Origin of the sequence: Streptococcus sp. IMAU 99161 (assembly GCF_014435245.1) — a bacterium.
Lineage (GTDB): Bacteria > Bacillota > Bacilli > Lactobacillales > Streptococcaceae > Streptococcus > Streptococcus lactarius.
Genome location: NZ_JAAPAW010000010.1, coordinates 1 through 57,671, shown reverse-complemented (window position 1 = coordinate 57,671; position 57,671 = coordinate 1). Strand labels below are relative to the sequence as shown.

56 protein-coding genes, 1 pseudogene and 1 other annotated feature (1 of these 58 running past the window's edge) are annotated in these 57,671 nt (G+C 41.9%); of the genes and pseudogenes, 53 read left to right on the top strand and 4 right to left on the bottom strand.

Going from position 1 to position 57,671, the window contains the following annotated elements:
• Window positions 1–190 carry the beginning of a response regulator transcription factor gene (locus HA044_RS05380; RefSeq protein ID WP_187539979.1) on the bottom strand. It extends 482 nt beyond the left edge of the window, so 190 of the gene's 672 nt are visible here — the first part of the coding sequence; it begins with the start codon at window positions 188–190; its stop codon lies off the left edge, out of view.
• A 158-nt stretch (window positions 191–348) separates the two neighbouring features.
• Here HA044_RS05380 and HA044_RS05375 point away from each other — a divergent pair, with 158 nt between their 5' ends.
• From HA044_RS05375 to HA044_RS05290, 18 genes and pseudogenes are all read left to right on the top strand, one after another.
• The gene (locus HA044_RS05375; RefSeq protein WP_187539977.1) at window positions 349–1,059 is read left to right on the top strand and encodes an ABC transporter ATP-binding protein; all 711 of its coding nucleotides are present in this window, start codon (window positions 349–351) and stop codon (window positions 1,057–1,059) included.
• A gap of 1 nt (window position 1,060) precedes the next feature.
• Window positions 1,061–1,869, top strand: a pseudogene (locus HA044_RS05370) (hypothetical protein).
• Window positions 1,853–2,542 carry a hypothetical protein gene (locus HA044_RS05365; protein ID WP_187539975.1) on the top strand — a complete coding sequence of 230 codons (690 nt, stop codon included), beginning with the start codon at window positions 1,853–1,855 and terminating at the stop codon, window positions 2,540–2,542. The pseudogene HA044_RS05370 and the gene HA044_RS05365 overlap by 17 nt, the downstream one beginning before the upstream one ends.
• A gap of 260 nt (window positions 2,543–2,802) precedes the next feature.
• Window positions 2,803–4,791, top strand: coding sequence for an excinuclease ABC subunit UvrB (gene uvrB, locus HA044_RS05360; protein WP_187539973.1), 1,989 nt, complete (start codon window positions 2,803–2,805; stop codon window positions 4,789–4,791).
• Between the two features lie 14 nt (window positions 4,792–4,805).
• Complete coding sequence (locus HA044_RS05355; RefSeq protein WP_187539971.1) at window positions 4,806–5,303, top strand: GNAT family N-acetyltransferase; 498 nt, start codon at window positions 4,806–4,808, stop codon at window positions 5,301–5,303.
• A gap of 94 nt (window positions 5,304–5,397) precedes the next feature.
• Complete coding sequence (locus tag HA044_RS05350) at window positions 5,398–6,021, top strand: NAD(P)H-dependent oxidoreductase (protein ID WP_187539969.1); 624 nt, start codon at window positions 5,398–5,400, stop codon at window positions 6,019–6,021.
• A gap of 102 nt (window positions 6,022–6,123) precedes the next feature.
• The gene (locus HA044_RS05345; protein WP_187539968.1) at window positions 6,124–6,477 is read left to right on the top strand and encodes a diacylglyceryl transferase; all 354 of its coding nucleotides are present in this window, start codon (window positions 6,124–6,126) and stop codon (window positions 6,475–6,477) included.
• Between the two features lie 1,327 nt (window positions 6,478–7,804).
• A complete protein-coding gene (locus HA044_RS05340; protein WP_187539966.1) occupies window positions 7,805–8,272 on the top strand; it encodes an 8-oxo-dGTP diphosphatase in 468 nt (155 codons plus the stop codon).
• A 306-nt stretch (window positions 8,273–8,578) separates the two neighbouring features.
• A complete protein-coding gene (locus HA044_RS05335; protein WP_187539964.1) occupies window positions 8,579–9,283 on the top strand; it encodes an ATP-binding cassette domain-containing protein in 705 nt (234 codons plus the stop codon).
• Window positions 9,284–9,286: 3 nt separating this feature from the next.
• Window positions 9,287–10,384 (top strand): hypothetical protein, encoded by a 1,098-nt coding sequence (locus HA044_RS05330; protein WP_187539962.1) that lies wholly within the window; start codon window positions 9,287–9,289, stop codon window positions 10,382–10,384.
• Window positions 10,385–10,467: 83 nt separating this feature from the next.
• Window positions 10,468–10,872, top strand: coding sequence for a PaaI family thioesterase (locus tag HA044_RS05325; RefSeq protein WP_187539960.1), 405 nt, complete (start codon window positions 10,468–10,470; stop codon window positions 10,870–10,872).
• Window positions 10,847–11,599, top strand: a complete 753-nt coding sequence (locus HA044_RS05320; RefSeq protein WP_187539958.1) for an HAD family hydrolase — start codon at window positions 10,847–10,849, stop codon at window positions 11,597–11,599. Before HA044_RS05325 ends, HA044_RS05320 begins: the two co-directional genes overlap by 26 nt.
• A 117-nt stretch (window positions 11,600–11,716) precedes the next feature.
• Complete coding sequence (locus tag HA044_RS05315) at window positions 11,717–12,052, top strand: zinc ribbon domain-containing protein YjdM (RefSeq protein ID WP_187539955.1); 336 nt, start codon at window positions 11,717–11,719, stop codon at window positions 12,050–12,052.
• 44 nt (window positions 12,053–12,096) lie between these two features.
• Window positions 12,097–12,720 carry a Pr6Pr family membrane protein gene (locus tag HA044_RS05310; protein ID WP_187539953.1) on the top strand — a complete coding sequence of 208 codons (624 nt, stop codon included), beginning with the start codon at window positions 12,097–12,099 and terminating at the stop codon, window positions 12,718–12,720.
• 274 nt (window positions 12,721–12,994) lie between these two features.
• Entirely contained in the window at window positions 12,995–13,513 is a 519-nt protein-coding gene (gene pyrR, locus HA044_RS05305) for a bifunctional pyr operon transcriptional regulator/uracil phosphoribosyltransferase PyrR (RefSeq protein WP_003001719.1), read from the top strand.
• Between the two features lie 40 nt (window positions 13,514–13,553).
• Entirely contained in the window at window positions 13,554–14,477 is a 924-nt protein-coding gene (locus HA044_RS05300; protein ID WP_187539951.1) for an aspartate carbamoyltransferase catalytic subunit, read from the top strand.
• 124 nt (window positions 14,478–14,601) lie between these two features.
• Window positions 14,602–15,693 carry a carbamoyl phosphate synthase small subunit gene (locus tag HA044_RS05295; protein ID WP_187539949.1) on the top strand — a complete coding sequence of 364 codons (1,092 nt, stop codon included), beginning with the start codon at window positions 14,602–14,604 and terminating at the stop codon, window positions 15,691–15,693.
• On the top strand, window positions 15,690–17,429 hold the full coding sequence (locus tag HA044_RS05290) for a carbamoyl-phosphate synthase large subunit (protein WP_187539947.1): 1,740 nt from the start codon (window positions 15,690–15,692) through the stop codon (window positions 17,427–17,429). The genes HA044_RS05295 and HA044_RS05290 overlap by 4 nt, the downstream gene beginning before the upstream one ends.
• Before the next feature lie 36 nt (window positions 17,430–17,465).
• Here HA044_RS05290 and pepT read toward each other — a convergent pair whose 3' ends face one another.
• Genes pepT through HA044_RS05275 form a run of 3 tightly spaced genes read right to left on the bottom strand, consistent with a single transcriptional unit; the run spans window position 17,466 to window position 20,262 of the window.
• Entirely contained in the window at window positions 17,466–18,686 is a 1,221-nt protein-coding gene (gene pepT / locus HA044_RS05285) for a peptidase T (protein ID WP_187539945.1), read from the bottom strand.
• Window positions 18,687–18,688: 2 nt separating this feature from the next.
• On the bottom strand, window positions 18,689–19,510 hold the full coding sequence (locus tag HA044_RS05280; protein WP_187539943.1) for a Cof-type HAD-IIB family hydrolase: 822 nt from the start codon (window positions 19,508–19,510) through the stop codon (window positions 18,689–18,691).
• The gene (locus HA044_RS05275) at window positions 19,507–20,262 is read right to left on the bottom strand and encodes a helix-turn-helix transcriptional regulator (protein ID WP_187539942.1); all 756 of its coding nucleotides are present in this window, start codon (window positions 20,260–20,262) and stop codon (window positions 19,507–19,509) included. The genes HA044_RS05280 and HA044_RS05275 overlap by 4 nt, the downstream gene beginning before the upstream one ends.
• Window positions 20,263–20,505: 243 nt before the next feature.
• On the opposite strand from HA044_RS05275, the gene lepA reads away from it, so the two are divergent.
• The 35 genes from lepA (at window position 20,506) to HA044_RS05100 (ending at window position 57,580) form a co-directional block, all read left to right on the top strand.
• Window positions 20,506–22,332, top strand: coding sequence for a translation elongation factor 4 (gene lepA, locus HA044_RS05270; RefSeq protein ID WP_187539940.1), 1,827 nt, complete (start codon window positions 20,506–20,508; stop codon window positions 22,330–22,332).
• A 308-nt stretch (window positions 22,333–22,640) separates the two neighbouring features.
• Window positions 22,641–23,285 (top strand): hypothetical protein, encoded by a 645-nt coding sequence (locus HA044_RS05265; protein ID WP_187539938.1) that lies wholly within the window; start codon window positions 22,641–22,643, stop codon window positions 23,283–23,285.
• 84 nt (window positions 23,286–23,369) lie between these two features.
• Window positions 23,370–23,864 (top strand): YkgJ family cysteine cluster protein, encoded by a 495-nt coding sequence (locus HA044_RS05260; protein WP_187539936.1) that lies wholly within the window; start codon window positions 23,370–23,372, stop codon window positions 23,862–23,864.
• On the top strand, window positions 23,864–24,553 hold the full coding sequence (locus tag HA044_RS05255; RefSeq protein ID WP_187539935.1) for a YjjG family noncanonical pyrimidine nucleotidase: 690 nt from the start codon (window positions 23,864–23,866) through the stop codon (window positions 24,551–24,553). Before HA044_RS05260 ends, HA044_RS05255 begins: the two co-directional genes overlap by 1 nt.
• Window positions 24,554–24,676: 123 nt before the next feature.
• Window positions 24,677–24,949, top strand: a complete 273-nt coding sequence (gene rpsP, locus HA044_RS05250) for a 30S ribosomal protein S16 (protein ID WP_003007475.1) — start codon at window positions 24,677–24,679, stop codon at window positions 24,947–24,949.
• A gap of 20 nt (window positions 24,950–24,969) precedes the next feature.
• Window positions 24,970–25,209 carry an RNA-binding protein KphA gene (gene kphA / locus HA044_RS05245; RefSeq protein WP_003001620.1) on the top strand — a complete coding sequence of 80 codons (240 nt, stop codon included), beginning with the start codon at window positions 24,970–24,972 and terminating at the stop codon, window positions 25,207–25,209.
• A gap of 43 nt (window positions 25,210–25,252) precedes the next feature.
• The gene (locus tag HA044_RS05240) at window positions 25,253–25,585 is read left to right on the top strand and encodes a MazG nucleotide pyrophosphohydrolase domain-containing protein (protein WP_187539933.1); all 333 of its coding nucleotides are present in this window, start codon (window positions 25,253–25,255) and stop codon (window positions 25,583–25,585) included.
• 53 nt (window positions 25,586–25,638) lie between these two features.
• Window positions 25,639–26,157 carry a ribosome maturation factor RimM gene (rimM, locus tag HA044_RS05235; RefSeq protein ID WP_187539931.1) on the top strand — a complete coding sequence of 173 codons (519 nt, stop codon included), beginning with the start codon at window positions 25,639–25,641 and terminating at the stop codon, window positions 26,155–26,157.
• On the top strand, window positions 26,147–26,866 hold the full coding sequence (trmD, locus tag HA044_RS05230; RefSeq protein WP_187539929.1) for a tRNA (guanosine(37)-N1)-methyltransferase TrmD: 720 nt from the start codon (window positions 26,147–26,149) through the stop codon (window positions 26,864–26,866). Before rimM ends, trmD begins: the two co-directional genes overlap by 11 nt.
• Window positions 26,867–27,001: 135 nt before the next feature.
• Window positions 27,002–29,326: a CAP domain-containing protein gene (locus HA044_RS05225; RefSeq protein WP_187539927.1), complete on the top strand. Its 2,325-nt coding sequence runs from the start codon at window positions 27,002–27,004 to the stop codon at window positions 29,324–29,326.
• Between the two features lie 168 nt (window positions 29,327–29,494).
• Entirely contained in the window at window positions 29,495–30,238 is a 744-nt protein-coding gene (locus HA044_RS05220; protein WP_187539925.1) for a DeoR/GlpR family DNA-binding transcription regulator, read from the top strand.
• Window positions 30,235–31,146 (top strand): 1-phosphofructokinase, encoded by a 912-nt coding sequence (gene pfkB / locus HA044_RS05215; RefSeq protein ID WP_187539923.1) that lies wholly within the window; start codon window positions 30,235–30,237, stop codon window positions 31,144–31,146. Before HA044_RS05220 ends, pfkB begins: the two co-directional genes overlap by 4 nt.
• On the top strand, window positions 31,143–33,113 hold the full coding sequence (locus tag HA044_RS05210) for a fructose-specific PTS transporter subunit EIIC (RefSeq protein ID WP_187539921.1): 1,971 nt from the start codon (window positions 31,143–31,145) through the stop codon (window positions 33,111–33,113). Before pfkB ends, HA044_RS05210 begins: the two co-directional genes overlap by 4 nt.
• Before the next feature lie 124 nt (window positions 33,114–33,237).
• The gene (locus HA044_RS05205; protein WP_187539919.1) at window positions 33,238–33,675 is read left to right on the top strand and encodes a hypothetical protein; all 438 of its coding nucleotides are present in this window, start codon (window positions 33,238–33,240) and stop codon (window positions 33,673–33,675) included.
• Window positions 33,676–33,949: 274 nt separating this feature from the next.
• Window positions 33,950–34,816 carry a hypothetical protein gene (locus HA044_RS05200; protein WP_262407542.1) on the top strand — a complete coding sequence of 289 codons (867 nt, stop codon included), beginning with the start codon at window positions 33,950–33,952 and terminating at the stop codon, window positions 34,814–34,816.
• 136 nt (window positions 34,817–34,952) lie between these two features.
• Window positions 34,953–35,327, top strand: a complete 375-nt coding sequence (locus HA044_RS05195; protein WP_187539917.1) for a DUF1149 family protein — start codon at window positions 34,953–34,955, stop codon at window positions 35,325–35,327.
• 3 nt (window positions 35,328–35,330) lie between these two features.
• Entirely contained in the window at window positions 35,331–36,179 is an 849-nt protein-coding gene (locus tag HA044_RS05190) for a DegV family protein (RefSeq protein ID WP_187539915.1), read from the top strand.
• A gap of 10 nt (window positions 36,180–36,189) precedes the next feature.
• Window positions 36,190–36,957, top strand: a complete 768-nt coding sequence (gene dapB / locus HA044_RS05185; RefSeq protein WP_187539913.1) for a 4-hydroxy-tetrahydrodipicolinate reductase — start codon at window positions 36,190–36,192, stop codon at window positions 36,955–36,957.
• The gene (locus HA044_RS05180; protein WP_187539911.1) at window positions 36,954–38,165 is read left to right on the top strand and encodes a CCA tRNA nucleotidyltransferase; all 1,212 of its coding nucleotides are present in this window, start codon (window positions 36,954–36,956) and stop codon (window positions 38,163–38,165) included. The genes dapB and HA044_RS05180 overlap by 4 nt, the downstream gene beginning before the upstream one ends.
• Window positions 38,162–40,030: an ABC-F family ATP-binding cassette domain-containing protein gene (locus tag HA044_RS05175; RefSeq protein ID WP_187539909.1), complete on the top strand. Its 1,869-nt coding sequence runs from the start codon at window positions 38,162–38,164 to the stop codon at window positions 40,028–40,030. The genes HA044_RS05180 and HA044_RS05175 overlap by 4 nt, the downstream gene beginning before the upstream one ends.
• A 9-nt stretch (window positions 40,031–40,039) precedes the next feature.
• On the top strand, window positions 40,040–40,558 hold the full coding sequence (locus tag HA044_RS05170) for a hypothetical protein (protein ID WP_187539907.1): 519 nt from the start codon (window positions 40,040–40,042) through the stop codon (window positions 40,556–40,558).
• An 85-nt stretch (window positions 40,559–40,643) separates the two neighbouring features.
• Window positions 40,644–41,603: an ROK family glucokinase gene (locus HA044_RS05165; protein ID WP_187539905.1), complete on the top strand. Its 960-nt coding sequence runs from the start codon at window positions 40,644–40,646 to the stop codon at window positions 41,601–41,603.
• Window positions 41,604–41,691: 88 nt separating this feature from the next.
• On the top strand, window positions 41,692–42,531 hold the full coding sequence (locus tag HA044_RS05160) for a thymidylate synthase (protein WP_187539903.1): 840 nt from the start codon (window positions 41,692–41,694) through the stop codon (window positions 42,529–42,531).
• Between the two features lie 203 nt (window positions 42,532–42,734).
• Window positions 42,735–50,000, top strand: coding sequence for a CshA/CshB family fibrillar adhesin-related protein (locus HA044_RS05155; protein WP_187539901.1), 7,266 nt, complete (start codon window positions 42,735–42,737; stop codon window positions 49,998–50,000).
• 144 nt (window positions 50,001–50,144) lie between these two features.
• Window positions 50,145–50,654, top strand: coding sequence for a dihydrofolate reductase (locus HA044_RS05150; RefSeq protein WP_187539899.1), 510 nt, complete (start codon window positions 50,145–50,147; stop codon window positions 50,652–50,654).
• The gene (locus tag HA044_RS05145; protein WP_003001624.1) at window positions 50,654–50,824 is read left to right on the top strand and encodes a hypothetical protein; all 171 of its coding nucleotides are present in this window, start codon (window positions 50,654–50,656) and stop codon (window positions 50,822–50,824) included. The genes HA044_RS05150 and HA044_RS05145 overlap by 1 nt, the downstream gene beginning before the upstream one ends.
• Before the next feature lie 39 nt (window positions 50,825–50,863).
• On the top strand, window positions 50,864–52,096 hold the full coding sequence (clpX, locus tag HA044_RS05140; RefSeq protein ID WP_187539897.1) for an ATP-dependent Clp protease ATP-binding subunit ClpX: 1,233 nt from the start codon (window positions 50,864–50,866) through the stop codon (window positions 52,094–52,096).
• An 11-nt stretch (window positions 52,097–52,107) separates the two neighbouring features.
• Window positions 52,108–52,710 carry a ribosome biogenesis GTP-binding protein YihA/YsxC gene (gene yihA, locus HA044_RS05135; protein WP_187539895.1) on the top strand — a complete coding sequence of 201 codons (603 nt, stop codon included), beginning with the start codon at window positions 52,108–52,110 and terminating at the stop codon, window positions 52,708–52,710.
• Between the two features lie 148 nt (window positions 52,711–52,858).
• Entirely contained in the window at window positions 52,859–53,560 is a 702-nt protein-coding gene (locus HA044_RS05130; protein ID WP_187539893.1) for a glucosaminidase domain-containing protein, read from the top strand.
• Between the two features lie 159 nt (window positions 53,561–53,719).
• Window positions 53,720–54,517 (top strand): formate/nitrite transporter family protein, encoded by a 798-nt coding sequence (locus HA044_RS05125; protein WP_187539891.1) that lies wholly within the window; start codon window positions 53,720–53,722, stop codon window positions 54,515–54,517.
• 58 nt (window positions 54,518–54,575) lie between these two features.
• Window positions 54,576–54,710 (top strand) — a sequence feature (ribosomal protein L10 leader region).
• Between the two features lie 38 nt (window positions 54,711–54,748).
• Window positions 54,749–55,252, top strand: coding sequence for a 50S ribosomal protein L10 (gene rplJ / locus HA044_RS05120; protein WP_187539890.1), 504 nt, complete (start codon window positions 54,749–54,751; stop codon window positions 55,250–55,252).
• A 67-nt stretch (window positions 55,253–55,319) separates the two neighbouring features.
• Entirely contained in the window at window positions 55,320–55,688 is a 369-nt protein-coding gene (rplL, locus tag HA044_RS05115; protein WP_187539888.1) for a 50S ribosomal protein L7/L12, read from the top strand.
• A gap of 244 nt (window positions 55,689–55,932) precedes the next feature.
• Complete coding sequence (locus tag HA044_RS05110; RefSeq protein ID WP_187539886.1) at window positions 55,933–56,376, top strand: hypothetical protein; 444 nt, start codon at window positions 55,933–55,935, stop codon at window positions 56,374–56,376.
• 196 nt (window positions 56,377–56,572) lie between these two features.
• The gene (locus HA044_RS05105) at window positions 56,573–57,025 is read left to right on the top strand and encodes a lipoprotein (RefSeq protein WP_187539884.1); all 453 of its coding nucleotides are present in this window, start codon (window positions 56,573–56,575) and stop codon (window positions 57,023–57,025) included.
• Between the two features lie 105 nt (window positions 57,026–57,130).
• Window positions 57,131–57,580 carry a hypothetical protein gene (locus tag HA044_RS05100; RefSeq protein WP_187539882.1) on the top strand — a complete coding sequence of 150 codons (450 nt, stop codon included), beginning with the start codon at window positions 57,131–57,133 and terminating at the stop codon, window positions 57,578–57,580.
• Window positions 57,581–57,671: the final 91 nt, after the last annotated feature.

Sequence of the window (57,671 nt, the reverse complement as noted above, 5' to 3'; positions counted from 1 at the left end):
GACAAATTTCTAAACCAGAAATAGGCATCATGACGTCAAGTAAAATTAGATCAAATCCAGTAAAGTCACAGATATTGATCTCCTCTATATTTTTACGAGTTTCCACGTGAAAGTTGTTTGCTTCTAATGCATTCCCTATTAATCGTAAGATTTTTTCATCATCGTCAATGGCTAAAATTTTATACTTCATAGTTCCTCCAATTATATGAGCATATTATAGCAAATATAGAATATAATTTGTTGAAAATAAAAAAAATAATTATTCTGAGAATTTCCTGATTTTCTCCTGTTATACTTGCTCCAAGTGAAGGTGGAATTTCACTAAAAGTCAGAAGGGAAAAAGAATGAATGATAACAATTCAAAAGCTACATAAGGAATATAATAATAAAATTGTCCTTCAAAACGTGTCTTTCAAAGCTAAGAAAGGTGAGATTACTGGATTGATTGGACCAAATGGATCTGGAAAATCAACTTTAATCAGAATTTTACTTGGCTTAGAAAATAGTCAAATGGGAATGGCATTGATCGATGGCAAAAAATACTCTCAATTGGGAGATAATCCTTTTGGTATTGTTGGATCGTTCCTTGACAGTTGCCAACCTTACCCAACCAGAACAGGATTTCAGCATCTTCGGTGGATTGGCTTGGCTTGTGGGATTGATAGAAATAGGTGCAAGGAATGTTTAGAGTTGGTGGGGTTAAGTGAAGCTAAAAATAAAAAGGTAAAAGACTATTCATTAGGAATGAAGCAACGTCTTGGGTTAGCAACAGCCTTATTAGCAAATCCTGACATCTTAATTTTAGATGAACCAATCAATGGACTAGATCCAGAAGGAATTCGCTGGGTACGTAATTTTTTACAATCTTTTGTCAATGAAGGTAAAACTGTATTAATGACAAGTCATTATATGAGTGAGTTAGAATTAACTGTAGATCATTTGGTTGGTATTTCTAATGGCAAAATTGTTATTGATGCTCCTACAAAAGATATTTTGAAACAGTTTGGCTCTTTTGAGGAAGCATATTTTAAGGCGCTCGAAGGGAAAGAAGGTGAATAATTTGTTGAAGCGTTCCTTTTTTAGTGACCTTTGTAAATATAGTAGTCTACCTACTTTCAAAGTTACTTTTTTTCTTATTTTGGGAGTCAGCATATTTTTTACCATTCAAAATATTCAGGTGATAAATGCTTTAGTGGAAGGAAATGGACGGGCGGTTAACCTTGATCCATCTATGTTATCATCGAATCCAGTCTATACAGTCGGGATGCTCTCTTATCTTCACCCTACCAAGCAAGTGTTATTTTTTTGCCAATTCTTGTTTCACTTGTTTATTCAACCCATTATCAATTTGGTGATGATTATTTTAGCCAGTTATTGATTCCTAACTGGAAAGTTCGTCTTACTGGGTTTATTGCAAGTTCGATTGTCCTATCGTTACTTTCTACTTTAATATTTTCTATAGTAAACGCTGTTATTTTATTCGTTTTTCTAGATTCAACTCTAAAGAATTTTTTAGAATTGACTTTGTTCTTAGATGTTACGGTAAGAGTTATGATATTTGCAATCGTTCTTACTTTATTAGCTTTACTTTTCGTAATCGTAACAAAAAAATCAATTACTTCATTAATCGCAAACGTTTTATTATTAGTCATCACTTTGTCAGGTGTTTTAAGAGGAATTTCTTCGAAATTAGAGAATCTAATGCCTTTAATCGGAGCAAAATCATTTGCTTTTGGCCGAATTGAAGGGACTCAAACGAGTCAATTGTATGGATTTACTCTTTTAGTAGCTGAAGGGATCTTGTTCTTGGTATTAATAATCGTTGTAGAAAAGATTCGAATGGGGAGGAAGAATGGCAAGTCTATTTAGAAGTCTTATCGTCAAAAAATATAGTTTAAAACCTGTAAAGTACCAGATAGCCATACAGTCACTTTTAATAGTTTTCATATGTCTATTAGGTGTGTTACCAGTTGCAATTAATGGTACAATTGTAGAATTATCTTTAAAGCAAGCTCTTGTTTTTGCATCAATGCTCTCTGTTGGAATTGGATGTGTTAATGCATTTGTTGAGTTACAATCACACGAAACAAAACTAGTTTACTTGGTAAGCGGGAAAAGGATCTTCAGTTCAATTAGGATCCTGTTCATAGAGTTATTTGATGTATTACTACAATCAACCTTATATTACACTGTACTGCTTATATGGTTTCATTTTTTTAGGAGCGAAAATGGTGTCAGTTTAGAAATTTTCAGTTTCTTTTTGATTGGCTCCATCCAGTACTTTTTGATATCTTACTTTTTAAGTTATTTTTTCAAAAGTCCAATGGGGAGTTTAGCTATTTTGCTCCTATTTCCTATTTTAGTACAACCATTCATAGAAAGAGTGGTGGAACCATTGACTAGTTACCTATTTTATAATATTGTTGCAGATACAATATTAGGGAGAGCTTCTTATTTGCAACTCTGTACTTACGTTATTGGACTGGTATGTTCACTTGGAGTAACTCTCTATCTCTTGGTAAGGAATCAGGAAATTAAGTAGTAAAGCGGTACGGAAAAATTGATACTGATGTTTATGACGTATTGTATTGTTTTAGAATAAAAGACAAGACTTTCGAAGGTTTTTCGAGAGTCTTATTTAGTTTTCATGCTAATACATGTCCAATAATTTATATTTTAATTCGGTCATGTACAGATATAATGGATCACTTTGTAACATGTTGTATTTCCTCTTCATTCTTCATCTCAGAGAATTCTAGTGATTTATGGTAAAATAAGGTCTATATATGTGAGGACAAAGAGATGATTAACCGAATTACAGACAACAAATTTAAACTAGTGTCGAAATATCAACCGTCTGGGGACCAACCGCAGGCCATCGAGCAGTTGGTTGATAATATCGAGGGGGGCGAGAAAGCCCAAATCCTGATGGGGGCAACTGGTACGGGGAAGACCTATACCATGAGCCAGGTCATTGCCCAGGTCAATAAGCCGACCCTGGTCATCGCCCACAATAAAACCTTAGCGGGGCAGCTCTATGGAGAGTTCAAGGAATTTTTCCCTGAAAATGCGGTCGAGTATTTCGTCTCTTACTACGATTACTACCAGCCAGAAGCTTATGTGCCATCGAGCGATACCTATATCGAAAAGGATAGTTCGGTCAATGATGAGATTGACAAGCTTCGTCACTCAGCAACTTCCGCTCTTTTAGAACGAAATGACGTCATTGTAGTCGCGTCTGTTTCGTGTATCTATGGGTTAGGTTCGCCTAAGGAATACTCCGACAGCGTGGTGAGCCTGCGTCCGGGTCTGGAGATTTCTCGTGATAAACTGCTCAATGACTTGGTGGACATCCAGTTTGAGCGCAATGACATCGACTTTCAACGGGGAAAATTCCGTGTTCGTGGAGATGTGGTCGAGATTTTCCCAGCTTCGCGTGATGAGCATGCCTTTCGAGTCGAGTTTTTCGGGGATGAGATTGAGCGGATTCGTGAGATTGAAGCTTTGACAGGCCAGGTTCTAGGAGATGTGGACCACTTAGCGATCTTCCCAGCCACTCACTTCGTGACCAATGACGACCATATGGAAGTGGCCATAGCCAAGATTCAGGCGGAACTAGAGGAGCAGTTAAAGGTCTTTGAAAAAGAAGGCAAGCTTTTAGAAGCCCAGCGGCTAAAACAACGGACGGAGTATGATATCGAAATGTTGCGAGAGATGGGCTACACCAATGGCGTGGAGAACTATTCTCGTCACATGGACGGACGAAGTGAAGGAGAGCCACCGTACACCCTTTTGGACTTCTTCCCTGAAGATTTCCTCATCATGATCGATGAAAGCCACATGACCATGGGCCAAATCAAGGGTATGTACAATGGAGACCGCTCACGCAAGGAGATGTTGGTCAACTATGGTTTCCGTTTGCCATCTGCCTTGGATAATCGGCCTCTGCGTCGTGAGGAGTTTGAAAGCCATGTCCATCAGATCGTCTATGTGTCAGCGACACCGGGTGATTATGAGATGGAACAAACCGATACCGTCATCGAGCAGATCATTCGTCCGACCGGCCTTCTGGATCCAGAGGTGGAAGTACGCCCTACCATGGGACAAATGGACGATCTCTTGGGTGAGATCAATGCGCGTGTAGAACGGGGAGAGCGGACCTTTGTTACGACCTTGACCAAGAAGATGGCAGAAGATTTGACGGACTACTTCAAGGAAATGGGCGTCAAGGTCAAATACATGCACTCGGACATTAAGACCTTGGAGCGGACAGAAATTATCCGTGATTTGCGTTTGGGAGTCTTTGATGTCTTGGTCGGAATCAACCTCCTTCGGGAAGGGATTGACGTACCAGAAGTCAGTCTGGTTGCCATTCTCGATGCTGACAAGGAAGGTTTCCTCCGTAATGAGCGAGGACTGATTCAGACCATTGGTCGTGCTGCCCGTAATAGTGAAGGCCATGTCATCATGTATGCGGATACCATGACCCAGTCCATGCAAAAAGCTATCGATGAAACGGCTCGTCGCCGTCAGATTCAGATGGCCTATAATGAGGAGCATGGCATTGTGCCACAAACTATTAAGAAAGAAATCCGTGACCTCATCTCTGTTACCAAGGCAGTGGCCAAAGAAGAGGACAAGGAAGTGGATATCACCAGTCTCAACCGCCAAGAGCGCAAAGAACTGGTCAAGAAACTGCAAGGCCAAATGCAAGAAGCCGTCGAAGTGCTTGATTTCGAATTGGCAGCACAGATCCGCGATATGATGTTGGAAGTTAAGGCCTTGGATTAGATAGGATAAAGCGAATGAAGATTATCATTAAAACAATGGAAACTCCTGAAGAGATAGAAGGAAAATCTCTTGTTCATTGGCAAACGTGGAGAGAGGCTTATGACGATCTTTTACCCGAGGAATTTCAGGAGACGATGACATTAGAAAGATGTCGATTCTTTAGTCAAAAATATCCAGAAAATACCTTGATTGCGATGGATGGAAAGAAGGTCGTTGGATTTATCAGCTATGGAAATTACCGTGATGAGACCATTCAAGCTGGAGAAATTATTGCCTTATATGTCTTAAAAGACTATTATGGAAAAGGTATTGCTCAGAAATTAATGAAGGAAGCTTTGAGGACTCTTGGTCATTTTTCTGAAATTTATTTATGGGTACTGAAAGATAATAAGCGAGCAATTGCTTTCTATCAAAAAATGGGTTTTGCTTTTGATGGCCAAGAACAAATACTTGACCTTGGAAAACCTGTTAAGGAATTGCGGATGATATGTTCTTCAAATAAAAATTCCTAAAGGACGTATCTATCAATCTTTGAGCCATTATCAATTAATCAAGTATAAAGAGTGAAAGAGATAGAACGAAAAAAAGAGTTGGAGGAGAATACGAATGAAAATATTAGTCATCCATGGGCACCCTGATAAGGAAAGTTACTGCCAAGCGATTTTTCAGACAATTGTAAGCAATTTGGATACAAGCCGTCATGAGATTATAACTATTAATCTTAATGAAGAGGATTTTGATCCTGTTTTACGTTATGGTTACCGAAAACGGATGGATGAAGATCCTTTTATCCTTCGTTCCCAAGAATTGATCCAGTGGGCGGATCACCTGATCTTTGTTTATCCCATCTGGTGGAGTAGTATGCCCAGTCTCCTGAAAGGTTGGATTGATCGGGTCTTTACACCGGGGATTGCCTACTCGGCCAATGATCAGGGCAGCTTTATCTGGAATTACCTCAGAGGCAAACAATTTAAGAAGTTGCTCAAAGGGAAAACAGCCAGTATTTATGCGACTTCCATGGCCCCTACTTGGTGGTACAAGATTTTTTCAGGCCCTCTCAACATTCCTGATAGTTACGGCATTTCTGTCTTGAAAAATGCAGTCCTGAACCATTGTGGGATTAAAACCAAGCGTGTCTGTATTTTGGGAGAAGTCGGCCGGGATGTGAACACAGCAACCATCCGTGAACAGCATCTCCAAAAAGTAGCAGCAGAAGCCAAGAAACTCTGATAAAAGTCAGTTTGTTCTAATAAGCTAGGGTCTTTAGTTGTATTTTGAATAGGTTTTAGTTAAACTATTAATATAATCTATAAAACATAGGAATGATTCAATATGCTACTTTTTATCTATATGATCTATGTCATCTATTCACTATCAAAAATGAAAAAAGAAGGTAAAAGGGTCTCTATTTTTACTAAGGTGATTGTTTACGGCCTATTGATTCTCTCTTTGTTTATGCTCTATTTTAGTTTATTGTCATTTTTATTTAGCCCTTTGCCATTTTTTGGCTTTCTAGCTTCTCTTGCTATTGGTGGTATGATGCTATCGCTTAAAATAGTTATTGCTCTTGCTTTGCTTTTGTTATCTCTTAGCCTTTACTTAGATAGCAAAAAAAGTGATCCGGATACGCCTCTCGTTGATCATTGGTTACGATTGGGTGTTCATATCTTATTGATCATTATTTAAGGCAAGAACTCTACTGTCAAGCCTGAATGTGTAGTTTTTTGTCCCTTGAGATTTGCAACCCAGTAGAAAAGGAAGTAAAAAATCTCAAATGAAGGTATCCATTCAATGCACATTGACGTAGTTATGGATTAGCTTTATAATATGGTTAGTTATAGCATTTCTAAATAAGGAGCCTTCTCTATGCTTAAGAAGTTAAATGGTTTTAAAAAGTTTTATTTATTCTCTCTAGTTTTTTTCGTCTTTGAATTACTATTAGTAGTTTTTGGTCTATCATTTATTCCGATTCTCTGTAGTTTATGGTTTGACTCTCTGGTTTTCGTATTATTTTGCCATTTTTGGACCAACTTTTATAAAAAGAGAGGAACGGAATCGAGTCATGTTTTCTCATTGATTTTTAGTTTCATTTTTACTTTATTTTTTTGGGTTTTTCTATACCTGTCCTTTTCCGATACTGAAAATACTATAATCCCTCCAATCTATCATAGTGCGGAAATCCAAGGGAATTATGTTGAAATTCCCCATGGGGTGATCCCTATAAGAAGTCGTGATTACTATGAACTAGTCAATCCTTTTATTATGAAAATAAATGCGAAATATAGTGATGAAGGGTACTAATCAGAAAGCTGTTTATTCTTATTCATTATTTCAACTATCTCATTTGCATGTACAGATTACGGTTAAGATTGTCATTAGGAACCAAGAGAATGTAGAAAGTATTTTTAAACTTTTGCTGTTTTTTCCCGTAAGAGATAGAAGTATAATGAAAAAAACAAAGCAATAGTATAAATGAGCTTCAATCATGTAAAAGTGACTAAATGTGTTTTTTATAGTATTAAATCACGATAATGTTTACATAGGAGAGGTCAATTATGGGAAAGTATTTGTACCTGTTTAGGATTGTGTATCTTATTCTTTTACTTTTTATTTTTGCTAATTTCATATTATGCTTCTTTGGCTACGCATTTACGCCACTCCTGTGGAATCCCTGGTTGTATCTAGGAGCTGTGACGACTTTTAGTCACATCTGGTATCGCTTCTATAGAAATCATGCTCCAAATTGGAAGAATCTTGTTAGTGTTCTTTTTAGTCTCTTTGCTAGCCTGATCCTAGCATTTTTCATTGAGTTTTTCTTTAGCTTTGATAGCCACGGTTTGGTAACGATTCACTCGGAATATTATATAAAAGAGAAAACAATTGTCTTTCAGAGGGGCTCCCTTTTAGACGCCTTCGATGAATACCATGAGCTGGTAAATCCCTTTGTTATGAAGAAAAAAATACAGGAAAAAGTTTATATTGATTAATTGTCAACATATTAGAAAGGAAATTTATGTCACGTACAACGCCTACTATACTGTGCAATCTTTGTATGGTTGAGGATCTTGAAAATGGGAAAGTAGTCCTCCAATACCGCTCACCTGAAAAGACTCACTGGGCTGGCTATGCCTTTCCTGGAGGCCATATCGAAGAAGGAGAAAGTCTTGTAGAATCAGTTATTCGTGAAATCTACGAAGAGACAGGTCTTACGATTGCAGATCCAAAACTGGTCGCAGTCAAAGACTGGCCACTAGATGAGGGAGGCCGCTATATTGTCTTTTGCTACAAAGCGACAGAATTTACAGGTCAGCTAAGATCGTCTGATGAAGGAGAAGTTTCTTGGGTTGAGAAGGACCAATTAGAAAAGTTGGACTTGTCCTACGACATGCTTCCTCTCCTAGAAGTGATGGAAGACCCGGACTTGTCTGAGTTCTTTTATCGCAAACGGACAGACGATGATTGGGAAATATTAAGATTTTAAGTAAAGGGGCTAGAGGCATCTAGTTCTTTTTTCATCTTTAAAGATAAAATGTTGCTTAAAGCATCGAGAATGTTCCATTCGTGCTTGAATCTGCTTAAAAAAAGTACTATAGTATAAGCATAAAATACAATTGCAATCTTTCATACTGTGAATAGAAAGAAGGCAAGATATGAAAATACAATTTAGAATCCTTATAGGAATTTGCTTCTTGATCGGTGCCTTAGTCTTTGCCTTTCAAAAGGAATGGTTATACGCTTTGCTGTTGCTTTTAGTTGGGGCTTCTTACCTTTATAAAGGAGTGCGTCGATGAAGAGTGAGTGTTTAAACATCAAGGGGCTAAATGTTTGGTATAAAAAAGACAAGCCCATTATAAAAGACACGAATTTGCTTGTACCCAATCGTTCTGTAGTAGGGTTGATTGGTCGAAATGGAGCTGGGAAGACAACCTTGCTAAAAGCTTTAAGTAGTGTTTTTGATCATCGGCAGTATGCAGTTGAGACTGTTACCATTGAAGCCAAGGTGACATCTTTTCATACGAATTTCTATAAGAGCCGTACCTATACAGTTTTTACTGAAAACAATAGTTTCTTAAACTGGGATTTTGTTCACTATTTTAATTTTGTCTGTCGTTTGTATCATCGAAAGAAAGATGAAACGTTATTGCAGGACCTGATCTCAGGTTTTCATTTTGAAGAATTTCTCAACACCGATATCGGTAGTTTGTCAACGGGAAATAAGAAGAAAGTCTTCTTGATCACAGCTTTTTATCTCAAACCTCCCCTCCTTATTTTGGACGAACCATTTGATGGCCTTGATTTTGATGCGACAGAATTTCTATATGGTTTGCTATTGCAGTATAAAGAAGAAGGCGCTATTCTGATGAGTTCGCATATCGCAGAGAGTATCGTTCGAGTCTGTGATACAGCTTATACTATTGAATATGGTCACCTAGACGCGATCGAATCGAATTTAGAAGATTGGTTTCATGACGTCAATCGTCAGAGGGGGTAGAGGATGCTACTAGCAATTTTTAGGGATTTGGTATCCAAAAATCGGCTCTTCTTGTTCTTGACTTCCTTAGCCTTTGCTCTTTATTACCATCTTGTTGGGGCTAAATTTTCTACGAGCTTTCAAGTCTTATTGATCAGTACGGCTATTGTCACTGCTCTATCAACCTTCCAATTGCTCTATTCCTATTTTTCGATGGACAGGGTCCAGGCCTATTACCAGCTTCCTTTGTCTCTCAATCGTTTCAAGGGTTCTTTTCTGACGGTAACCTTTCTTCTCAATTTGTTAGAGCGCGTGCTGTTATTGATCCTCTTTTTGGGAGTCAAGTTAGACCTGCCACAATTCTTTAAGCTTGTCCTCCTATCTTTACTGGTGGTATTGAGTGTGTTTTATGTCTTTATCCAGTTCAATACACGGCCTAGTTTTCTAGGAGGGGTGCTCATTTTTGTAACGACTGTTCTCACAGTCTCTTCTTTATGGGTCCAACAAGTGTCCTATATGATCTTACTGTCAGCCCTCCTTGCTGTCTTAATTTTTAAAAATGAGGACCTGGTCGCGATTTCAAAAAATGATCAGTTGCTCGTCGCAAAGAGAGGAAGTGGCAATTATTTTTGGATTTCCTTGTTTCAAGAGCGCTATTTTTCCATCAATTTTGTATTTACTCTCATCTTTCTCCTTCTCATTCTGATACAGGATTATGATGCTCCTTTAAAAATCATCATTCTTTTAACGATGGCTTCTGTCAATACGCCATTAACCACCCTCATTTCCGCGGATAAAGATTTGATTGATCATGTTAAGTCCCTTCCTAAGAGTCGGTTCTTTTACTTGACGTATTACCGTGTATTGCTGACTTATTTCTTAGCTGTGAATCTATTTGTTGCTCTATTATTAAAAATGGTGGTCATGCCTGACTTGGGGATTCTATTTTTACTAGGAGTCATGATTCTAGCAGTAGTGGAAGCTTTTTTGCACTTACTTATTGAAATCTATTTCCCTTTAAGAAAATGGAATTTAAAGAGGGAATGTTGGAAGCACCCACGAAAATACATTGTTCCTAGTATCGTCTTCTTCCTTAGTTGGAGTCTCCTTTTCTGTTTCTAAGGAATTGCTCCTTCGCTTGTATCTACTCCTTAATTGTAGTATGATAGAGGAGTTGAAAAGATGCTAGAAAAGGTGGCAAGTATATGAAAGATTTTCACTTTGATGCAATTGCTGCATTTGAAAATTATGAAATCGAAAAAATGAGAGATGGCCATGTAGTGGTGACAACCAAGGTCGTTGATTCCTCTCTCAATTATTATGGAAATGCACATGGAGGCTATCTCTTTACCCTGTGTGACCAAGTCAGTGGTTTGGTCGTGGTTTCTCAGGGGGTTGATGGTGTGACCTTGCAATCCTCCATCAATTACTTGAAAGCAGGGCGTCTGGGGGATGTCCTCACGATCCATGGTGAATGTGTCCACAGTGGGCGCACGACTCGCGTTGTGGATGTCGATATTACCAATCAAGACGGTGCCAATGTCTGCAAGGCAACCTTTACCATGTTTGTTACGGGAGTGAGAGATGAATCCGCACAAGTACGCATTTAAAAACTATATTTTTGATTTTTATGGAACCTTGGTCGACATCGAAACTGATGAGTCGAGTCCAGTCTTATGGGATACCATGGCTCAGATCTACCAATCCTACGGGGCAAGTTACACAGGAGAAGGTCTGCGCCTGCGTTTTAGAGAGTTGGTGCAGCAAGCTGAAGAAGACTTGGCCAAGGAAAAACAAGTTACCTATCCTGAGATTGATCTGACGGTCATTTTTGTGCAATTGTATTTAGAAAGTCATCCAAAAGGCGACAGTGTCCGTCACCTAAAAGAGTGGGGGCGCCTGATTGCACGGACCTTCCGTGTCCTTTCTCGCAAACGATTGGAGCTTTATCCTCACACGAAAGAAGTATTAGAGGATATGAAAGCTGCAGGTTGCCGGATCTATCTCTTATCCAATGCCCAAGCAGATTTTACCAATCCTGAGATTGATTTGGTTGGCTTAAGAGAGATTTTCCATGCCATTTACTTGTCATCAGATGCAGGGATTCGCAAACCTCAGCCAGAGTTCCTCTTGGAAGTGCTGAAAGAACACCAGTTGAACCCTGAGAAAACGGTCATGGTGGGGAATGACTTTACAACAGATGTTGCTGTTGCCCAAAGTATCGGGATGGAGAGTATCTTGATCAATACCTTCCCATACTCTGATGCTGAACTGAGCGAGAAGAATCAACCAGGCGTGCGCGTGATTCGGGATATTCAAGAATTGCAAGAAGATTGAAAGATATCATCCATGTAAGGAGGCCAAGTAGCCTCCTTTTTATACAGTCAAGCCAGATTTGTCAAATATTCTCATTCATGGTATACTATGGGAGTTAATTTTGCTAAGGAGATTGAAATGACTAACCTACCAAATTGTCCAAAATGTAACTCTGAATACGTCTATGAAGATGGGGCGCTCTTGGTGTGCCCAGAGTGTGCTTATGAATGGAACCAAGCTGAGGTCGAAGAAGAAGAGGGTGTCGTAGCGGTTGACGCCAACGGAAACAAATTGGCTGATGGCGATACGGTGACCTTGATCAAAGATTTGAAAGTCAAGGGTGCACCAAAGGATTTGAAACAAGGAACGCGCGTGAAAAACATCCGTATCGTAGAAGGCGATCACAACATCGATTGTAAGATTGATGGCTTTGGCGCAATGAAACTCAAATCAGAATTTGTGAAGAAGATCTAAAGATAAGAAGAAGGGCCTAGCCCCTTTTCTTTCAGGAGAATACTATGAAATTCAAACTACTATTTAGCTATCGTTTTCTATTGTTTATCTTCAGTGTGCTCGGTGTTTATCTGCAACTGACCAAGCATGGTGGCTTTGGTATGATGCTTTATTACACCATTTTGTCTAACATGTTGGTCATGTTCTTCATGGGGGACATGGTTTGGCGCATGCTTCGTGGTCGTTCGACCCAGACCCAAGGCTACCTTCGTATGAAGGGAGCGGTCACCATGGCTATTATGATTACCTTTGTCATCTACCACTTTATGTTGGCGCCTCTTGCGACACCAGAGAAGTTTTATCGTTTGGAAAACTTCCTTTGTCATTACATTGTTCCTTTGATGTTCTTCTTTGATACCCTAGTGATTGATAAAGTCAAGCAATACCGCAAGCTCGATCCTTTCCTTTGGACCTTGATTCCCCTTGCTTATATGCTCTTTGCCCTTCTCAATGGTTTGGTCCTGAAGTGGCCAATTCCAGGAGCAAAAGATAGTCCTTTTGCTTATTTCTTTATCAATGTCAATAAATACGGCTGGGCTTTTGTGGGCAAATGGGTGGTGATCATCTTTATTGCCTACCTCTTAGCTGGCTATGTCCTCTATGGGATCAAAAATATCAAGCGAAAATAGGCTGTTTTTCAGTAAAAACCGAACATTATTCAGACTAAAAGTCATGTTTTTAAATTTTTTTGAAAAATGTTGAGTTTTTTCTTGCATGTCATTTTAAACTGTGATATAGTTATCTCAATTAAATAAATCCTTTAATCCTGTCCCGTGAGTCAGGCAAGGAGACTGTGAAAAACAATGGCTAGGAGTATAGGGCGAGACTCTATCCTCTTAGACCATTCATTTGCTGAACCTCCTTGAAAAAGGAGGTTTTTCTTTTACAACTAAGGAGGACTGAATGAAAACCAAAGAAGTCGTTGATGATTTGACGATGAAACGGGCCATTACCCGCATCACCTACGAAATCATTGAACGAAACAAAGATTTAAGCCAGATTGTGCTGGTGGGGATCAAGACGCGCGGTGTTTACATTGCTCGCCGGATCCAAGAACGCCTCTCTCAGCTGGAACAAATTGATGTCCCTGTTGCAGAACTCGATACCAAGCCTTTCCGAGATGATATGAAGGCGACAGAAGATACAACGGTATTACCAGTTGATATCGCTCATAGAGAGGTCATCTTGATCGATGATGTCCTCTATACAGGTCGCACGATTCGCGCTGCCATTGATAATCTGGTCAGTCACGGTCGTCCTGCTCGAGTAAGTCTTGCGGTTCTAGTCGACCGTGGGCATCGGGAGTTGCCGATTCGTCCAGACTTTGTTGGGAAAAATATCCCGACCAGTAAGTCAGAGGAAATCATTGTCGAGATGGTGGAGCTAGACGGCCAAGACCGCGTCCTCATCAAAGAAGCTTAAATAAATAGTAAACCATTCACATTATAAAAGGAGAATCAACATGTCTGAAAATCAAATCGCTCTTAAAAACCTTGTCTCAATGGAAACTCTTACCAATGAAGAAGTAATGGCCTTGATCAAACGGGGGATCGAGTTCAAGAATGGAGCGAAAGTTTCCTATGATGACCAACATATCATCTCAAACCTCTTCTTTGAACCTTCTACTCGTACTCACAAAGCCTTTGAAGTCGCTGAATTGAAATTAGGATGTGATTTGCTTGATTTTGATGTCAAGACAAGCTCAGTCAACAAAGGGGAAACACTTTACGATACCATCTTAACCATGTCAGCTCTTGGAGTGGATGTCTGTGTCATCCGTCACCCTGAAGTAGACTACTACAAAGAATTGGTTGAAAGCCCAACGATCACAGCCTCTATCGTCAATGGTGGGGACGGTTCAGGTCAACACCCAAGCCAAAGCTTGCTTGATTTGATGACCATCTACCAAGAATTCGGCCACTTTGATGGCTTGAAAGTTTGTATCGCTGGGGACTTGGATCACTCACGTGTGGCAAAATCAAATATGCAAATTTTGAAACGTTTGGGTGCGACCCTCTACTTTGCAGGTCCAGACGAATGGAGAAGTGCGGAATTTGAAGATTATGGAAAATTTGTGACGATCGATGAGGTGATTGACCAAGTGGATGTGATGATGTTCTTGCGTGTGCAACACGAACGTCATGATTACGAATCACTCTTCTCTAAAGAAAACTACCACCGTCTTCATGGCTTGACACAAGAACGCTATGATCGTATGAAAGATACAGCGATCTTGATGCACCCAGCACCAGTGAACCGTGACGTTGAAATTGCAGACCACTTGGTAGAAGCACCAAAATCACGTATTGTTGAACAAATGACCAATGGCGTCTTTGTCCGTATGGCCATCATTGAAGCCGTCCTTAAAGGTCGCGGAGCAAAATAAGATAACTGACAATTCATTGAAGGGAAAGAAAGAGGACAGAGTAGATCGCTACATGGAATCTGACTTTCCTTTTTTTGAGGAACTATGATAAAATTGGAGTAGTGTAATAGAAGGGAGGGGTTCAATGAAACGATTATTGGTCCTAGAGGATGGGACTGTATTTGAAGGAGAAGCCTTTGGTGCAGATCTATATGTGACTGGTGAGTTGGTCTTTACCACAGCCATGACAGGTTATCAAGAATTGCTCACGGATCAGGCTTTTAGTGGCCAGATTCTCTCCTTTACCTTCCCGGTTATTGGCGCAGCAGGGATCAATCGGGATGATTCTGAATCCATTACACCCACTTGTTTAGCGGTAGTGGTTCAGCATCTAGTGGAGATGCCGAGCAATTGGCGGCAACAGATGACCTTGGATGAATTCTTGAAGCGAAAAAAAATCCCTGGGATTGTAGGGATTGATACGAGGCAGGTGGCAAAAATTGTCCGCAAGTATGGACGGATGAAGGCAACTGTTATTAACAAGGGGGATTCGATCGAGCATATCTTGGATCAGTTGCGAGCGACAGTCCTTCCAAAAGACCAAGTGCGTCAAGTCTCGACCAAAACAGCCTATGCTGTACCTGGTTTTGGAAAGAGTATTGCCTTGATTGATCTAGGGGTCAAGCACTCTGTCTTACGCCAGCTGAGTCAAAGGGACTGTAATGTGACAGTTTATCCCTATGATATCTCTTATGATGAACTGATGGAGCAGCAGCCCGATGGCGTTATTTTATCCAGTGGGCCAGGCGATCCACATCAGGTGAAAAAACTTTGCCGCTTGATCCAAAAGCTAAATGGTCAGATTCCGATCTGGGGCATGGGCTTGGGAGCTCAGTTGTTAGCACAAGCTTACGGGGCTGAGCTAGCTCCCATGGAAGTTGGGCATTTCGGCTTGAACATACCTGTGCGTGAAATTGCGACAGGAAAAATCGAGATAACCAGTCAAAATCACTTGTATAGTATAGCGAGGGACAGTCTGCCCAATGATTTATTGGTCACACATGAAAATGTCAATGACCAGAGTATTGAAGCTTTTCGTCATCGTTACCAACCAATTTTAGGGGTTCAATTCCAAGTGGATGCTAGTCCAGGTCCAAGAGAAAATCTCTATTTTTACGATGAATTTTTAGAGTTGATTGATGCCAAAATTCACGAAAGTAGAAGGGAGAAGGAATGATGAAACAAAACCAGAAATTGCTTCTCCTGTGTGGAGATTCTTATCAGGATATTAGCCTTTTGGCTGCGGTAAATGAAGCACAAAAACTCAGTGCCAAGGATGGGAATGCTCTTGTCCTTTATCTGGGCGAAGAAAATGCTATTACCCAAGAAGCTGCAGATATAGTTGTAGTCTGTAAGCTCAAGCTGGATGCTCTTAGGACGACTCTTCTTTCTTATACTGGATCTCGCTTGCTTCTAGCTTTTGCGGATAAACAGATTTTGAATCTCTTGTCTCGATTGGAAGAAACTGGATTTTTCAAAGAAGTATCGATTACGATTGTCGGACCTAGCCTCCAACGCTACCGGAACTTTTATCAGCAGGCAGATCAACGACGTCTCTTTCAAGAGCTGGGCTATCAGGTACCGGCTTCAGCACTGGTTGGTTCGGTTCGAGAAGCTATCGAGTTTTCTGAAGGCATTCAATTTCCTATTATGATCTGGCCAGTAGCGAGTAAGCAAGGGCAAGGGCGAAAGATCGCTCATAACCTGGATGACTTGTGCGAAGCTGTAGAAATGGGACTTTCGGTCTCTCCAAGTCAGCAGTGTTTGCTAGAATTTTCGACTTATGGCTTTAAGGAACTGGATTTTGTAGTCATGCGGGATCATGAAGACAATCACTACTTGGCGGCCTCTATTGAAAGCATTGATCCTGTTGGGATCCACTCTAGTGACTCTTACCAATTTATGCCAGCAGTCACCCTGACTGACCGGGAGTTTCAAAATCTTCGTGAAGCAGCGATCCACATCAGTCGCTATTTGAAGCTAACAGGAGCCATCTCCATTAAGTTTGCCTTGGATCCGACGAGCTACGCTTTTTATATCTTAGAGGTTAATCCATTTGCTTCAGATAGTATCTCAATGGCCTCGATGGGCTTGGGCTATTCCTTGTTTGAGCAAGGTGTGCAGCTGCAATTGGGGCACTCGCTCGAGCATTTGCCTCACCCCTTATTAAAGGATCTAAAGGCCGTTTACGAACCGAGTTTGGACTATATCTTCTTTAAGATCCCGATTTTTTCGGATGCTGCTAAAAATGCACGTCTCAATACCCAAATTCACTCTTATGGGGCAGTTTATGGATTTGGAAAGAGAATAGACGAAGCTTACCAACAAGCCCTAGAAACCCTTAAAGATAAGAACTTGCTGACGATTTTTCCTGAAGAAATGAGCGATGATGAGTTAATCCAAAAAATAGCTCGTCATATGCCCCATCGGCTCTTCTATAGCTTAGAGGCTTTGAAACGTGGTTTTGAGTTTGAAGAACTCTTGGATTTGAGTAAATTAGCACCTGTTTATTTGCAAGTCTTGGCCAATCTAGTGGAGTTAGAAAAAGGAGTAGAGGCTGATACAAGTCCAGCATTTCTTCCGGTTGAGCCATCAGCTGGCTTATATGAGGTCAAAGCGGGAGCAGCCTATTATCTGACCCATAACGGGACCAATGAATCATTCGGTTTGGATGCTGCTTGTGTCTTGGTGGATGATCTAGAAATTCGGAACACGAGTTTTTACCAAAAGGTACGAAAGAAGGAGCAAGAGTTAAAAGAAAAAGGGCAACAGGTGATCTTACTCACCAATCGTCCTTTTACAGAATCCTTGGCAGATAAAGTCTATTATCTTCCTATCAATGAGACAAGTCTTAAACTGATTCAGACCATTGATCAGGTCAAAGATATTATTAAGCTTTCTACAATACAATAAAGGATCCGGACAATCTATCCGAATCCTTTTTGTTTCTTATTTTTTGGTCACAATGCCGATAATGGTATCAACAGCGCGTTCCATGGTTTGGAGGCTAACGTATTCAAAGCGACCGTGCATATTTTCGCCACCGGCAAAGATGTTTGGTGTAGGAATCCCCATAAAGGAAATTTTAGACCCATCTGTACCACCTCGGATCGGTTCAATGATTGGAGTGATGCCAAGATCTTCCATGACTTCCTTCGCAAGAGTAATCGGCGTCATATCTTTTTCAATCACTTGCTTCATGTTGTAGTACTGATCTTTGAGAGTGAGGAGAACGCGTTCGCTACCGAGCTCCGCATTCATCTGATCCGCAATAGATGTCATGAGGTCTTTGCGTTTCTCAAAGCTTTCAGTTTCAAAGTCCCGAATGATGTAACTGGCACTTGCTTCCTCAACAGTTCCTTCAATGTTCATCAAGTGGTAGAAGCCTTCATAGCCTTCGGTTAATTCAGGACGTGCTCCTTCAGGTAGTTTGTTATGGAAATCAATGGCCAATTGAAGGGCGTTGATCATTTGACCTTTGGCCGTACCTGGGTGGACATTGCGTCCTTTGAAGGTGATTTCAGCTCCAGCTGCTGAGAAGGTTTCGTATTGAAGCTCACCAAGAGGACCGCCATCAACCGTATAGGCGAAGTCTACATCAAAATCTTCTGCATCAAATTGATCTGCTCCGACGCCGATTTCTTCATCTGGACCAAAGCCGACACGGATCTCCCCGTGTTTGATTTCAGGATGCGCTGTCAGATATTCGATAGCCGTCATAATTTCAGCTATACCGGATTTATCATCTGATCCCAAAAGAGTAGTACCGTCCGTCGTGATCAATGTTTGTCCCTTGTAGTTGTTCAAATGGGCAAAGTCAGCTGGATCCAGTGTGAAACCAGAGTCTCCTAGAGCAATGACACCCCCATCGTAATTCTCAACGATTTGAGGATTGACATTTTCAGCATTGAAGTCAGCGGTGTCCATGTGAGAGATAAAGCCAATCTTGCGGGTGAAGCTTGGATCATTAGCTGGAAGTGTTCCAATAGCATAACCGTTTGGTAAGTAGTAGACATTTTCAAGCCCCACGCGTTTCATCTCAGGGACCAAGACCTTGGTCGCAAAATCAACTTGTGATTGGGTACTTGGAGTGGTTGTAGAGTTTTCGTCTGAACGTGTGTTGACCTTTACATAGGTAATAAAACGGTCCAACAGATTTGCGTATTTCATAATCATTCTCCTTTTTCAGTTTCAATTAATTTGTGAATAGCATGGGCCACGCCATCCTCATCATTAGTCAAGGTGATGAAGTCTGCGACTTCCTTGACAGCAGTATTGCCGTTGCCCATAGCGACGCTATAGCCAGCAAAACGAAGCATTTCTAAATCATTATTGGCATCACCAAGTGCCATGACTTGCTCTCTCCTGTAGCCCAATTTCTGACTCAAGGCTTGAAGAGCAGAAGCCTTGCTGGCACCTTTTGGCAGTACTTCAAATAAGATGTCCTGCGAGCGAACAGTGTTGAAGTCTGTCTCTAATCCAGCCTCGTGCTGAGCTTGGAAGGCATCAATAGCAGAAGGAGCTCCTACGTACATAGCTTGAAAAATCGGCACATAACGGCTGAGATCCTCCTCATGAACTGTTTTAGGTTGATTGTGGACCATGTCAGCATCTTTTGCGACCAATTGACTCGCTTCCTCCTCGACGACCAGGTAATGATCCAGATCAAACAAGGTCAGCTGAACCTTATGGCCTTCAGTCAACTGGTAGAGGCGATGCATATCGTTAAGGGTCAGTTCTTCCTTACCGATGATCTCCCATTTTTTTGTAGATAATGTGGTACAGCCATTATTGATAATCATGTAATAGTCGCCATCAGGTAGATCAATTGCTTCAAAAATAGGACGTACACCTGATAAGGGACGGCCCGTACAGATCACAATGTCATAACCGGCTTCATGGGCCTGGTGAAGGGCTTCAATATTGGCTCTTGAAAGGGACTTGTCTTCGTGAAGAAGAGTCCCATCTAAGTCAATCGCGATTAATTTTATCATTTGATCTCCTCCAAATTTAGCGGGATAAAGCCATCGATCACTTTTCCAATCACTCCAGGTTCCTCATCCAGCGGAATGATCTGATCACTATATTTCTTATTGAGGGAAACCAGTCGAATACCGTTAGCCTCACGAAAGACACGCTTGATCAAGGTCTGCCCATCAAAGTCAATAGCATAAATAGCCCCTGCCTGATCATAGTAGGTCTGCTTAATCAAAACAACAGCCCCCTTTTCATACTTTGGCTCTAAGGAATCTGTATGGATCCAAAAAGCTAAATCATAGGGAACTTTTTGATCAAACCAGACCGTATCTGCTTGTTTTTGATGTTGATAGCTTGCAAAAGAATCATAGACAGCATACGGGTAGTATTGTTTTTCAATTTTCTGTCTTTCTTTTTGGTGCGTCAACAGACCTTTTCCATAGGACAGGAGCTTATCTTGATTGGTTTGATCCAGTTGTTTGTATAATCTCTCAATTTCTGAATCGATGGCAATAAAATCCTTGCGCAAGCGGGGATCGATTTCAGAAACGGGGACCTGGAAAAAGCTCGCAATCTTTTCTAAATTTTCCGTAATTGGAAGAGAAGTACCTTTGACATATCCCGTCAAGGTACTAGCAGGAATTCCAGTAATACGAGATAATTCGATCTGCTTCTTTCCTTGTTCTTTCAGTAATTCTCGGATTTTTTCCGATATAATCCGTATTGCCTCTTTGTCTTGAGGGCTTGCTTTTCCACGACCTCTAGCCAAGCTACTCACCTCCTTGTATTTACAGATTCTATTATAATGAATTAAATCGAAAAAGTAAATAGAAAGTCTTGAAAAATATGAAATAAGTAGATCTGAAATAAATCGTATTTTAATTTACTCCGAACCAATCACTATCCCTTCCACTAGCGGTCTAATTTGACGAAAATAGTGAATTTAAGGTAGGCAAAGGACGCTCTTTTTTGTTATAATGAAGAGACGATTAATTTTACTAGGAAGATGATTATGCCAAATTTTGAAGAACTAAAGAAACGACAAGAGAAGATTCGGAACTTCTCGATCATCGCTCATATTGACCACGGAAAGTCAACTTTGGCCGATCGAATTTTAGAGAAAACCGAAACGGTATCTAGCCGCGAGATGCAAGCCCAGCTCTTGGATAGCATGGACTTGGAGCGGGAACGTGGGATTACCATTAAGCTGAATGCTATCGAGCTAAATTATAGAGCCAAGGATGGGGAAACCTATATTTTCCACTTGATCGACACACCAGGGCACGTGGACTTTACCTATGAAGTTTCTCGCTCACTTGCCGCCTGTGAGGGGGCGATTCTCGTAGTCGATGCGGCTCAAGGGATTGAAGCCCAGACCCTGGCCAATGTCTACCTGGCGCTCGATAATGATTTGGAGATTCTTCCAGTCATCAATAAAATTGACTTGCCAGCTGCTGATCCAGAGCATGTCCGTACAGAGATTGAGGATGTGATTGGGTTAGATGCTAGTGAAGCAGTTCTCGCCTCTGCCAAGGCAGGGATCGGGATTGAAGAGATTTTGGAGCAGATCGTAGAGAAAGTTCCAGCTCCAACTGGTGATGTTGAAGCACCCCTTCAAGCCTTAATCTTTGATTCAGTTTATGATGCCTATCGTGGGGTGATCCTTCAAGTACGAGTGGTCAATGGTATGGTCAAACCAGGTGATGCCATCCAGCTCATGAGTAACGGTAAGACTTTTGATGTGACAGAGGTCGGAATTTTTACGCCAAAAGCGGTTAACCGTGATTTCCTTGCGACTGGTGATGTTGGCTACATTGCTGCCTCAATCAAGACAGTAGCCGATACCCGTGTTGGGGATACCGTCACCTTGGCGGCCAACCCAGCAAGCGCGCCTCTTCATGGATACAAGCAAATGAATCCAATGGTCTTTGCTGGTCTATACCCAATCGAATCCAACAAATACAACGATCTTCGTGAAGCTTTGGAAAAATTGCAATTGAATGACGCTAGTCTTCAATTTGAACCTGAAACCTCTCAAGCCCTCGGTTTTGGTTTCCGCTGTGGTTTCTTGGGACTTCTCCATATGGACGTGATTCAAGAACGCTTGGAGCGTGAGTTTAATATTGACCTGATTATGACGGCACCGTCTGTTATCTACAAGGTCAATTTGACAGATGGCGAAGCACTAGATGTGTCCAATCCATCTGAGTTCCCAGATCCAACCAAGATCGCTTCGATCGAAGAACCTTATGTCAAGGCCCAAATCATGGTGCCACAGGAGTTTGTCGGAGCGGTCATGGAATTGGCCCAACGCAAACGTGGGGACTTTGTGACCATGGACTACATCGATGAAAATCGGGTCAATGTCATCTATCAAATCCCACTTGCGGAAATTGTCTTTGATTTCTTTGATAAGCTCAAGTCGTCAACCCGTGGCTATGCTAGCTTTGACTATGAGTTGTCTGAATACCGTCCATCTAAATTGGTTAAGATGGATATTCTCCTCAATGGAGATACCATCGATGCCCTCAGCTTTATCGTTCACAAGGACTTTGCCTATGAACGTGGTAAGTTGATTGTTGAGAAACTCAAGAAGATTATCCCTCGTCAACAGTTTGAAGTGCCCATCCAAGCAGCCATCGGTCATAAGATCGTGGCCCGTACGGATATTAAGGCCCTTCGCAAGAACGTCTTAGCTAAGTGTTATGGAGGGGACGTCTCACGGAAACGCAAGCTTCTCGAAAAACAAAAGGCTGGTAAGAAGCGGATGAAGGCCATTGGTTCGGTAGAAGTACCACAGGAAGCCTTCCTCTCTGTATTGTCAATGGATGAAGAATAACAAGTAGAGAGTGGGACAGAAATCGGTAATTCGTTAGAATTCGATTTCGTCGTCCCACCTCCGCACAGTTGAGTAGGGCTGTAAAAGCTTATGAAATCAGCGTAGTAGAGCCCACTCAACCACTGCGTCTTGCTCGACAATCCAAAAACAATTAAAAGGCTAGGACTTTTGTCCCGGCCTTTTGTTTTAGGTTTAAAAGAAATAGACTGAAGTAGAAAGGATCGATCAGATGTGACACGTATCCTATTTTAAAATACCTTCATTTATGGTAGACTAGAGGACAGAAAACGTTCTCAAGGAGGTTGAGCATGAAACACAAATTACTAGTCGCATCCCTTACGATTTTTTCTGCCTGCACACTAATGGCCTGTAGTCACACCACTAAAAAAGAGACAGCAGCTTCTTCTACAAAAGAAAGTAGCAGCAAAGTCGAAAAGAAAACAAGCAGTGCTTCGTCAAAGGATGCTTCTTCTACAAAGAAAAAAACTTCTAGTCAAGAAACCAAGCGGATTGGAAATGCAGATTATGGTTACATCGATATTCCAAGTAAATGGATTAAATTCACGGATATCGATGTGACAGAAGCAGTCCAGTATACGGATGGGAGTGGCTATAATATTGTCACAATGGACAGCTTTACCAAAGAAAAGGCAAAAGTTCCTGCGGATATCGAGTTTAATGCTGAATTTCTGGCCAAGAAACTGGCTGTTATGTGGCAAGATAATCAGGATGTTGGGAAGATGACGGGAGCGCGGACTAAAGTCGCAGGTCTGGATGCCTACCAGCTTCAAATTGTCATGAAATCTGGTCAATACCTGATTACTTGGATCTTCCAGAAGGGTGAAAAAGTTTATACCATTTCTTTTGAAGGAGATGCAGAAACCTTGAAAACCTTTATCCCATATATTGAAGACACTTGGAGCCTAGATGGAACAGGCGCCGTTACCGATTAATCAAGTGAGATAGATCGCTCGATCTATCTTTTTTTACATTCTTTATGGTATAATCTTTCTATTGTTTAGAAGAGGAAATAGAAGATGTCTAAAGAAATTGATATTGAAAAATACCATCAGTTAGCGCTCCAAAAACAAAAAGAGCACCGCAAGGTATTGGCAAATCTTAAGAAGAAGCCACCAAAAAATTTAGATAAAATTGCTCAAGAAATTCATGATGAAGTTTTCCAAGAAATCGATTGTACCGCTTGTGCTAATTGCTGTAAGACCTTGGGGCCTGATTTTAAGGAAGCAGATATCACGCGGATCGCTAAGTATTTCAAGATGAAACTGCCTGCTTTTGAGGCGGAATTTCTTCAAGTTGATGAAGATGGCGACAAGGTTTTTAAATCCATGCCTTGCCCCTTCCTTGGTGACGACAATCTCTGTTCCATCTACGATGTTCGGCCGAAAGCTTGTCGGGAATTCCCTCACACAGATCGCAAGAAGATCTATCAGATCAATCATCTGACCATCAAAAATACGCTCACTTGCCCAGCTGCTTATTTATTTGTAGAAAAATTGAAAGATCGTTTGTAATGGCATATAAATTTTTACTTTTTGATTTGGACCATACCTTGTTGGATTTTGAATCTGCTGAAGAAACAGCCTTGACGCAGATGTTAGAAGACATGAATTTTCCAGATGTAGAGGCCTTTAAAGATTACTACAAACCCATGAACCAAGGACTCTGGAAGGATTTGGAACAAAAGAAGTTGACCAAGCAAGAACTCGTGGATAGTCGGTTTGCGATTGGGTTTGCCCACTTTGGGATCACGGTTGACGGGGCTGAGATGGCTCTTCGCTACCAAGATTACATCAGTCTTCAAGGGCAGTCTTTTCCAGGGGCGGAGGACTTACTGGCCCGACTTGAAAAAGCAGGTTACCAGCTCTATGGTGCAACGAACGGAGTGACTGCCATTCAAGAAGGACGCTTGGCTCATTCTACAATTGCTTCTTATTTCAAAGAGGTCTTTATCTCTGAGCAGCTTCAGACCCAAAAGCCAGATCCAGACTTCTTTGAAAAAGTTGGTCAGCGGATTCCAGGCTTCAGGAAAGAGCAAACCCTTATGATCGGGGATTCACTGTCTGCTGATATCGCAGGAGGGAATGCTGCGGGGATTGCTACCGTTTGGTATAATCCAGATCACAAGGAAAATACTAGCCAAGTAGTGCCAGCTTATGAAGTAAGCACCTATCAAGAAATCGCCGATTTACTGATAAAATAAAAAATTTTAAATACTGTCAAGTTTTTTTCTTGACAGGTTGATGAAATGTGTTATAATAGATCATGTGCTAAATAGCTTGTCTATTTCACCGAAAATTAAAATATAGAAAAGAGACTTATAAAAATGGCAGTTAAAATTCGTTTGACTCGTATGGGTTCTAAGAAAAAACCTTACTACCGTATCAACGTAGCAGATTCACGTTCACCACGTGATGGACGTTTCATCGAGACAGTTGGAACTTACAATCCACTTGTTGAAGAAAACCAAGTAACTTTGAAAGAAGACCGCGTTCTTGCATGGTTGGCTGATGGAGCTCAACCTTCTGATACAGTTCGCAACATCCTTTCAAAAGCTGGTGTTATGAAGAAATTCCACGATTCTAAATTCTCAAAATAATTTTTTAAGTAGGTTGATGTATGGATACGATTGAAAATCTCATTATTGCAATTGTGAAACCTTTGATTTCACAACCGGATGCCTTAACCATCAAGATCGAAGATACTCCTGAATTTTTGGAGTACCATCTTGACCTTGATCCTAGCGATGTTGGTCGTGTAATCGGTCGAAAAGGTCGCACCATTTCTGCGATAAGAACTATTGTCTACTCTGTCCCAACTGAAGATAAAAAAGTAAGAATCGTTATTGACGAAAAATAAAAGGCGGGACTTTGTCCCGTTTTTTTTGTTACAAGGAGAAGCTATGAAAGAAGTGACCATTCGGCAATTACAAGCCTATTTAAAAGAACATTACAAAGATAGTCGTACGGAAGAAGGTCTGTTTATCAAGCTCGTCGAAGAGGTTGGGGAAGTTGCTGAGGTCTTAAATGGTCGTTCTGGACGAAAAGAAGGGGTTCAGGACTCAAATGAGGAATTGGCCAAAGAACTAGCTGATATCATTCACTATACAGTCGCTATCGCAGCTATCAATGACATCGACCTCACTAAAACCATCTTTGAAAAGGATAAAACAGCAGCTGTCAAATACCAGCACGATAAGGATTTGGAGCAGTTTCTAGCAGAAAAGAGCATTTGAGAAAATCCCTTGAACGTGATAAAATAGAGTGAATAAACTACACTGGAGAAATCATGAATTACTTTAATGTTGGGAAAATTGTCAATACCCAAGGCTTACAAGGAGAGATGCGGGTCTTGTCTGTGACAGACTTTGCGGAAGAGCGTTTTAAAAAAGGGGCAGAATTGGCCCTCTTTGATGAGAAGGATCGGTTTGTCCAAACGGTGACCATTGCCAGTCACCGCAAGCACAAGAATTTCGACATCATCAAGTTTAAGGATATGTACCATATCAATGCCATTGAGAAGTTCAAGGGCTTTAGCCTCAAGGTTGCGGAAGAAGACTTGACGGATTTGGAGGATGGTGAGTTTTACTACCACGAGATCATTGGCCTTGATGTATACGAAAATGACCAACTGATCGGCCAGATCAAGGAGATCCTGCAACCAGGTGCCAATGATGTCTGGGTCGTGAAACGCAAAGGAAAACGTGACCTTCTCCTGCCTTATATCCCACCAGTGGTCCTCAATATTGATATTCCTGGTAATCGGGTGGATGTGGACGTCTTAGAAGGGTTAGACGATGAAGATTGATATTTTAACCCTCTTTCCAGAGATGTTTTCACCCCTGGAGCACTCCATCGTCGGAAAGGCGCGTGAAAAGGGACTTCTCGAGATCAACTACCATAATTTCCGTGAAAACGCAGAGAAAGCCCGTCATGTGGATGATGAGCCCTATGGTGGCGGGCAAGGCATGCTTCTACGGGCCCAGCCGGTCTTTGATGCCTTTGATGCGATTGAGAAACAGAACCCGCGCGTGATCTTACTGGATCCTGCTGGTCGGACTTTTGACCAAGGTTATGCAGAAGAGTTGGCGCAAGAAGAAGAATTGATCTTTATCTGCGGTCACTATGAGGGATATGACGAACGAATCAAAACCTTGGTGACAGATGAAGTTTCTCTTGGAGATTACGTCCTGACCGGTGGGGAACTTGCTGCCATGACCATGATAGATGCGACAGTCCGCTTGATTCCAGAAGTGATCGGAAAAGAGTCCAGCCACCAAGATGACAGTTTTTCATCTGGCCTTCTCGAATATCCTCAATACACTCGGCCTTATGACTTCAGAGGGTTGACGGTTCCCGATGTTCTCATGAGTGGTCATCATGAAAATATCCGTAAGTGGCGTCTTTATCAGAGTTTGAAAAAGACCTTGGAGCGTCGTCCTGACCTGCTAGAAAATTATGATTTCACAGCAGAAGAAGCTAAGATGATAGAGCAAATCAAACAGGAAGAAGAGTAACAGCGTCAGCTGTTTTTCTTTTCCCTTAAATTTTATTGAAAAATCTTTTTCAATGCACTAGTTATTGGTAACAAAATGTGGTATGCTAGGAAGGTGAAAAAATTCGAGATTAGATTCGGTTTTGGGGGTGAGTTTATGGGAAAGAAATTAGGAAAATCGGTTTTCACGACGGGGGTTGCTGCGACGACCTTGCTATCAGGTTTGTTTAGCCACAAGGCGCGTGCGGAAGAGATGCAGCAAAATGATACGACAAAGACCAATAGTACTGAAGTTGTGGACAAACCTGCTTCAGTCGATGAATTGAAGCAAATTACAGCTCAAAAAGGGCAAGTGTCCAAGGATGTTCAATACCAAGCACAAAAAGTATCTGAGGCCCAAACAGAGGTCAAAACAGCTGGCCGAGAGCTAGATGAGAAAAGGACAGCAGTGACAGATGCTGAAAACTTGGTCGTGACCACTTCAGATACGCAGATTAGGGATGCGGAAAATGGTGTCAAGGTTGCACAAGCTTATGTGACCATTGAAGAAGACAAGGTTCGAGAGGCTGAAAATGCACATGCGCAGGTCTTGGAAGCAGTTCGCCAGCAAGAAAACCAGGTGACGGCTCAGGAATCTTTGGTCGATGTTGCGGAAAATGAATGGAAAAAAGCCAAGGCGCCAATTTCGAACGATGAACAGGTTTTGCAACAAGCCCTGCTTGAGCAAAGTCAAGTCGAACGAAGCATTCGGGAATCACAGCAGTATCTCACTTCTATACAAACCAGCCAACAAGAAGAAACAGATTTAGTTGGTCATCTAGAAGGTGAAATCCAACGTGCTCAGATCCACTTAGAAGACCTGAAAGCAGTCATTAACACCAAGGAAGCAGAATTGGTGGCTATTGAGCAAGCGGCTGCAAACAGTCCTGTCCAGCTCAGCCAAGCCAGCTACGAGAGCTACTTGCAAGTCTTAGCCAATCAAGGTAACGACGCAGCAGCAAGTGCCTTGGCACTCTACAAACGCGGCCGTGATGAAGACGGCATTACGGTGGGTGAATCTAGCTCTCTCAATGCCAACTTGCGCGCCCTTGAAATCGCGGATGCTATCAATACTTACCGCCGCAATGCGGGTCTTGCGGAGCTTGAAATCGATCCTTATTCCCTGCCTGCTAGCCAAATTCAGCTAGAATACTTTAAAAAAGCCAACTGGCATATGTTCAAGTATCTGCCTAACGAGAACATTGCCTATGGTTTTTCACCTGCTGGTGCAGTCGATTTTTGGTACAACGAAAAGGCGACCTACCAAGAAGTGGCTGCTCAGTTTGACCTGCCAACAGATGAAACACAGATTGATGCCAATGCTATTTATATGAAGATCGGGGCTGAAGCCTTTGCCAAGGTGGGGCACTACCTTCAAATGATGGACAATAAAGCCACAGCTTTGTCCGTCGCTTACGATCCGTCCAATGCCATGTCTGAAGCAGCCTTCATACACACACCGGTAACTTCAGCTGTGACGACGAGTGCTTTAGCTTATCGCCTTCGTCAAGGAGCTGGAGCTACAACGACAAGAGCAGATGTGAAGAGTAAGGCAGATGAAGTCGCTTCGCTCAAAGTAGATAAGAGCAACCAAGAGTCTCAAATCCTCCTTCTAGAAGGAAAGCTAGCGGATGCTCGCCATACTCTTGCTAATCTGGAAGTAGAAAAAGGTAATACCCAACAGACCATCCAACATTACAAGATCCTTCTTGTGCAAAAAGATGCGGCTGTTGAAAAAACCCAAGCGACGCTTGCTGTGTCACGCAATCGGATCGAATCATCCATTCAGCCAAAAGAAGCAGCACTTCAAAAGGCCAAAGATTTGTTAGCAGCTGCGCGTGAGAAATTAACTTTGCTGAAGGAAGAGGAGGCGCAGAAAGCTCAGGTGGTCCAAGAAGCGCATGGTCATCTGAAGGCAGCTCAAGAAAAACTAGAGGATGCACAAAAACGTCTCTCAGACCTGCAACATGCACCAGAATTGCTGATGCAAGCCCAGTCTGACCTGCTAGCTTCTGTCGCCAATCTGGAGAATAAAAAGGATACCTTAGAGGCTGAATTTGCAACCTTGCAGTCTTATCATCAGACTATCGAACAATTGAACTCTCAGTATGAGGAACTAGCCTCTCGCATTGAACCAGCTGTTTTGAAAGCTGCAGATCTGCCAAGTGATATCCGCTCCAGCAATCCGACAACCCTGTCAGATGCACCGACTCTTCTTCCGCCGAGTGACAGCCATTCACAAGTCCAGCATGAAGTTGCTCAAGCGGTGCCAAAACAGGAAGCAAAAGTAGAAGTGATCAACCCTAAAAAAGCAGACAGTCAAGCTCCGGAAGGGACAGATAACAGTAAAAATGTCCTCGCAGCGACAGCAGGTGTACTAGTCGGACTTGTAGCTGGATTATTCGGCTTCAAGAAGAAAAAGCAACATACAAAAATTGATTAAAACACACACCTATACATGTGTGAACATAGAAAAAGTCAGGATAAACCATTCTGGCTTTTTTGCTATTTTAAAAAAATGAAAGAAAATGACAGAAAGTGATATTTTTTTGTTGACAAAAATTTTAAATAGAGTATAATAGGTCTTGTAATCGATTGCAAAGGAGGAGCGATGCTTAAATCTGAACGAAAACAGTTCATCCTTGAAAAGGTGCTAAAGGAAACCTTCGTTTCCTTGGATACCCTTGTACAAGAGCTCGGAACGTCGGAATCGACTGTCCGACGAGACTTGGATGAGTTAGAAGCTGAAAGCAAACTTCGCCGGGTTCACGGCGGTGCGGAAAGCCTGCACTTTCTCCAAGAGGAAGAAAGTAATACAGAAAAATCTATCAAAAACATCCAATTTAAGTCAAAGATAGCCTTGAAAGCAGCAGAGATGATCCAAGATCATGATGTGATCTTTATCGATGCTGGGACGACCAATGAGCTACTGGTACAAGAAATTGTCAATCCAACGGTAACGGTGGTGACCAACTCGATTCACCACGCAACCAAGCTGGTCGAGCGCAATGTTCCGACAGTGATCATCGGTGGCAAGGTCAAATCTTCCACTGATGCCAGTATCGGAGGGATCGCGCTCAATCAGATCGGCCAGTTGAACTTTGACAAGGCCTTTCTTGGAATGAATGGAATAGATGATGACTATTACAGCACTCCGGACCTGGAAGAAGGGTCTGTCAAGCGTGCGATTATCGAAAATGCAAAAAAAACCTATATCTTGGCGGATGATTCGAAGATTGGCGTGACATCCTTTGTCAAAGTGGCTCCGATCAAGCGAGCCATGATTATCACCAATCAATGTGAACCGCAACGATTGCAGGTTTTAAAAGAAAAAACGGAGGTTATAGAGGTTTGATTTATACAGTAACACTGAATCCAGCGATTGACTATATTGTTCGTCTCGATCATGTAGAGACAGGCGCAGTCAACCGGATGGCTTCAGAGGATAAATTCGCCGGTGGTAAAGGGATCAATGTTAGTCGTGTTTTGAAACGCCTCGCTATTGAGAACACAGCGACTGGATTTATCGGCGGCTTCACAGGCCGTTTCATCGAAGATGTCCTAAACAATGAAGCTATCTCTACCAATTTTGTAGAAGTGGACCAAGATACACGGATCAATGTCAAGATCAAAGCTGATCAAGAAACAGAGATCAACGGAAATGGTCCAGAAGTAACAGAAGATCAGTTGCAAGAACTACTCAAGATTCTATCTAGCTTAAGTGCAGATGATGTCGTTGTCTTTGCAGGATCTGCCCCATCTTCACTTGGTAACAGCATCTACAAAGAGCTGATTGCAACAACTCGTGCGACAGGGGCACAAGTGGTTTGTGACTTTGAAGGCCAAACCTTGATTGATTCCTTGGAGTTCAATCCTCAATTGGTCAAACCCAACAACCATGAGTTGGGAGCCATTTTTGGCGTTACCTTGACGGGATTGCCAGAAATTGAACGATATTCCAAAGAAATCTTGGCCAAAGGGGCACAAAACGTCATCATTTCCATGGCGGGTGATGGTGCTCTCCTTGTCAGCCCAAGCGGTACCTACTTTGCCAAGCCTATCAAGGGTCAAGTCAAGAACTCAGTCGGAGCAGGTGACTCCATGGTGGCAGGCTTTACCGGCAAACTCGCAACGACGGGTGATGTCATCGAAGCCTTCAAATGGGGAGTGGCTTGCGGAACCGCAACCACCTTCTCAGATGACTTGGCAACAGCCGACTTTATTAAAGAAACTTATGAAAAAGTAGAGGTAGAAAAACTATGAAAATTCAAGACGTTTTAAATAAAAACGTGATGTTGTTTGACCTTCAAGCAACAGACAAAGAGGGCGTGATCAATGAGATGGTCCAATCGCTCGTTGACAATGGTGTGGTGACAGATTTTGAGACTTTTAAAACTGGTATCATGAACCGTGAAGCACAAACTTCAACCGGTTTGGGTGAAGGGATCGCTATGCCGCACAGCAAAAATGAAGCAGTCAAAGAAGCAACAGTCTTGTTTGCAAAATCAAACAAGGGTGTGGATTACGCATCACTTGATGGTCAACCAACAGACTTGTTCTTCATGATCGCAGCTCCAGAAGGAGCCAACGACACTCACTTGGCGGCCCTTGCTGAATTGTCTAAATACTTGATGAAACCAGGATTTGCGGACAAACTTCGCCAAGCAAGCAACCCAGATGAAGTGATCGCAACATTTGACGCAGAAGAGCAAGAAGCAGTCGCAGAAGAAGCGAAAAAAGCCGAAGCAGCCAAAGAAGCCGTATCTTCTGACAAACCACTCATTGTTGCCGTTACAGCCTGTACAACTGGTATCGCCCACACTTACATGGCAGAAGAAGCCCTCATCAAAAAAGGGGAAGAAATGGGTGTTACAGTCCGCGTTGAAACCAACGGTGCATCCGGTGTCGGTAACCGCTTGACAGCTGAAGAAATCGCAAAAGCTAAAGGGGTTATCATTGCAGCTGATAAAGCAGTTGAAACCGCTCGTTTCGATGGCAAAAAATTGATCTCTAAACCAGTTGCAGCTGGTATCCGTCAGACAGAAGAATTGATTCAAACCATCTTGGACGGCAAAGCAGATGTCTTCCACGCAGAAAATGCGGCAGAAGCAAGCGCTAGTCAAGAAAAATTGAGCTTAGGTGGAGCCTTCTACAAACACCTGATGAGTGGGGTTTCTCAAATGCTTCCATTCGTCATCGGTGGTGGGATCTTGATCGCCCTTGCCTTCTTGATTGATCAAATTCTTGGGGTACCTCAAGATCAATTGTCTCAACTTGGTTCATACCATGAATTAGCAGCTCAGTTTAAGACAATCGGTGGAGTAGCCTTTGGCTTCATGCTTCCTGTACTTGCAGGTTACATCGGATTTTCAATTGCTGAAAAACCGGGTTTTGTAGCGGGTTTTGTTGCTGGATCCATTGCTAGCTCAGGTACAGCATTTGGAAACATTGCTTACGGTGCTGCAAATGGTAAATTACCAGCAGCTGTATCATCTGGTTTCCTTGGAGCTTTGGTAGGTGGTTTCCTTGCAGGTGGAGTCGTACTCGTGCTTCGCAAAGCCCTTGCCGGTCTTCCACGCTCACTCGATGGTATCCGCTCCATCCTTCTCTTGCCATTGCTTGGTGTTGGTTTGACAGGATTCTTAATGTTCCTTATTAACATCCCAATGTCAGCGATCAATACATCTTTGAACAACTTCTTGACTAGCTTGTCAGGTAGCTCGGCAGTTCTTCTTGGTCTTCTTGTAGGTGGTATGATGGCTGTCGATATGGGTGGACCAGTTAACAAAGCAGCTTATGTATTCGGTACAAGTACGTTGACAGCTTCAGCCCTTACAAGTGGTGGTTCAACCGTTATGGCGGCCGTTATGGCAGCTGGTATGGTTCCTCCATTGGCAGTATTTGTAGCTACTGTCTTGTTCAAAGACAAATTTACTGAAGAAGAACGCAACTCAGGTTTGACAAACATTATCATGGGTCTTTCCTTCATCACAGAAGGTGCCATTCCATTCGGTGCAGCTGACCCAGCTCGTGCGATTCCAAGCTTTATCGCAGGTTCAGCTTTGACAGGTGCCCTTGTTGGTCTTGCAGGCTTGAAACTCATGGCTCCTCACGGAGGAATCTTCGTTATCGCCCTTACTTCTAACCCTCTTCTTTACCTCGTCTTCGTATTGATCGGTGCAGTCGTAAGTGGTATCTTATTCGGATTGCTTCGCAAACCTAAAAACTAAACCTATCTAAAAGGTTGGGGACTCCCAACCTTTTTTATTGCCCAAAAACACCAACTAGTGATGAAGTTGCGGATCTCTATAGATTTCGATATGATAGTAGAAAGCATTTTTTCTTGGAGGAACAATGAGAAAAAAGAAGAAATACCTCATTTGGGGAATAACAGTAATTGCTTTATCAGGATTGGCAATCATCTGTTCCCAATATCCAAATTTGTTTTCAACTCATAGTCATCTAACAAAGTATGTCAGCAGCAAAGGACAACAGTTAGAAGAGGTAAAGAAACATGGAAAAGAAATCGAAGATTTTGTAAAATCGTTAAGTCCTAAAGTTGAATCTGTTCAGATCGCCTGGAATGAAACACAATGGGAAGAAATAGGGAATGGTACACCTCAGAGTGGCGGTCAAGTCCTTCGAGTCTTTGGAGGCTTTAACCATATCCAAAATTCAAGTTGGAGTGTTTTGGTCTATTTAAAGGACGGTAAAAAGGGCGAGAAAGATTTAATCGAAGGAATTGGTAGCGGTAGTCCACTTCGTGTAGGAGGAAAACTTTTTGACGAGTAGCCTTCTAAAAATTGTTCGCAATTTATTAGATTTATAATAGAAATGAAAAAAAGATAAATGAAAAAGAAAATAATTATCACTGCTTCATTAGTTCTAGCCATTGCAGTTGCAATTTTTGGCTTATTGACTTATCAACACCACCGGCAACAAGAAAAAAGCCAAGCAAGAACGTGAGAAATACGAGAACTATGATTACTATACAGGTCAGTTGGAAATCGATTCTTATAAATTCTTGGATGATGGACGAGAAGTTGTAGTACACTGGAAGTCTCTAATGCCAGAAGAAGATAAGCTATTTGCCAAGTACAATCCAGATGTAAGTGAGAAAAATTTAGGTGTTCATGGAATATCTAATGATCACTATATTATTCGTCAGTCTATAAAAGATTTAAAAAATATACCGACAATGTCTTTCCCCAAAAATGATTCTGAAGGGTATTATAAACTTTCAATTTATAAAATACAGAATCATACCTTACAAAAAGAAGATCTAGACCTTTATCGTGTTGTAAAAAAATATAATAAGGCTTATAAGCCAGTAGAAATTGAAGCGATTATAGAAAAAGATGGGAAAGATTATCTACCTATCAAATCTTATCTAACTACTGAAGAAAAAACTATTAGTAAATATCTTTGGTTAAATCTAGAGACAAAGAAAATAGAGTGTGAAGATACAAAAGTGCAGTATAACAGTCATAAAGACATTTTTGTGGATTTAGGTAAATTAAAAGATAGAATTTCCGAATCTACAGATAATCTTAGTACGACAACTGGGCTTGACCTTGCAAATCAAAATATGCTATCTTTTAAAATAAATGTATTAAAAAATAGTGTACTGGAAACAAAAGATCCAAAAGCCTATCAATTACTAAGTAAAAAGGACTCTAAGTTTTATATTCTGATAGATTCTAAAATTGAAAATAATAGAGTCTATGGCAATGTCCAACAGTTTATCGACTTGTACCAACTCTTTGTTCCCGCTAATACGAATCTTTATGAAGGAATTACGATTCCGGCAGCATTAAGTAAAGATGGTCAGATGCGTCAAGTGAATACCAAGGATGAGTTTGACAGATATTACGATGTACAAAAGGATAATGAGCTAAATAAGCAACGTCAGGCTTTGGTCGAGCGGAACTAGGTATTCTTTGTTTATAAAGGTCGGTCTTCCCCGGCCTTTTCTTTTTTCTATCCTCAAAACTGACATCATCCTGAAATGGTATCTTGAGCTGAATTATGGTATAATAAGCATAACGCATATTTTTAGGAGAATAAAAATGGATATCCAACGTGAAAAAGAATTTGTCAGCCAATACCACTATGACGCTCGTAATTTTGAATGGGAAAAAGAAAATGGCATTCCTGAAACAAAGGTGGATGTAAACTTTCAATTGATCAATCGTGATCAAGAACAAAACACAACTTCTTTGATTGTGATTTTGAGCTACATGATTGTTTTTGACGGTTTTGTGATCAGTGGAACCATCACTCAAATCAACCACTTGATTGGACGTTTTGTCAATGAACCAAGCGAATTCAGCAAAGATGAAGTGGAAGAATTGGCTCGCCCTTGCTTGAATATGCTCAACCGTTTGACCTATGAAGTCACAGAAATCGCCCTTGATTTACCAGGGATCAATTTGGAGTTTTAATCGATGAAATTAGCAGTGATCACGGATTCGTCTGCCTATTTACCGCAGGATGTGATCCATCACGACGACTTATTTATTTTAGAGATCCCGATCTATATCGATGGGGAGTCTTATGTGGAAGGTAAGAACTTGACGGAAGCGGAGTTCTACCAAAAGATGGCTGCCTCAAAGGAATTGCCAAAGACCAGCCAGCCTAGTGTAGCTGAGCTAGAAGAAATCTTAGCTGGATTGACAGCCAAAGGGTATACGCATGCCATTGGTCTCTTCTTGTCATCAGGGATTTCTGGCTTCTACCAAAATATCCAGTATTTGAAGGATGAATTTGAAGGCTTGACCGTCGAATTTCCGGATTCAAAAATCACCAGTGCTCCTTTAGGCATGATGGCTGAAAATTGCTTGAAATGGGCCGGTGAGGGTCGTTCGTTTGACGAGATTGTCGCACATGTGCAGACGCAAATCGATGGAACTGGCGCCTTTATCATGGTGGACGATTTGGACCACTTGGTCAAAGGGGGCCGTCTCTCAAATGGTGCTGCCATCATTGGCAATCTTTTGAGCATCAAGCCGATCCTTTACTTTAATGACCAAGGGGTCATCGAAGTTTTTGAAAAAGTCCGTACGGAAAAGAAAGCAATCAAGCGCTTGGTGGAAATCGTTGATGAAGGGATTACCGGAGGACATTTCCAAGTCTTTATCATCCATGCTAATGTACCTGAAAAAGCTGAAGCGCTTCGCCAACTGTTGGTGGCCGATGGTGTGGAAGGCGAGATTCCGTTTGCGACTTTTGGTGGTGTTATCGGGACTCACCTTGGAGACCATAGTATAGCAGTTGGGTATATTCCCGTCATTTAAGGAGAAATCTATGTCGATTAAAGTCATTATTGCAGGTTTTAAAGGAAGAATGGGGCAAGCCGCCTATCAGATGGTGTCAGGAGATCCTGAGCTGGAGTTGGCAGCCTTGATTGATCCATTTGCTGAAGAGACAGATGTTGCAGGAGTTCCTGTCTTTAACCGCAAAGAAGATGTTGTGGGTCTAGAAGCAGATGTTTGGGTGGATTTTACCATGCCAAAGGTTGCTTATGAAAATACTCGCTTTGCAATTGAAAATGGCTTTGCTCCTGTCGTAGGAACAACTGGCTTTACCCCTGAGCAGATTCAAGAATTGACAGAGCTTTCTCGTGACAAGGGCTTGGGTGGCTTGATTGCACCAAACTTTGCTATTGGAGCCGTGCTCTTGATGCAATTTGCAGCGCAAGCAGCCAAGTATTTTTCAAATGTGGAAATCATCGAATTGCACCACGATAAGAAAAAAGATGCACCGAGTGGAACGGCGATTAAGACAGCTGAGTTGATCTCCGAGCAACGCGAGAAAATCCAGCAAGGTGCAGCGGATGAAGAAGAGTTAATGCCTGGAGCTAGAGGGGCTAATTTTGAAGGAATGCGCATCCATTCTGTTCGCTTGCCTGGTCTTGTGGCTCACCAAGAGGTGATTTTTGGTAGCCAAGGAGAAGGGCTAACCCTCCGCCATGATTCCTACGATCGTGCTTCCTTCATGACAGGAGTGAATCTAGGAATCAAAGAAGTTGTCAAGCGTCATGAGCTTGTCTATGGTTTGGAACACTTACTATGAGATTAGAAAAGATGCCTTCTGAGTTTCAGGAGGCTTTACCAATATTAGAGAAGATAAAGTCTGCGGGCTTTGAGGCCTACTTTGTCGGTGGATCGGTTCGGGATGCCCTTTTGGAGCGCCCGATTCACGATGTTGACATTGCCTCTTCTGCCTATCCTGAGGAAACCAAGGCCATCTTTGATCGTACGGTGGATGTTGGCATTGAGCATGGGACGGTTCTGGTCCTTGAAAATGGGCAGGAATATGAAATCACTACTTTTCGGACGGAGGATGTCTATGTGGATTACCGCCGCCCTAGCTCCGTGTCTTTTGTACGCTCGCTAGATGAAGATCTCAAACGCCGTGATTTCACGGTCAATGCTTTTGCCTTGAATGAAAAAGGAGAGATTGTCGATCTCTTTGATGGCTTAGAAGATTTAGAAAATAAACTTCTACGGGCTGTAGGAGTCCCTCACGAACGCTTTCATGAGGATGCTTTGCGGATTATGCGGGGCTTTCGTTTTCAGGCCAGTCTCGGCTTTGAATTAGAAGAGGAAACCTTTGACGCTATGAAGGAGTGTGCTCCTTTGCTAGAGAAGATCTCTGTTGAGCGCACGTTTATTGAGTTTGATAAGCTCTTGCTTTCGCCCTACTGGAGACAGGGCTTGGCTGCTATGCTTGAATCGGGAGCTTACCAGTACCTTCCTGCTATGAAGGGGAAAAAAGCAGCGTTTGAGCACTTATTTGAACTGGTCATGGACTATACTTTTACCACCTCTGAGCAAGCTTGGGCAGCCTTGGTCTTGGCCTTGGAGATTCAAGATATTCCAAAGTTCATGAAGGGTTGGAAGACCTCACGCGATTTTGCAAAGACTGTGGAGCGGATCGTGGAAATCTTAAATATCCGTCAAAAGAGAAGTCTAGATAAGCGAGATTGCTACAAATACGACAAGCGTTTGTTGCTACTGGCGGAAGAATTACGTGAGGCTTCTGAATTAAGCGTCGATTACCTAGCGATTGAGCAGGTCTATGACAGCCTGACTATTCATGATAAGCACGAGGTCGTGGTCAATGGTGGAATGCTGATCAAAGACTACGGTTTTCAGCCTGGGCCTGCTTTGGGAGACATTCTGACAAAAATTGAATATGCCATTGTCGATGGGGAATTGGCCAATGACAAAGAGGCTATTCTGACCTTTATTCAGCAACTCGAAGAGGAGGAAAAATGAGCGATTTTATTGTCGATAAATTAACCAAATCTGTCGGAGATAAGACCGTCTTTCGTGAGATTTCCTTTATCATTCACGACTTGGATCGGATCGGTCTGATCGGGGTCAATGGAACCGGAAAAACCACTCTGTTAGATGTCTTGTCCGGTCGCTCTGGCTTTGACGGGGATGTTAGTCCTTTTTCTGCAAAGAGTGATTATACCATTGGCTACTTGACGCAGGAGCCTGATTTTGATGATCAAAAGACGGTGTTGGATACAGTATTGTCCAGCGATTTGCGGGAGATGCAGCTGATTCGTGACTATGAGCTTTTGATGGCCAATTACCAAGAGGAAAACCAAGCTCGGCTTGAAAAAGTCATGGCGGAGATGGACTCGCTCAATGCCTGGGAAATTGAGAGTCAGGTCAAGACCGTCCTGTCAAAACTTGGAATTGAAGATCTGAATGCTCAAGTTGGGGATCTATCTGGTGGCTTGCGTCGTCGGGTACAGCTGGCTCAGGTTTTGCTGTCTCACCACGACCTGCTTTTACTAGATGAGCCGACCAACCACCTAGACATTGATACCATCGAATGGTTGACCAATTTCCTGAAAAACTCTAAGAAAACAGTGCTCTTCATTACCCATGATCGCTATTTCTTGGATAATATTTCAACACGTATCTTTGAGTTGGATCGGGCTGGCTTGATCGAGTACCAAGGCAATTACCAGGATTATGTCCGTTTAAAGGCTGAGCAGGATGAACGCGATGCAGCCCTCCTTCATAAGAAACAACAACTCTATAAGCAGGAGTTGACCTGGATGCGGAGGCAACCCCAGGCGCGTGCGACCAAGCAACAGGCGCGGATCAATCGTTTCCATGATCTCAAGCAGGACTTGTCTGGTCAAAGTAGTCAGACGGATTTGGAGATGAACTTTGAGACCAGCCGAATCGGAAAGAAAGTGATTGAGTTTAAAGATGTGAGTTTTGCTTTTGAAAATAAGCCGATTTTACAAGACTTTAATCTCTTAGTGCAAAACAAAGACCGGATCGGGATTGTTGGGGACAATGGTGTCGGCAAATCCACTCTTTTGAATCTTATCGCTGGGCAACTCTACCCTCAGAGTGGGCAAGTCATCATTGGTGAAACAGTCCGGATCGCCTATTTCTCTCAACAAATCGAAGGATTAGATGAGAGCAAGCGCGTGATCAATTTCTTGCAGGAAGTGGCTGAGGAAGTGAAGACGGCTGTTGGAACCACCTCTATCGCGGATCTCTTGGAGCAATTCCTCTTTCCGCGCTCAATGCACGGCACCTTGATCGAAAAACTCTCCGGTGGGGAGAAGAAGCGTTTGTATTTGCTCAAACTCTTGATCGAAAAGCCCAATGTGCTGCTTCTCGATGAACCGACTAATGATTTGGACATTGCCACGTTGACGGTTCTGGAAAACTTCCTCCAACACTTTGGTGGGCCCGTCATTACCGTCAGCCACGACCGCTATTTTCTAGATAAGGTCGCGAGTAAAATTCTCGCTTTTGAAAATGGGGGCATTCGTGAGTTCTTTGGCAATTATACGGACTATCTGGATGAAAAAGCCTTTGAAACAGCGCAAGCAGCAACCAGTCCTAAGCTTGAAAAAGAGAAAACGGCCAAACCCAAAGAAGGGAAAAAACGCATGAGCTACATGGAAAAGCAGGAGTGGGCCAGCATCGAAGCAGATATCGAAAAAATCGAACAACGGATCGCAGAGATCGAAGCCGAGATGAATGAAAATGGATCAGACTTTGGCAAGCTATCGACTCTTCAAAAGGAGTTGGACCAAGCCAATGAAGACCTGCTTGAAAAATATGATCGCTACGAATATCTCAGTGAACTAGACGAATAAGGAGGCACTATGAATCCATTAAACCGGATATCCCTTGGGATTTCAGCAACTATCTTTACCTTAATTGGTCTTGTCTTATTTATCAATCCGATTGAGCATATTGGCTCCTTTAGTTGGTTGATTTCATGCGGATTCTTTCTGATCTCGCTTTCGCGATTTTTCCGTTATTTCCGCTATCGTCAGGTCGGCATCATCAAGCAGCAACAGCTCTTTCACAGTATGGTCGCTCTAGTATTTGCAGTCTATCTGCTCCTTTATGGCTACCAAACGCTCCCCATCGTCTTTCCAGTGACCCTAGGGATCTGGTTGATCTACAGAGCTGTACTCAATTTTAAGAAAGCCAATTTCTACTCAGGAAAGATCGAAGAGTTGGCCAAGCGCTTTATCTTTTTCGCCTTGATTCAACTCTTTATCGGCCTGTTTTTAATTGTAAGTCCATTGTCTATCAGTGTTTTTCTACTGAATATCATCGGCTTGATCTTTTTATTCTTAGGATTTCAGTCCTTTAGCCTCTTATTGAGAAAATAAAAAAATGCATTGCAAACCTTTTCCTTTGGCAGAAAGTCTGCTATAATAAGAGGGAAGCATTGACGCGATTCGAAAGGAGAAACAGATGTCAAAAAAGATTATCGGGATTGACCTTGGAGGTACTTCCATCAAATTCGCCATTCTCACCTTGGATGGAGAAGTGCAAGAAAAATGGTCTATCAAAACAAATATTTTGGATGAAGGTAGCCATATCGTAGACGATATGATCGAGTCTATCGCTCATCGCTTGGAATTGTTGGGACTAGATGCTGCTGAATTTCAAGGAATTGGAATGGGTTCACCTGGTGTTGTGGACCGCGAAAAAGGAACCGTTATCGGTGCTTACAACTTGAACTGGAAGACGCTTCAACCAGTCAAAGAAAAAATCGAAAGTGCGCTTCATATTCCATTCTTTATCGATAACGATGCCAACGTTGCTGCCTTGGGTGAACGTTGGAAAGGAGCTGGTGAAAACCAACCGGACGTTGTCTTTATGACGCTTGGTACAGGTGTTGGTGGCGGTATCGTCGCTGAAGGACGCCTCTTGCACGGGATCAAAGGTGCAGCTGGAGAACTTGGTCACATCACGGTAGATTTTGATGATCCAATCCAATGTACTTGTGGTAAGAAAGGTTGTCTTGAAACCGTTGCTTCTGCTACAGGAATTGTCAACTTGACACGTCGCTATGCAGATGTCTATGAAGGAACTTCTCAATTGAAAGCCTTGATCGACAATGGTGAAGAAGTGACTGCCAAGATCGTCTTTGACCTTGCAAAAGAAGGAGACGCGCTTGCCTTGATCGTCTACAAGAACTTCGCTCGCTATCTAGGTCTTGCGATTGCCAACATTGGCTCCACCTTGAACCCATCCAAGATCGTAATCGGTGGTGGGGTATCTGCTGCGGGTGATTTCCTTCTTGACGGTGTGCGCAAAGTCTTTGAGGAAAATGCCTTCCCACAAGTACGCGAATCAACTCAATTGGCGCTTGCTACGTTGGGAAATGATGCTGGTGTCATCGGTGCAGCATCGCTTGTATTGCAATAAAAAAATAGGAGTCCAGCCAAAAGCTCGGATCTCCTTTTTTTCTGGACCTATGATATAATGAAGGCAATAGTAGATTCAAGGAGTTTTTATGACAAAAGCAGATACCATATTTAAAGAAAACATTCGAAAAATCATGGAAGAAGGGGTCTGGTCAGAGCAAGCCCGTCCTAAGTATAAGGATGGCAGAACGGCCAATTCCAAATACATCACAGGTGCTTTTATGGAGTTTGATCTCGCTAAAGGCGAGTTTCCGATCACGACCCTGCGTCCCATCGCCATCAAATCCGCGATCAAAGAGATGCTCTGGATCTACCAAGACCAGTCCAATAGTTTGGATCTTTTAGAAGATAAGTACAATGTCCATTACTGGAATGACTGGGAAGTAGGGGATAGTCGCACCATCGGACAGCGCTATGGCGCTGTGGTCAAAAAGCATGACATCATCCACAAGATCCTTAAGCAATTAGAGGCCAACCCTTGGAATCGGCGCAATATCATCTCGCTTTGGGATTATGAAGCCTTTGAAGAAACCGATGGTCTCTTGCCATGTGCCTTTCAAACCATGCTGGACGTGCGGCGCGTGGATGGGGAGATCTATCTGGATGCGACCTTGACCCAGCGTTCCAATGATATGCTAGTAGCCCACCATATCAATGCCATGCAATATGTGGCTCTTCAGATGATGATCGCCAAACACTTTGGCTGGAAGGTCGGCAAGTTCTTTTATTTCATTAACAATCTGCATATTTATGACAACCAATTTGAGCAGGCAGAAGAATTGCTTCGCCGGGAGCCTTCAGATTGCCAGCCTCACTTGGTCTTAAACGTGCCAGATGGGACGAATTTCTTTGACATCAAAGCTGAAGATTTTGAACTGGTCGATTATGATCCAGTGAAGCCACAGCTCAAGTTTGATCTTGCCATCTAGTAATAAAATGACCTTTTTGGGGTCCATAAAATCCAAGAGTTTTTGTTTTAAGTTTAAAACGAAAACTCTTTAAATTTTTTTATATTTTTGAGCTTAAATAGTTGGATTATTGTTCGGGTTTTGGTAAAATAGGTAAGGTTTTAAAAAAACTAAACAATTTCAAATAAAATGTTAATTTATAGATAATAATGGAGGTCTATTAAATGGGAAAAGACTTATTTAATGATCGAATCAGCAGATTCTCAATTCGGAAGCTGAATGTGGGAGTCTGCTCTGTTCTTTTGGGGACGCTTGTGATGGTGGGAACCGCCGCAACAGCAGCCGCAGATGAGCAGACAGATTCGAATTCAAATAGTGTCGCAGCTGTTACGACAGCTTCAGAAACGCCAGCTACATCAACAGCTACAGCAAATTCAGCAACATCAACTGCACCAGCTGCATCGACTTATGATGCAAACGCAGCAATCACTGCACCAGCTACATCAACTGCACCAGCGTCTACAAGTGCCGCTTCAAGCACGAGCACAGCAGCATCCGCTGCCTCAACTGCACCGGAAACATCAACAGCTGCAACACCAAAATTAGAAGTAACTACGCCTGCAAACAAGGCGGTAGAAACAACTTCAACAAATGCAGATAAAAAAGAAGCACCAACTCTTTCAGCTGGACAAGGTGTACCAACAAACAATACACAAGCCACTGAAGAGACAGCCCAAACTTCTGGTAAACGTCGTAGCCGTCGTTCTATCGGTGATCCAAATGATCCAAACCTAATTGGAGATGATGTCCAAGATGCTACTGCAACTCCGAAAGAAGCAAAACCAGGGTTCACAACAAATATCAAAGCTACAGACTTGGCCAGCCAAATCTCTTGGCTGGATTTTGGCGATACGGCTAACTGGTCTGGGGCAACGATTACTGCAAAGGGAGATTTAGCCCTTCAAGTCGGTGCGACCTACACCAAGGAAATCATGCCTGGCTATGTGGTTAAGATCAAGGTCAAATCTTTGAAACCCTTCCAAGCAACTGAAATCTACAAAAAGCGCTTAGAAGAACGTGGGGCTACAGAAGCTGAAAAGGCTACCTATGACCCAAATGCCAGAAATGGTTATATGAATGGGACTAATACACCTGCTACGAGAGCAGCTTTCAGTGCTGGTGAAGAAGCCAAAGTTATTGCCGAAGCTCAAACTAGATGGTCAGAAATAAGAGGGGAAGGTATTAATACTGGGAATAAAAAGACAACCATCAGCTCTGAGTTGGAAAGTGGTAATATTGGGGTTCAGTTTGAAGTTTCCGCTACCTTCCGTGGAAAAGATGTCAAGCCTGCTATCGTTATGGCAGATGGTGAGTCCGCTAACCCTGGTGAGTTGGTTCTGTTCACCACAAATGGAGAAGGTTGGCAACATATTGGTGAGTGGTATAAGTATGGTAATAAATCAACTAAAGCTTATATTCCACAAGATACAGACAATTTATTTGGTTCAAACCCTGCCACTAAAATAGATGGCATAAATTACTATAGTACGAACCTTGACCTAATTCGACGTTCAAATCAAGTGGGGCCAGATAAAAAAGCGGTTGCTTGGAAGTACTTTGGAAGTGCCGATTTAACAACTGCAGGTCTCGGAACAGGGGTCTTTGGACCAAATATTTCAAGTATTGCTGCTGTTCCCCTTGTTATGACACGTGGAGCGTCCGAAGTTGGCTTGTATATCGCATCTTCAGGTAAACAATCAGCCATGCTTGGCTTCTTCCCACTGGATGAAGGGGATGCACCAGCGTCTTATGGCAAGGCGATCCACTCTATCGCAACCGTTGATGGGATAACCGGTATGAAAGTTAACCAACCTTATCTCGGTCACTTGAGTCCAGATATGGATGAAAACAACACTCTTGATTGGTTTGGGGATGACAATGCAACGACCGCTGATGAAGGCGTTGACCAATTGATTCCAGGTGATCTCAAGGGAAAGACCAATGAGATGATCAAGATGGACCGTACCCATCCAGGGGACTACACCATTACGGTGGAAGCTCACACAGATGGGGCTCCCAAAGCTTATATTTATGGTTGGATTGACTTTAACCAAAACGGAACCTTTGATGAAGACGAACGCTCTGACTTGGCTACTATTACCAAGGATGGTTCTGTTACTCTGAGATTCACCAAGAGCAAAACCTATATCGATCCTAGCGTAACTGAGTTAGGTGTTCGTGCTCGGATTGCTAAGGATGATAAACAAATTGAAAGCCCAACGGGAATGGCTTTCTCAGGGGAAGTGGAAGACTTCAAGACCCAAGTAACCCACCCACCAAAAGGGGAAGTCAAGGAAACAACGGGTCCTCAATTTGAGAAACAAACAGCTACTGTAGCCTTTACGGCTCGTGGGTTGTACAAGTATAGCCGTACTGAGAATGCTAAGATTGACGAAACAGTAGCTCCGCAGATGGTGGACAACCGTACAGGTCAAGTCGTCACTCCAGGAGCCGATGGCTACTATGCTGTGGCTGGTCAAGGGAAATACAAGATCACGCCAAACGGAACTTCAGTAGATGTGGAATTCATCCCAGAAGATCACTTCCTAGGAACGGCAGATGGTATTTCGATCCGTCGTACAGATACCAATGGCTATGACACAGGTTGGTCAACGAAATTCCCAGACATGGAAGCCAATGTCGATACAGCCATCCGTACCATGGACGGTCTTTACATCCCGACTGTAACGCCAAAAGACATCGAAGGCGAAAACAAGACGTCTACTGATGTACAAGGTGCAACCCAAACTGGTACACCAACCTTTAACGTAGTAGGAACTAACTTAGATGGTAATAAGGTTGCTATCACTCCAAGTGCGCTATATCCTGCTAAGTTGGTAGACCCAGCAACTGGTCAACCGACAAATGCTCTTTCTGTTAAGGTGGCAGGAGAAGGAACTTACACTATCGATGATACGACTGGTCAAGTGACCTTCGTTCCAGAACCAGGATTTACAGGCACTGCGAATGGCGTAACGGTTTCGCTATCTGCGCCAGTTGGACGAGACAAAGATGGTACGATTCGTGATGAGTACGTTAAGACAGCGACTGCGAAGTATACTCCAACTGTGACACCGATTACCGTTACTCCTACAAATAAAGTTTCTGAAGACATTCAAAATATTCCTCAAACCCAAACACCAACCTTTGATTTAAGTAACGACAAGACTGCTCAAATCACCAGCAAGAAATTGGTGGATCCAGCGACTGGTCAACCAACTGATGCGACAACAGTGACCGTAGCAGGAGAAGGAAGCTATACAATTGATCCTACTACAGGTGCTGTAACCTTCACACCTGAAAAAGACTTTGTTGGAACTGCAAGAGGAATAACAGTCCAAGCAACAGCAACTATTACAAACGCAGCTGGTAAGACAGCGACAATTACTTCTGATGCGACATACACTCCAACTGTAGTAGCTGCTAAACCAACTGCACAACCTGCTAAATCTAAGGACATCCAAGGTGCAACGCAAACGGGTACTCCAACCTTTGCAGGCACAACTGTTCAAGTAAATGGTCAAAACAAACCTGTAACCATTAAAGCAAACAGCTATAAACTTTTGGATAAAGATGGGAATGAAGTAAACGGGACTACACCAGCCTATGCGGCTGACGGTATAACTGTGATTGGTAACTTCACAATTGACCCAGTAACTGGCCAAGTAACCTTCACACCGACTGATAAATCTTACACCGGTGCAGTTACACCAGTGAAGGTTCAAGCTGAAAGCTCAAACGGTATTAAAGTTGATACAACTTACACACCAGAAATCGTCCCTGTAACTCCAACCGCAACGCCAGCTGAAACCACTGATATTCAAGGTGCCACTCAAACAGGCAAACCGGAATTCCAAGGTGGAACGGTAAACGTTGACGGCGTTGAGAAGACAGTAGCGATCAATGAAGCTGTCCCAGCGACATTTGACGATGGGACAAAAACTAAGACAATTCCAAATGTAGGTACTTACACAGTAGCAGCAGATGGTACAGTTACCTTCGTTCCAGAAAAATCATTCATCGGAACTGCACCAGCAGTAACTGTTGTGCGTGAAGACATGAACGGAACCAAGGCTCAAGCGACCTACACACCAACTGTGACACCAGTGAAACCGACAGGTACTCCGGTAACCTCTACAGATATCCAAGGTGCCACTCAAACAGGTAAGCCAGTCTTCACTGAAGGCGATAGCCGTGTACCAATGGACGATACCGTTCCTGCAACATTTGAAGACGGATCAACGACGAAGACAGTAGATGGCGTTGGTACTTATACAGTAGCTCCAGACGGAACGGTTACATTCAAGCCACTTCCTACTTATGTTGGAACACCTGAAGGCGTAACTGTTAAGCGTGTCGATAAGAACGGTACACCAGCAACAGCTAAGTATACACCAACTGTAACTCCAGTGAAGCCAACTGCAGAACCTGCAACTTCAACGGACAAACAAGGCCAAACACAAACAGGTAAACCTGTCTTTACTGCAGGAACCCCAAGTGTGCCCATGGACGACACTGTACCAGCAACATTTGAAGATGGATCAACTACCAAGACCGTTCCAGGTGAAGGAACATACACAGTAGCACCAGACGGAACAGTCACCTTCGTTCCAGAAAAATCATTCACAGGAACAGGAACAGGCGTAACGGTTAAACGTGTCGATAAGAACGGTACACCAGCAACAGCTAAGTATACCCCAACAGTAACACCAGTTACTCCAACCGCAACGCCAGCTACATCTGAAGCACCTCAAGGTGTGGTACAAACTGGAACTGTAACCTTCACAGAAGGAGATCCAGTTGCCCCAATCGACAAGGATACCATTACTCTTCTTGACGAAAATGGCCAACCAGCTGCATCAGTAGTAGCTAAGTCACCAGAAGGTAAAGAAATCGGTACTTACACAGTTGATAAGACTAGCGGTGTTGTCACCTTCACACCAACGGATAAATCTTACTCAGGTGAAGTCGTTCCAGTTAAGGTTCAAGCCAAAGATACAAATGGCACACCAGCTGAAACAACATATACACCGAAAATTACTCCAGTCGTACCAACAGCAGAACCTGCAACCTCTACAGATATCCAAGGTAAAACCCAAACAGGTAAACCAACCTTTACCGAAGGTAACCCAAGTGTGCCAATGGATGATACTGTGCCAGCAACCTTTGAAGATGGATCAACTACTAAGACCATTCCAGGTGAAGGAACATACACAGTAGCACCAGACGGAACAGTCACCTTCGTTCCAGAAAAATCATTCACAGGATTAGGAACAGGCGTAACTGTTAAGCGTGTGGATAAGAACGGTACTCCAGCAACTGCTAAGTACACCCCAACTGTAACTCCAGTAACACCAACGGCAACACCAGCTGAATCAGAAGAACCTCAAGGTGTGGTTCAAACTGGTACAGTGACCTTCACAGAAGGAGATCCAGTTGCCCCAATCGACAAGGATACCATTACTCTTCTTGACGAAAATGGCCAACCAGCTGCATCAGTAGTTGCGAAATCACCAGAAGGTAAAGAAATCGGTACGTTCACTGTTGATAAAGAAACAGGTGTTGTCACCTTCACTCCGACTGATAAGTCATATTCAGGTGAAGTCGTTGCCGTTAAGGTTCAAGCCAAAGATACAAATGGTACTCCAGCTGAAACAACCTACACACCGAAGATTACTCCAGTCGTACCAACTGCAGAACCTGCAACCTCTACAGATATCCAAGGGAAAACACAAACAGGCAAACCAAACTTCACACCTGGTAACCCTGCAATCCCAATGGATGATGATGTGCCAGCAACCTTTGAAGACGGTTCAACTACTAAGACCATTCCGGGTGAAGGAACTTACACTGTAGCACCAGATGGAACTGTCACCTTCGTTCCAGAAAAATCATTCACAGGAACAGGAACAGGTGTAACGGTTAAACGTGTGGACAAGAATGGTACCCCAGCTACAGCGAAGTATACTCCAACTGTGACACCAGTTACTCCAACAGCAACTCCTGCAACATCAACGAATGTTCAAGGTGCAACACAAACAGGTAAACCAGTCTTCACAGAAGGCGACAGCCGTGTGCCTTTGAACGATGATGTACCTGCAACCTTCGATGATGGTTCAACTACGAAGACTGTAGACGGTGTTGGTACTTACACAGTAGCAGCAGATGGAACAGTTACATTCGTACCAGAGAAATCATTCGTCGGAACTGCACCAGCAGTAACTGTGGTACGAGAAGACGTGAACGGCACTAAAGCCCAAGCAACTTACACACCAACTGTGACTCCGGTAACACCAACTGCTGATCCAGTAGCATCGACAGACATCCAAGGTCAAACCCAAACAGGTAAGCCAAACTTCACACCTGGTCACCCAAGTGTGCCAATGGATGATGATGTACCAGCAACCTTCGAAGATGGTTCAACAACGAAGACCATTCCAGGTGAAGGAACTTATACAGTTGCACCAGATGGAACTGTAACCTTCGTTCCAGAAAAATCATTTACAGGTAAAGGTACCGGTGTAACAGTCAAACGGGTAGATAAGAACGGTACACCAGTGACCGCGACTTACACACCAACTGTAACGCCAGTTGCTCCTACTGCAGAACCAGTAACTTCAATTGGAAACAAAGGTCAAACCCAAACAGGTAAACCAGTCTTTACAGAAGGTGATAGCCGTGTTCCAATGAACGACAAGGTTCCAGCAACCTTTGACGATGGCTCAACAACCAAGACTATCCCAGGTGTTGGTACTTACACAGTAGCAGCAGACGGTACTGTAACCTTCACACCAGAACCAGAATTCACAGGAACTGCACCAGCAGTGACAGTGGTTCGTGAAGATGTGAATGGAACCAAAGCACAAGCGACTTACACACCAACTGTTCGTCCAATCACTAAGTTTGTGGACAAAGAAGGTAAGGAAATCCCAGGATATCCTACAGTTGATGGAGAAGAGCCAAAAGCTAAAATTCCAGGTTACCGCTTCGTAGAAACGAAGAAATTGCCAAATGGTGATTTCGAACACGTTTACGAAAAAGTGACAACGTCACACGTAGATGAAAATGGTAAACCAATTCCAGGTTACCCAACTGAAGACGGCGAACAACCGAAGAAAGACATTCCAGGTTATGACTTTGTGAAATCTGTAGTTGATAAAGATGGAAATATCCAACACATCTACAAGAAGACAGTAACACCAAGCCCAATGCCGACTCCAACACCACAACCGCAACCAAAACCAGAAGAACCAACTGTTCCAGTCGTTCCAGAAACGAAAGAGGAAGTGACGTATATCGATCCTCAAGATCCAACAGCACAACTTCCAAATACTGGTACAAAAGAATCTTCTACTGCTGGTCTAGCAATCTTTAGTGCTCTTGCAGGTCTCTCATTATTTGGACTTGCCAAACGCAAAAAAGAAGACTAAGCTCGATTGTGGCTAAAAAACCGCGAAATCCTCGCGGTTTTTTTCTGTTTGTCTCTGAAAAATATCCGCTAAACTAGGTAGTTGAAATCAGTCTTTTAGAAGAAAATTTGATAAAATAGAAGTATCAGTGTAAAGGATGAGAGAATGAAAAAGATGATTGGTATCTGGGCTCAGACAGAGAACGGCATCATTGGAAAAGACCATGTTATGCCGTGGCATCTGCCAGCAGAGCTCCAGCATTTCAAACAAACGACCATGGGGCAAGTAATCCTCATGGGGCGAGTCACCTTTGATGGTATAAAAAAACGCGTCCTACCAGGCCGTACCAGTATTATTCTAACGCAAGATCAATCCTACAATGCGGAGAACGAGGATGTCCTTGTCATGCACAGCAAAGAAGAAGTCTTGGACTGGTATCAGAATCAAGAAAAGAGTTTGTATATTATCGGTGGAAGCCAAATCCTCCAGTTATTCTCAGATCAGTTAGAAGAGTTGATCCAGACCGAGATTCATGCTGAGATCGATGGGGATACCTATGCACCGGAGATTGATCAGAACCTCTATGAAAGGATCCGTCAAGTCCATCATCCAAAAGACGAGAAAAATCCTTACGATTTTACAGTTCACTACTACAAGAGAAAGGAATTAGACTAATGGAACGCAGTGTATTTGGTTTTTTTACAGCAGTCCTGTGCGTCATCTGTCTGATTTGTGCGCTCCAAACCTTTCGAAAGAAACGCTTTGGCCTGGCCATTTTATTCTTGCTAAATGCGTTTACCAACCTCGTCAATTCTATTCACGCCTTTTACATGACCCTGTTTTAAGATAAAATCAATCAAATAAACGACAGAAAGAGGAAAACCATGCCAACCAATCAAAATTCGGATATGATGGTCTACTGTTCATTTTGCGGTAAGAGTCAAGATGAAGTCCAAAAAATTATCGCTGGGAACAATGCCTTCATTTGTAATGAATGCGTCGAGTTAGCCCAAGAAATCATTCGTGAAGAACTCGCTGAAGAAGTACTTGCAGATCTTAGCGAAGTTCCAAAACCAATCGAATTGCTTCAAATTTTGAACCACTATGTCATCGGTCAAGACCGTGCCAAACGTGCTCTTGCCGTAGCCGTTTACAATCACTATAAACGGATCAATTACCACGATACACGTGAAGATGATACTGATGTAGAATTGCAAAAATCAAACATCCTCATGATCGGCCCAACTGGTTCAGGTAAGACCTTCTTAGCCCAAACATTGGCACGTAGCTTGAATGTTCCATTTGCCATTGCTGATGCGACTGCCTTGACTGAAGCTGGTTATGTAGGAGAAGACGTTGAAAATATTCTCTTAAAGCTCCTTCAGGCAGCGGATTTCAATATTGAACGTGCAGAACGTGGGATCATCTATGTGGATGAAATTGATAAAATCGCTAAGAAAAGCGAAAATGTCTCGATCACTCGTGATGTTTCCGGTGAAGGTGTCCAACAAGCGCTCTTGAAGATCATTGAGGGGACAGTTGCTAGCGTTCCCCCTCAAGGTGGTCGCAAGCACCCTCAACAAGAAATGATCCAAGTGGATACGAAAAATATTCTCTTCATCGTTGGTGGAGCATTTGACGGGATCGAAGAAATTGTTAAACAACGCTTAGGTGAGAAAATCATTGGTTTTGGTAAAAATAACAAGGCTATTGATGAAGCAAGCTCTTATATGCAAGAAATCGTTGCAGAAGATATTCAAAAATTTGGGATTATCCCTGAATTGATTGGACGCCTTCCAGTCTTTGCGGCTCTTGAGCAATTGACTGTTGATGACCTCGTCCGCATTCTCAAAGAGCCACGCAATGCCTTGGTAAAACAATACCAAACCTTGCTTTCTTACGATAATGTGGAATTGGAATTTGATGATGAAGCACTTCAAGAGATTGCTAATAAAGCCATCGAAAGAAAGACTGGAGCTCGTGGACTTCGCTCCATTATCGAAGAAACCATGATGGATGTCATGTTTGAAGTTCCAAGTCAAGAAGATGTCAAATTGGTTCGCATCACCAAAGAAGCCGTGGATGGAACGGAAAAACCAATTCTTGAAACAGCCTAGAAAGATAAAACATGGAAATAAACACACACAATGCGGATATTCTCTTAAGCGCTGCAAATAAGAGTCACTATCCTCAAGATGATATTCCAGAAGTTGCACTTGCCGGTCGATCAAATGTCGGCAAGTCTTCTTTTATTAATACTCTCTTGAATCGAAAGAACCTAGCCAGAACTTCTGGAAAACCTGGAAAGACCCAATTGCTAAATTTCTTCAATATTGATGATAAACTTCGTCTTGTCGATGTACCAGGTTATGGCTATGCCCGTGTCTCTAAAAAAGAGCGGGAGAAGTGGGGACGCATGATTGAAGAGTACTTGACTAGTCGTGAAAACTTAAAAGCAGTTGTTAGTCTGGTTGACTTTCGACACGAACCATCTGCAGATGATGTTCAGATGTATGAATTCTTGAAATACTACGAAATTCCCGTCATTCTTGTTGCGACTAAGGCGGATAAGATCCCACGAGGAAAATGGAACAAACACGAGTCGATGATTAAGAAAAAACTAGACTTTGACACGTCAGATAGTTTCATTATCTTTTCTTCCGTTACAAAAGAAGGACTAGAGAAGTCATGGGATGAAATTCTAGATCATGCTTTTTACGAAATAAATTGAAATGACATGAAAATGTCATTTTTGTTTTGGATTTATCTCGGAATTGTAATACAAGTGTAATATAAGTGTCTTTGTTTTATTCTATTTATATGGTATAATCGTTTTAAAGATAAAAGATGATAAAAAATATTTGGAGATAAATAGAATTATGAAAATAAAAATTCGGAATAAAACGAAATTATTAGGGTTCGTCGTTTCCGTTGTGGCAGTTGGGACGTTTGCTGCAGCGATGAGCGAACATGTGACCTCCGTTGGAGCAAATGATGGAACTTATCAAGCCTACCAAGATCCAACTGAAGCATTTATCTCACAAATCGGAGAATCTGCTCGCCAACTTGGTCAGGAAAATGACCTATATGCATCTGTAATGATTGCACAAGCGATTCTTGAAAGTGGTTCAGGTCAGTCTGGTTTGGCTTCTTACCCTCATTACAATCTTTTCGGGATTAAAGGTAGCTATGCTGGTCAATCAGCAGTAATGCAAACATTAGAAGATGACGGCTCAGGTAACATGTATACCATTAATGATGCCTTCCGTTCTTATCCAAGCTACTATGAATCACTGCAAGATTATGTAGCAGTTTTAAAACAAGGACACTTTGCAGGTGCTTGGAAGAGCAATACATCTAGCTATCAAGATGCAACCGCTGCTTTGACAGGCGTCTATGCAACTGATACAAGCTATAATGCAAAATTAAACCATATTATTGAGGCATACAATTTAACACAGTATGATTCACCAAATGTTCAAGGCGGAGTTACAGGAACTGTATACAATCCATATCGTCAACAATTTACATCTCAAGAAATTTTGAATTTGGATATCGCTTGGGCAAACCGTTTACGCTAATTCCTAAGAGAGAGGCTGATTTAGCCTCTTCTTTTTATTGTTAAAACGAATTAAAACGTATTTCTGCCGATAGCCGATTTTTAACTCTGAAAACCTTTTCAAAATTTTATCTCTATGATATAATGATTTTATTCACAATCTGAATATAAGGAGATGTTTATGACTGAATCTAATTTCGCTCAGAAGATTGGTGCTGCTTGCAATAAGAAAGAAGATCTTTACAAGAAGTCCAAGACCCGTTATGTTGTTCGCTCCATGTTTGCGGGTGGTTTTCTTACTTTAAGCACTGCTGTAGGAGCTGTAGCCGCAGACCTCTTAAATACTTTTTTACCAGGTTCGGGGAGATTTTTATTTCCATTTATCTTTGCTTGGGGTCTTGTTTATCTTCTCTTCTTAAATACAGAATTGACCACTTCCAATATGATGTATTTAACATCAGGGACTTATCTAAAGAAAATTAACTGGAAAAAAGCTTTGGAAATTCTTTTATACTGTACATTCTTTAATTTAGTCGGTGCCTTACTCGTTGCTTTTCTGTTTAATCAGACAACGGCTTTTGCTCATGTAGACCCAAAAGGTTTCCTTGCGACAGTTGCTGAAAATAAACTGCAACGGACCAATCAAGTGGTTTTCTTTGAAGGGATTATCGCAAATATCTTTGTAAACATTGCCATTCTTTCCTATTTGTACTTTAAGGATGAAACAGCAAAAGTCCTATTAGCCTTGTCAGCTATCTATATGTTTGTCTTTATGACCAATGAACACTTGGCAGCCAATTTTGCTTCTTTCTCTCTATTAGGCTTTAATCCGGTATCCAGTCAATTGCCACATTATGAATTGTTTAATATTCTCCGGCATTACGGTGTGACCTTTGTGGCCAACTGGGTTGGAGGTGGAGTATTGATGGGATTAGCATATGCTTGGCTGAATAATATCAAAAGTCTCTACAACGATTAAAAATAAAAAAAGTTTGCAAAAGTACTTGCATTCTTTTTTTTTATGTGGTAAACTAACTAATGGTTTGAAAAAACTGCCTAAGACAGTAGGGGAGCTCGACTCATAAGAATCCTACCGAGGACAAAACGTATCCATTATATGAAGCGTATTGTACTTTCGTGTCTAGGTTTGGGCGCGTTTTTCTTTTGGAAAAATTCCCCAAGCAAAATAATTACGGAGGTGAACACACTAATGAGTAGTGAAGCAATTATTGCTAAGAAAGCGGAATTAGTAGACGTAGTAGCTGAAAAAATGAAAGCTGCCGTTTCTATCGTTGTTGTAGATTCTCGTGGTTTGACAGTTGAACAAGATACTGTTCTTCGTCGCAACCTTCGCGAAAGCGAAGTTGAGTTCAAAGTGATTAAAAACTCAATCTTGCGTCGTGCTGCTGAAAAAGCTGGTCTTGAAGAATTGGCATCATCATTTGTTGGACCATCTGCAGTTGCATTTTCACATGAAGATGTAGTTGCACCAGCGAAGATCTTGAACGACTTTGCTAAAGACGCTGACGCACTTGAAATCAAAGGTGGTGCCATTGAAGGTGCTGTCGCATCTAAAGAAGAAATTATTGCACTTGCGAGTCTTCCAAGTCGCGAAGGACTTCTTTCTATGCTCCTTTCTGTACTTCAAGCGCCAGTGCGCAACGTTGCTCTTGCAGTCAAAGCGGTTGCAGACAACAAAGAAGACGCAGCTTAATCTGCGCAGCGTAGCCTAGCTACAAAAAACTATTATAAAATTAAAAACTTATTTGGAGGAAATAACAATGGCATTGAACATTGAAAACATTATTGCTGAAATTAAAGAAGCTTCAATCCTTGAATTGAACGACCTTGTAAAAGCTATCGAAGAAGAATTTGGTGTAACTGCAGCTGCTCCTGTAGCTGTAGCTGCTGCTGGTGGTGCTGACGCAGGTGCTGCTAAAGATTCATTCGACATCGAATTGACAGCTGCTGGTGACAAAAAAGTTGGCGTTATCAAAGTTGTACGTGAAATCACAGGTCTTGGACTTAAAGAAGCTAAAGAACTTGTTGATGGTGCACCAGGTGTCATCAAAGAAGGTGTTCCAGCTGCTGAAGCTGAAGAACTTAAAGCTAAATTGGAAGAAGCTGGAGCTTCAGTTACTCTTAAATAATAGAGTTTCCAATCAATATGAAAACCGGGGTTTCGACCTCGGTTTTTTGTCAATAATGATGTAAGGTGAACTATAGATATTCAGAATACTAACTGGTCCTTTGCCTCTGCTTGCTTTTCGTTAAACACTACTAAATAGTGCAGTTTTAATGATGTTACAATCATTTTACATTTACTATATCTCCTTGTGATGTTGCTCATTTGTTGCTATAATGACTGTAAATCATATCATAAAGGAGAAGATGATGAAAAATTTTAAACGTCTTTTATTAGCTTTTGTAGCTGTCTTTGCAGCAGTTTTTTTGGTAGCCTGTGGCGCTAAAAGTGATAACGGTACTTACGTGTTTGAGCCTACTAAAGATGAAATAAAAGAAATTATGCCAAGTGAATTTCAATCTTTGATAGGTGATGATTACTCATTCACTATTTCTATTACAATCAATGATAAGAAAGGTGAGATGAAAGTAAACACGAATGCTGCTGGACAAAAGCATAATCAAGTGATTGATTTGGAAGTAGACCAAAAAGCTAAAACTCTTGTCTCAAAAAATGAGTATGGAAAAGCAGAAATTGCTTATCAAGTTTCAGGAAATGTGTTAACGATTAAGAATGTGAAGAATTCTTTGATGGGTGACACAGACATGTTTAAGAACTACATGAAAATTGCTAAGTTTAAAAAAATTAAATAGTTAATAGAGGTGGGATCTAAATCCTACCTTTTTATGTGTATTTATTATGATTGTCTATTAGAATTCTAACTAAATTTTTGATCTTTATCTAATAGCAATAGTTTGAACCCAGTCAAACTAAATAATGTAACAATTTCATTGCGATGCAATGGAATTGTTGCTATAATAGGGATATTCTATGAAATGAGGAGAAATTATGAAAAACTTTAAACAGTTTATTTTGGCTCTAGTAGCTTTCTTTGCTATTTTTCTTTTAACTGGGTGTGGTGCAAAAGGTGACAATGGAACCTATGTTTACAAACCATCGACAGCAGAAATGAAGAAAATTCTTAAAGAGCAAGGTGCATCTAGCTCGGATATTGATTCTTTAAATAATAAATATTCCTTAGAATTATCAGTTGAAATTAACGGTTCAGAAGGATATTTAACTATTAAAACTAAAAGACCAGGCCATAAAACCACAGATTCAACAGAAATTACGATCAATCAAAAAACTAAAACAATTGCTGCGAAAGAAGAAAAAGGCGATAACATTCGATACAGGATTAAAGGAGATACATTGACATTTATCTTCACGAGAGATCAAGAATCAACTAACCAATTTGCTTCGTCACTTATTAAAAACGCTGAATTCAAACGCACAAAATAATCATCTAAAAGAGCAGGGGTACCTGTTCTTTTTTCTTTAAAACATCTTGAATCGGTATTAAAATAATGGTAAAATTTGATTATAAGGTACATGAGGAGATTGATTATGAAACATGTGAAACGTCTTATTTTAGGACTTGTTGGTATTTTTGCACTTGGTTTGTTAGTAGCTTGTGGTGCCAAAAGTGATAACGGCACTTATGTCTACAAACCATCAAAAACTGAACTTAAGAAAATTCTTGAGGAGCAAGGCTTATCAGGTAGTCAATTAGAGTCTATTGGAGACCTTATTAATTTTGAAGTTTCTATTAAGATCAAAGATTCAAAAGGAACCCTCAACATTGCGGGTGAAGTCGCTGGTCAAAAGATTGAGAGATCTTATGTTGTCAAAATCAATCAAAAAGAGAAAACAATTACCTCAACAGATGGTAGTGGAGAAAAGATTACATACAAGATTGACGGTGATTATTTAACAGTTGATCTATCTAAGTTAAGTTCTAGCAATCAAGGGGATCTTATGCTTCTTAAAAACGCTAAATTCAAACGTACAAAATAAAGCAATTAAGAGGCTGGGACAAAATGAACTGCTCCCAGTCAAGTAGACAATGAAATAATAAAAGATTAAGCAACGGCCTTGTTCCTCAATT

Excerpts from the sequence above, each read along its gene's own strand:
- HA044_RS05365 (WP_187539975.1), top strand. The coding sequence starts at position 1,853 with ATGGCAAGTCTATTTAGAAGTCTTATCGTCAAAAAATATAGTTTAAAA.
- HA044_RS05290 (WP_187539947.1), top strand. The coding sequence starts at position 15,690 with ATGATGAAACAAAACCAGAAATTGCTTCTCCTGTGTGGAGATTCTTAT.
- HA044_RS05225 (WP_187539927.1), top strand. The coding sequence starts at position 27,002 with ATGGGAAAGAAATTAGGAAAATCGGTTTTCACGACGGGGGTTGCTGCG.
- HA044_RS05195 (WP_187539917.1), top strand. The coding sequence starts at position 34,953 with ATGGATATCCAACGTGAAAAAGAATTTGTCAGCCAATACCACTATGAC.
- HA044_RS05200 (WP_262407542.1), top strand. The coding sequence starts at position 33,950 with ATGCCAGAAGAAGATAAGCTATTTGCCAAGTACAATCCAGATGTAAGT.
- rplL (WP_187539888.1), top strand. The coding sequence starts at position 55,320 with ATGGCATTGAACATTGAAAACATTATTGCTGAAATTAAAGAAGCTTCA.
- lepA (WP_187539940.1), top strand. The coding sequence starts at position 20,506 with ATGCCAAATTTTGAAGAACTAAAGAAACGACAAGAGAAGATTCGGAAC.
- uvrB (WP_187539973.1), top strand. The coding sequence starts at position 2,803 with ATGATTAACCGAATTACAGACAACAAATTTAAACTAGTGTCGAAATAT.
- HA044_RS05205 (WP_187539919.1), top strand. The coding sequence starts at position 33,238 with ATGAGAAAAAAGAAGAAATACCTCATTTGGGGAATAACAGTAATTGCT.
- pepT (WP_187539945.1), bottom strand. The coding sequence starts at position 18,686 with ATGAAATACGCAAATCTGTTGGACCGTTTTATTACCTATGTAAAGGTC.
- HA044_RS05315 (WP_187539955.1), top strand. The coding sequence starts at position 11,717 with ATGACTAACCTACCAAATTGTCCAAAATGTAACTCTGAATACGTCTAT.
- clpX (WP_187539897.1), top strand. The coding sequence starts at position 50,864 with ATGCCAACCAATCAAAATTCGGATATGATGGTCTACTGTTCATTTTGC.
- HA044_RS05355 (WP_187539971.1), top strand. The coding sequence starts at position 4,806 with ATGAAGATTATCATTAAAACAATGGAAACTCCTGAAGAGATAGAAGGA.
- HA044_RS05240 (WP_187539933.1), top strand. The coding sequence starts at position 25,253 with ATGAAAGAAGTGACCATTCGGCAATTACAAGCCTATTTAAAAGAACAT.
- yihA (WP_187539895.1), top strand. The coding sequence starts at position 52,108 with ATGGAAATAAACACACACAATGCGGATATTCTCTTAAGCGCTGCAAAT.
- HA044_RS05260 (WP_187539936.1), top strand. The coding sequence starts at position 23,370 with ATGTCTAAAGAAATTGATATTGAAAAATACCATCAGTTAGCGCTCCAA.
- HA044_RS05265 (WP_187539938.1), top strand. The coding sequence starts at position 22,641 with ATGAAACACAAATTACTAGTCGCATCCCTTACGATTTTTTCTGCCTGC.
- HA044_RS05350 (WP_187539969.1), top strand. The coding sequence starts at position 5,398 with ATGAAAATATTAGTCATCCATGGGCACCCTGATAAGGAAAGTTACTGC.
- trmD (WP_187539929.1), top strand. The coding sequence starts at position 26,147 with ATGAAGATTGATATTTTAACCCTCTTTCCAGAGATGTTTTCACCCCTG.
- rplJ (WP_187539890.1), top strand. The coding sequence starts at position 54,749 with ATGAGTAGTGAAGCAATTATTGCTAAGAAAGCGGAATTAGTAGACGTA.
- HA044_RS05190 (WP_187539915.1), top strand. The coding sequence starts at position 35,331 with ATGAAATTAGCAGTGATCACGGATTCGTCTGCCTATTTACCGCAGGAT.
- rpsP (WP_003007475.1), top strand. The coding sequence starts at position 24,677 with ATGGCAGTTAAAATTCGTTTGACTCGTATGGGTTCTAAGAAAAAACCT.
- HA044_RS05160 (WP_187539903.1), top strand. The coding sequence starts at position 41,692 with ATGACAAAAGCAGATACCATATTTAAAGAAAACATTCGAAAAATCATG.
- HA044_RS05180 (WP_187539911.1), top strand. The coding sequence starts at position 36,954 with ATGAGATTAGAAAAGATGCCTTCTGAGTTTCAGGAGGCTTTACCAATA.
- HA044_RS05325 (WP_187539960.1), top strand. The coding sequence starts at position 10,468 with ATGAAAGATTTTCACTTTGATGCAATTGCTGCATTTGAAAATTATGAA.
- rimM (WP_187539931.1), top strand. The coding sequence starts at position 25,639 with ATGAATTACTTTAATGTTGGGAAAATTGTCAATACCCAAGGCTTACAA.
- HA044_RS05155 (WP_187539901.1), top strand. The coding sequence starts at position 42,735 with ATGGGAAAAGACTTATTTAATGATCGAATCAGCAGATTCTCAATTCGG.
- HA044_RS05100 (WP_187539882.1), top strand. The coding sequence starts at position 57,131 with ATGAAACATGTGAAACGTCTTATTTTAGGACTTGTTGGTATTTTTGCA.
- kphA (WP_003001620.1), top strand. The coding sequence starts at position 24,970 with ATGGATACGATTGAAAATCTCATTATTGCAATTGTGAAACCTTTGATT.
- pyrR (WP_003001719.1), top strand. The coding sequence starts at position 12,995 with ATGAAAACCAAAGAAGTCGTTGATGATTTGACGATGAAACGGGCCATT.
- HA044_RS05130 (WP_187539893.1), top strand. The coding sequence starts at position 52,859 with ATGAAAATAAAAATTCGGAATAAAACGAAATTATTAGGGTTCGTCGTT.
- HA044_RS05145 (WP_003001624.1), top strand. The coding sequence starts at position 50,654 with ATGGAACGCAGTGTATTTGGTTTTTTTACAGCAGTCCTGTGCGTCATC.
- HA044_RS05295 (WP_187539949.1), top strand. The coding sequence starts at position 14,602 with ATGAAACGATTATTGGTCCTAGAGGATGGGACTGTATTTGAAGGAGAA.
- HA044_RS05255 (WP_187539935.1), top strand. The coding sequence starts at position 23,864 with ATGGCATATAAATTTTTACTTTTTGATTTGGACCATACCTTGTTGGAT.
- dapB (WP_187539913.1), top strand. The coding sequence starts at position 36,190 with ATGTCGATTAAAGTCATTATTGCAGGTTTTAAAGGAAGAATGGGGCAA.
- HA044_RS05210 (WP_187539921.1), top strand. The coding sequence starts at position 31,143 with ATGAAAATTCAAGACGTTTTAAATAAAAACGTGATGTTGTTTGACCTT.
- HA044_RS05170 (WP_187539907.1), top strand. The coding sequence starts at position 40,040 with ATGAATCCATTAAACCGGATATCCCTTGGGATTTCAGCAACTATCTTT.
- HA044_RS05320 (WP_187539958.1), top strand. The coding sequence starts at position 10,847 with ATGAATCCGCACAAGTACGCATTTAAAAACTATATTTTTGATTTTTAT.
- HA044_RS05280 (WP_187539943.1), bottom strand. The coding sequence starts at position 19,510 with ATGATAAAATTAATCGCGATTGACTTAGATGGGACTCTTCTTCACGAA.
- HA044_RS05335 (WP_187539964.1), top strand. The coding sequence starts at position 8,579 with ATGAAGAGTGAGTGTTTAAACATCAAGGGGCTAAATGTTTGGTATAAA.
- HA044_RS05175 (WP_187539909.1), top strand. The coding sequence starts at position 38,162 with ATGAGCGATTTTATTGTCGATAAATTAACCAAATCTGTCGGAGATAAG.
- HA044_RS05165 (WP_187539905.1), top strand. The coding sequence starts at position 40,644 with ATGTCAAAAAAGATTATCGGGATTGACCTTGGAGGTACTTCCATCAAA.
- HA044_RS05300 (WP_187539951.1), top strand. The coding sequence starts at position 13,554 with ATGTCTGAAAATCAAATCGCTCTTAAAAACCTTGTCTCAATGGAAACT.
- HA044_RS05110 (WP_187539886.1), top strand. The coding sequence starts at position 55,933 with ATGAAAAATTTTAAACGTCTTTTATTAGCTTTTGTAGCTGTCTTTGCA.
- HA044_RS05125 (WP_187539891.1), top strand. The coding sequence starts at position 53,720 with ATGACTGAATCTAATTTCGCTCAGAAGATTGGTGCTGCTTGCAATAAG.
- HA044_RS05340 (WP_187539966.1), top strand. The coding sequence starts at position 7,805 with ATGTCACGTACAACGCCTACTATACTGTGCAATCTTTGTATGGTTGAG.
- HA044_RS05220 (WP_187539925.1), top strand. The coding sequence starts at position 29,495 with ATGCTTAAATCTGAACGAAAACAGTTCATCCTTGAAAAGGTGCTAAAG.
- HA044_RS05150 (WP_187539899.1), top strand. The coding sequence starts at position 50,145 with ATGAAAAAGATGATTGGTATCTGGGCTCAGACAGAGAACGGCATCATT.
- HA044_RS05330 (WP_187539962.1), top strand. The coding sequence starts at position 9,287 with ATGCTACTAGCAATTTTTAGGGATTTGGTATCCAAAAATCGGCTCTTC.
- HA044_RS05345 (WP_187539968.1), top strand. The coding sequence starts at position 6,124 with ATGCTACTTTTTATCTATATGATCTATGTCATCTATTCACTATCAAAA.
- HA044_RS05105 (WP_187539884.1), top strand. The coding sequence starts at position 56,573 with ATGAAAAACTTTAAACAGTTTATTTTGGCTCTAGTAGCTTTCTTTGCT.
- HA044_RS05310 (WP_187539953.1), top strand. The coding sequence starts at position 12,097 with ATGAAATTCAAACTACTATTTAGCTATCGTTTTCTATTGTTTATCTTC.
- HA044_RS05375 (WP_187539977.1), top strand. The coding sequence starts at position 349 with ATGATAACAATTCAAAAGCTACATAAGGAATATAATAATAAAATTGTC.